At 60.8% G+C, this 57,671-nt stretch carries 46 protein-coding genes, 1 pseudogene and 1 riboswitch (2 of these 48 only partly in view); of the genes and pseudogenes, 15 read left to right on the forward strand and 32 right to left on the reverse strand.

The features are described from left to right. The 4 genes in view from mutL to LCH65_RS20850 are tightly spaced (at most 2 nt apart) and all read right to left on the reverse strand, a layout consistent with a single transcriptional unit that may run on beyond the window. On the reverse strand, positions 1-441 hold the start of the coding sequence (gene mutL / locus LCH65_RS20835; protein WP_003431939.1) for a DNA mismatch repair endonuclease MutL. Its footprint begins 1,506 nt before the window's first position; only the first 441 of its 1,947 coding nucleotides appear in the window; it begins with the start codon at positions 439-441; its stop codon lies off the left edge, out of view. After that, entirely contained in the window at positions 441-1,868 is a 1,428-nt protein-coding gene (locus tag LCH65_RS20840) for an N-acetylmuramoyl-L-alanine amidase (RefSeq protein ID WP_197676929.1), read from the reverse strand. Before LCH65_RS20840 ends, mutL begins: the two co-directional genes overlap by 1 nt. Before the next feature lie 2 nt (positions 1,869-1,870). After that, positions 1,871-2,341, reverse strand: a complete 471-nt coding sequence (tsaE, locus tag LCH65_RS20845) for a tRNA (adenosine(37)-N6)-threonylcarbamoyltransferase complex ATPase subunit type 1 TsaE (protein ID WP_010439884.1) — start codon at positions 2,339-2,341, stop codon at positions 1,871-1,873. Next, positions 2,329-3,819 carry a bifunctional ADP-dependent NAD(P)H-hydrate dehydratase/NAD(P)H-hydrate epimerase gene (locus LCH65_RS20850; RefSeq protein WP_074806799.1) on the reverse strand — a complete coding sequence of 497 codons (1,491 nt, stop codon included), beginning with the start codon at positions 3,817-3,819 and terminating at the stop codon, positions 2,329-2,331. Before LCH65_RS20850 ends, tsaE begins: the two co-directional genes overlap by 13 nt. Positions 3,820-3,882: 63 nt before the next feature. On the opposite strand from LCH65_RS20850, the gene queG reads away from it, so the two are divergent. Continuing rightward, entirely contained in the window at positions 3,883-4,971 is a 1,089-nt protein-coding gene (queG, locus tag LCH65_RS20855; RefSeq protein ID WP_226439760.1) for a tRNA epoxyqueuosine(34) reductase QueG, read from the forward strand. Between the two features lie 101 nt (positions 4,972-5,072). On the opposite strand, the gene LCH65_RS20860 is transcribed toward queG, so the two are convergent. Both LCH65_RS20860 and orn read right to left on the reverse strand, forming a co-directional pair. Further along, positions 5,073-5,684: a trimeric intracellular cation channel family protein gene (locus LCH65_RS20860; protein ID WP_003343002.1), complete on the reverse strand. Its 612-nt coding sequence runs from the start codon at positions 5,682-5,684 to the stop codon at positions 5,073-5,075. 94 nt (positions 5,685-5,778) lie between these two features. Further along, positions 5,779-6,315, reverse strand: a complete 537-nt coding sequence (gene orn, locus LCH65_RS20865; RefSeq protein ID WP_003366297.1) for an oligoribonuclease — start codon at positions 6,313-6,315, stop codon at positions 5,779-5,781. Between the two features lie 108 nt (positions 6,316-6,423). On the opposite strand from orn, the gene rsgA reads away from it, so the two are divergent. Continuing rightward, the gene (gene rsgA / locus LCH65_RS20870) at positions 6,424-7,455 is read left to right on the forward strand and encodes a small ribosomal subunit biogenesis GTPase RsgA (protein ID WP_003366295.1); all 1,032 of its coding nucleotides are present in this window, start codon (positions 6,424-6,426) and stop codon (positions 7,453-7,455) included. 61 nt (positions 7,456-7,516) lie between these two features. Here rsgA and motB read toward each other — a convergent pair whose 3' ends face one another. Together motB and motA are read right to left on the reverse strand one after the other, a co-directional pair. Beyond that, complete coding sequence (gene motB, locus LCH65_RS20875; protein WP_226439761.1) at positions 7,517-8,563, reverse strand: flagellar motor protein MotB; 1,047 nt, start codon at positions 8,561-8,563, stop codon at positions 7,517-7,519. Positions 8,564-8,566: 3 nt separating this feature from the next. Beyond that, the gene (motA, locus tag LCH65_RS20880; RefSeq protein ID WP_003342993.1) at positions 8,567-9,418 is read right to left on the reverse strand and encodes a flagellar motor stator protein MotA; all 852 of its coding nucleotides are present in this window, start codon (positions 9,416-9,418) and stop codon (positions 8,567-8,569) included. Positions 9,419-9,625: 207 nt separating this feature from the next. Between motA and LCH65_RS20885 the strand changes: the two genes are divergently transcribed. From LCH65_RS20885 to LCH65_RS20900, 4 genes and pseudogenes are all read left to right on the forward strand, one after another. Then, a complete protein-coding gene (locus LCH65_RS20885; RefSeq protein ID WP_151342303.1) occupies positions 9,626-11,161 on the forward strand; it encodes an HDOD domain-containing protein in 1,536 nt (511 codons plus the stop codon). 45 nt (positions 11,162-11,206) lie between these two features. Then, a pseudogene (locus tag LCH65_RS20890) lies at positions 11,207-12,019 on the forward strand (rhodanese-like domain-containing protein); the annotation flags it as partial. A gap of 156 nt (positions 12,020-12,175) precedes the next feature. Then, on the forward strand, positions 12,176-13,039 hold the full coding sequence (asd, locus tag LCH65_RS20895) for an archaetidylserine decarboxylase (protein WP_003431944.1): 864 nt from the start codon (positions 12,176-12,178) through the stop codon (positions 13,037-13,039). A gap of 256 nt (positions 13,040-13,295) precedes the next feature. Beyond that, positions 13,296-15,080, forward strand: a complete 1,785-nt coding sequence (locus tag LCH65_RS20900) for a hypothetical protein (protein ID WP_024661604.1) — start codon at positions 13,296-13,298, stop codon at positions 15,078-15,080. Between the two features lie 66 nt (positions 15,081-15,146). On the opposite strand, the gene serB is transcribed toward LCH65_RS20900, so the two are convergent. Beyond that, the gene (gene serB, locus LCH65_RS20905; RefSeq protein ID WP_003431946.1) at positions 15,147-16,361 is read right to left on the reverse strand and encodes a phosphoserine phosphatase SerB; all 1,215 of its coding nucleotides are present in this window, start codon (positions 16,359-16,361) and stop codon (positions 15,147-15,149) included. Positions 16,362-16,491: 130 nt separating this feature from the next. Here serB and LCH65_RS20910 point away from each other — a divergent pair, with 130 nt between their 5' ends. Further along, positions 16,492-18,036, forward strand: a complete 1,545-nt coding sequence (locus tag LCH65_RS20910; RefSeq protein WP_003431947.1) for a HAMP domain-containing protein — start codon at positions 16,492-16,494, stop codon at positions 18,034-18,036. Positions 18,037-18,430: 394 nt separating this feature from the next. Here LCH65_RS20910 and LCH65_RS20915 read toward each other — a convergent pair whose 3' ends face one another. The 11 genes from LCH65_RS20915 to LCH65_RS20965 all read right to left on the reverse strand — a co-directional run bounded on the left by LCH65_RS20915 (position 18,431) and on the right by LCH65_RS20965 (position 28,684). Then, the gene (locus LCH65_RS20915) at positions 18,431-19,126 is read right to left on the reverse strand and encodes a PqiC family protein (RefSeq protein WP_024661443.1); all 696 of its coding nucleotides are present in this window, start codon (positions 19,124-19,126) and stop codon (positions 18,431-18,433) included. A 183-nt stretch (positions 19,127-19,309) separates the two neighbouring features. Continuing rightward, on the reverse strand, positions 19,310-21,565 hold the full coding sequence (parC, locus tag LCH65_RS20920; RefSeq protein ID WP_010439406.1) for a DNA topoisomerase IV subunit A: 2,256 nt from the start codon (positions 21,563-21,565) through the stop codon (positions 19,310-19,312). 10 nt (positions 21,566-21,575) lie between these two features. Continuing rightward, positions 21,576-22,097, reverse strand: a complete 522-nt coding sequence (locus LCH65_RS20925) for a TIGR02281 family clan AA aspartic protease (protein ID WP_054081306.1) — start codon at positions 22,095-22,097, stop codon at positions 21,576-21,578. Further along, positions 22,094-23,071 carry an esterase-like activity of phytase family protein gene (locus tag LCH65_RS20930; RefSeq protein ID WP_060708602.1) on the reverse strand — a complete coding sequence of 326 codons (978 nt, stop codon included), beginning with the start codon at positions 23,069-23,071 and terminating at the stop codon, positions 22,094-22,096. Before LCH65_RS20930 ends, LCH65_RS20925 begins: the two co-directional genes overlap by 4 nt. Further along, positions 23,068-24,972 carry a DNA topoisomerase IV subunit B gene (parE, locus tag LCH65_RS20935; protein ID WP_226439762.1) on the reverse strand — a complete coding sequence of 635 codons (1,905 nt, stop codon included), beginning with the start codon at positions 24,970-24,972 and terminating at the stop codon, positions 23,068-23,070. The genes LCH65_RS20930 and parE overlap by 4 nt, the downstream gene beginning before the upstream one ends. Positions 24,973-25,057: 85 nt before the next feature. Further along, positions 25,058-25,675, reverse strand: coding sequence for a YqiA/YcfP family alpha/beta fold hydrolase (locus tag LCH65_RS20940; protein WP_003366268.1), 618 nt, complete (start codon positions 25,673-25,675; stop codon positions 25,058-25,060). A gap of 88 nt (positions 25,676-25,763) precedes the next feature. After that, positions 25,764-26,570 carry a 3',5'-cyclic-AMP phosphodiesterase gene (gene cpdA, locus LCH65_RS20945; RefSeq protein ID WP_032609243.1) on the reverse strand — a complete coding sequence of 269 codons (807 nt, stop codon included), beginning with the start codon at positions 26,568-26,570 and terminating at the stop codon, positions 25,764-25,766. 87 nt (positions 26,571-26,657) lie between these two features. Further along, positions 26,658-27,029 (reverse strand): hypothetical protein, encoded by a 372-nt coding sequence (locus LCH65_RS20950; protein ID WP_054081303.1) that lies wholly within the window; start codon positions 27,027-27,029, stop codon positions 26,658-26,660. Further along, complete coding sequence (locus LCH65_RS20955; RefSeq protein ID WP_226439763.1) at positions 27,020-27,427, reverse strand: hypothetical protein; 408 nt, start codon at positions 27,425-27,427, stop codon at positions 27,020-27,022. The genes LCH65_RS20950 and LCH65_RS20955 overlap by 10 nt, the downstream gene beginning before the upstream one ends. 196 nt (positions 27,428-27,623) lie before the next feature. Then, on the reverse strand, positions 27,624-28,076 hold the full coding sequence (locus LCH65_RS20960; protein WP_226439764.1) for a DUF1249 domain-containing protein: 453 nt from the start codon (positions 28,074-28,076) through the stop codon (positions 27,624-27,626). After that, positions 28,067-28,684, reverse strand: coding sequence for an NUDIX domain-containing protein (locus LCH65_RS20965; protein WP_003366260.1), 618 nt, complete (start codon positions 28,682-28,684; stop codon positions 28,067-28,069). Before LCH65_RS20965 ends, LCH65_RS20960 begins: the two co-directional genes overlap by 10 nt. A 207-nt stretch (positions 28,685-28,891) precedes the next feature. Between LCH65_RS20965 and LCH65_RS20970 the strand changes: the two genes are divergently transcribed. Continuing rightward, complete coding sequence (locus LCH65_RS20970; protein ID WP_004654549.1) at positions 28,892-29,638, forward strand: RsiV family protein; 747 nt, start codon at positions 28,892-28,894, stop codon at positions 29,636-29,638. On the opposite strand, the gene cytX is transcribed toward LCH65_RS20970, so the two are convergent. Further along, positions 29,607-30,896 (reverse strand): putative hydroxymethylpyrimidine transporter CytX, encoded by a 1,290-nt coding sequence (cytX, locus tag LCH65_RS20975; RefSeq protein ID WP_072365019.1) that lies wholly within the window; start codon positions 30,894-30,896, stop codon positions 29,607-29,609. The genes LCH65_RS20970 and cytX overlap by 32 nt on opposite strands. A 295-nt stretch (positions 30,897-31,191) precedes the next feature. Beyond that, on the reverse strand, positions 31,192-33,081 hold the full coding sequence (thiC, locus tag LCH65_RS20980) for a phosphomethylpyrimidine synthase ThiC (protein ID WP_060708598.1): 1,890 nt from the start codon (positions 33,079-33,081) through the stop codon (positions 31,192-31,194). Between the two features lie 154 nt (positions 33,082-33,235). After that, a riboswitch (TPP riboswitch) is annotated at positions 33,236-33,340 on the reverse strand. A gap of 167 nt (positions 33,341-33,507) precedes the next feature. Between thiC and LCH65_RS20985 the strand changes: the two genes are divergently transcribed. Further along, a complete protein-coding gene (locus tag LCH65_RS20985; protein ID WP_003366255.1) occupies positions 33,508-34,947 on the forward strand; it encodes a TolC family outer membrane protein in 1,440 nt (479 codons plus the stop codon). Between the two features lie 132 nt (positions 34,948-35,079). Here the strand turns inward: LCH65_RS20985 and waaA are convergent, their stop codons facing one another. Next, positions 35,080-36,360 (reverse strand): lipid IV(A) 3-deoxy-D-manno-octulosonic acid transferase, encoded by a 1,281-nt coding sequence (waaA, locus tag LCH65_RS20990; protein ID WP_003431960.1) that lies wholly within the window; start codon positions 36,358-36,360, stop codon positions 35,080-35,082. Between the two features lie 69 nt (positions 36,361-36,429). Between waaA and LCH65_RS20995 the strand changes: the two genes are divergently transcribed. The 4 genes from LCH65_RS20995 to LCH65_RS21010 are packed head-to-tail and all read left to right on the forward strand — an operon-like array spanning position 36,430 to position 39,797. Next, on the forward strand, positions 36,430-36,762 hold the full coding sequence (locus tag LCH65_RS20995) for an SMR family transporter (protein ID WP_002551789.1): 333 nt from the start codon (positions 36,430-36,432) through the stop codon (positions 36,760-36,762). Positions 36,763-36,810: 48 nt separating this feature from the next. Beyond that, positions 36,811-37,986 carry an FAD-dependent oxidoreductase gene (locus LCH65_RS21000; protein WP_003431962.1) on the forward strand — a complete coding sequence of 392 codons (1,176 nt, stop codon included), beginning with the start codon at positions 36,811-36,813 and terminating at the stop codon, positions 37,984-37,986. Beyond that, the gene (locus LCH65_RS21005) at positions 37,983-38,798 is read left to right on the forward strand and encodes an aldo/keto reductase (protein ID WP_226439765.1); all 816 of its coding nucleotides are present in this window, start codon (positions 37,983-37,985) and stop codon (positions 38,796-38,798) included. Before LCH65_RS21000 ends, LCH65_RS21005 begins: the two co-directional genes overlap by 4 nt. A 36-nt stretch (positions 38,799-38,834) precedes the next feature. Next, complete coding sequence (locus LCH65_RS21010) at positions 38,835-39,797, forward strand: hypothetical protein (protein ID WP_003366246.1); 963 nt, start codon at positions 38,835-38,837, stop codon at positions 39,795-39,797. A gap of 65 nt (positions 39,798-39,862) precedes the next feature. Here LCH65_RS21010 and hldE read toward each other — a convergent pair whose 3' ends face one another. Together hldE and msbA are read right to left on the reverse strand one after the other, a co-directional pair. Beyond that, the gene (hldE, locus tag LCH65_RS21015; protein WP_003431964.1) at positions 39,863-41,284 is read right to left on the reverse strand and encodes a bifunctional D-glycero-beta-D-manno-heptose-7-phosphate kinase/D-glycero-beta-D-manno-heptose 1-phosphate adenylyltransferase HldE; all 1,422 of its coding nucleotides are present in this window, start codon (positions 41,282-41,284) and stop codon (positions 39,863-39,865) included. Between the two features lie 128 nt (positions 41,285-41,412). Next, positions 41,413-43,215 (reverse strand): lipid A export permease/ATP-binding protein MsbA, encoded by a 1,803-nt coding sequence (gene msbA, locus LCH65_RS21020; protein WP_003431965.1) that lies wholly within the window; start codon positions 43,213-43,215, stop codon positions 41,413-41,415. Between the two features lie 178 nt (positions 43,216-43,393). Here msbA and LCH65_RS21025 point away from each other — a divergent pair, with 178 nt between their 5' ends. Then, entirely contained in the window at positions 43,394-44,032 is a 639-nt protein-coding gene (locus LCH65_RS21025; RefSeq protein ID WP_003366239.1) for a hypothetical protein, read from the forward strand. Positions 44,033-44,080: 48 nt separating this feature from the next. On the opposite strand, the gene LCH65_RS21030 is transcribed toward LCH65_RS21025, so the two are convergent. The 7 genes from LCH65_RS21030 to LCH65_RS21060 are packed head-to-tail and all read right to left on the reverse strand — an operon-like array spanning position 44,081 to position 52,205. Next, on the reverse strand, positions 44,081-45,250 hold the full coding sequence (locus LCH65_RS21030; protein WP_074806773.1) for a hypothetical protein: 1,170 nt from the start codon (positions 45,248-45,250) through the stop codon (positions 44,081-44,083). Then, the gene (locus LCH65_RS21035) at positions 45,240-46,013 is read right to left on the reverse strand and encodes a glycosyltransferase family 2 protein (protein WP_074806771.1); all 774 of its coding nucleotides are present in this window, start codon (positions 46,011-46,013) and stop codon (positions 45,240-45,242) included. The genes LCH65_RS21030 and LCH65_RS21035 overlap by 11 nt, the downstream gene beginning before the upstream one ends. Before the next feature lie 31 nt (positions 46,014-46,044). Continuing rightward, a complete protein-coding gene (locus tag LCH65_RS21040) occupies positions 46,045-47,001 on the reverse strand; it encodes a glycosyltransferase (protein ID WP_226439766.1) in 957 nt (318 codons plus the stop codon). Positions 47,002-47,031: 30 nt separating this feature from the next. Further along, positions 47,032-48,441, reverse strand: coding sequence for a PIG-L family deacetylase (locus LCH65_RS21045; RefSeq protein WP_226439767.1), 1,410 nt, complete (start codon positions 48,439-48,441; stop codon positions 47,032-47,034). Next, positions 48,438-49,334 carry an antimicrobial resistance protein Mig-14 gene (locus LCH65_RS21050; protein ID WP_024663062.1) on the reverse strand — a complete coding sequence of 299 codons (897 nt, stop codon included), beginning with the start codon at positions 49,332-49,334 and terminating at the stop codon, positions 48,438-48,440. The genes LCH65_RS21045 and LCH65_RS21050 overlap by 4 nt, the downstream gene beginning before the upstream one ends. Beyond that, a complete protein-coding gene (locus LCH65_RS21055) occupies positions 49,334-50,464 on the reverse strand; it encodes a glycosyltransferase (RefSeq protein WP_003366226.1) in 1,131 nt (376 codons plus the stop codon). Before LCH65_RS21055 ends, LCH65_RS21050 begins: the two co-directional genes overlap by 1 nt. After that, positions 50,448-52,205: a carbamoyltransferase gene (locus tag LCH65_RS21060; RefSeq protein ID WP_003431977.1), complete on the reverse strand. Its 1,758-nt coding sequence runs from the start codon at positions 52,203-52,205 to the stop codon at positions 50,448-50,450. The genes LCH65_RS21055 and LCH65_RS21060 overlap by 17 nt, the downstream gene beginning before the upstream one ends. Positions 52,206-52,506: 301 nt before the next feature. Between LCH65_RS21060 and LCH65_RS21065 the strand changes: the two genes are divergently transcribed. Further along, positions 52,507-57,671, forward strand: the 5' portion of a protein-coding gene (locus LCH65_RS21065; RefSeq protein WP_226439768.1) for a membrane-targeted effector domain-containing toxin. Its footprint extends 964 nt past the window's final position; 5,165 of the gene's 6,129 nt are visible here — the first part of the coding sequence; it begins with the start codon at positions 52,507-52,509; its stop codon lies off the right edge, out of view.

Raw genomic sequence — 57,671 nt, forward strand, 5'->3', positions numbered from 1 at the left:
ACCTTCGGTTTCGACCTGCCATGCCTGATCGGCGTCGCGGGTGCGGGAGGTCAGCGTCAGGCGCGCTACGGAACTGATCGAAGCCAGCGCTTCGCCGCGAAACCCAAGGCTCATGACCCGCTCGAGGTCTTCCAGGTCGCGAATCTTGCTGGTCGCGTGACGTGCCAGCGCCAATGGCAGATCGTCCGAAGAGATACCGCTGCCATCGTCACGCACTTTCAACAATTTGATACCGGCCTGCTCGACGTCGACATCAATGCGCCGCGCGCCGGAATCGAGGCTGTTTTCCAGCAGCTCCTTGATCACCGAAGCCGGGCGCTCGACGACTTCGCCCGCCGCAATCTGGTTGGCCAGACGCGGACTGAGCAGCTCAATGCGCGCTGCGTTCAGGGCAGTCTGAGCGTTATCGGCTTCGGCGCCGTCGAGCAGGAGATCGGTCATTACTGAGTCGCCACCTCGGAACTTGGGATACGCAGGTCCTGGCCGATCTTCAATTCATCCGACTTCAGATTGTTGGCGCTGCGCAAGGTGGCGATGCTCATGTCATAGCGCGCAGCGAGCATGGCCAGGGTTTCGCCGGAACGAACGACATGATTGCGCGGCCCTTGGGCCAGCTTGCCGTTGTCACGTAGCCAAGCGATATAAGTGCCCTGCGGCGGGTTCTGCTGGAAGAACTGCTTGACGCCCGACGTGATCGAACGCGCCAACGCCTGTTGATGCGACGCCGAACCGAGCTTGTTGGCCTCGTTGGCATTGGAGATAAAGCCGGTTTCCACCAGGATCGACGGGATATCCGGCGACTTGAGCACCATGAAGCCCGCCTGCTCGACACGTGACTTGTGCAGCGAGGTCACGCGGCCAATATTGCTCAATACCTTCTGACCAACGTTCAGGCTCGACGACAGCGAAGCGGTCATGGACAAGTCCAGCAACACACCCGCTAGCATGCGGTCCTTGTCATCCAGGCTGACAGCGCCAGCACCACCGATAAGGTCGGAACGGTTTTCACTGTCCGCCAGCCAGCGTGCAGTTTCGGAAGTGGCACCGCGATCGGACAGGGCGAACACCGATGCGCCGAACGCCGCAGAGGACGGCGCGGCGTCGGCGTGGATCGACACGAACAGGTCGGCGCCCTTGGAACGGGCGATCTCGGTCCGTTTGCGCAGCGGAATAAAGTAGTCGCCGGTCCGCGTCAGTTCGGCGCGGTAGCCTTTCTCGGCATTGACCTGGCGCTGCAGCTCCTTGGCAATCGACAGCACCACGTTTTTCTCTTTCTGACCGGCACCGCCCGAGGCACCGGGGTCTTCCCCGCCGTGCCCGGCATCGATCACCACGACGATGTCGCGCTTGCCGTTCGGCACCGGGGTCAGCTTGATTTCAGGCTTGGCCGGACTGACCGGGACAGCAGGCGCGGTGTTGGCGGCGGTATCCGGAATGACCGGTGTCGGATTGGCATCGGCGGCGTTGTCGTACAGGTCGACCACCAGACGGTTGCCGTATTGCTGATTCGGCGCCAGCGTGAAGCTCTTCGGGGTCACACCCTTTTTCAGGTCGATGACCACGCGCAGGTCGGTAGGCGTGCGCTGCGCAGAACGCATGCTGCTGATCGGCGTATTGGCCGTTGGTACGTTCAAGGGGCCGCCAAGCGTCGCACCATTGATATCGATCACCAGACGGTCAGGCGAAGTCAGGGTAAACAGGCTGTGCTGGACTGGCCCGGACAGGTCGAATACCAGACGCGTGTTGTCCGGTGCTCGCCATAAGCGGACACTTCGTACTTGCGTAGCGGCAACCGCCTCGACAGCCAGGGCCATCAACAGCAGACCAACTACAGTAACCAGCGCGCGCATGCGCATACCTAACCCCATATCTATTTGAATTCCAAAGCCAAAGTGGCACACCAACGTTCGCCACGCGAGCCCAGCGGGCTCAATATCACGGAACGACCTTCTCCGTGCGGCCCAATGGTAATGGTCAGGTCGGGCTTTGGCAAAAAGCCTGCACCACGCTGGGGCCATTCAATCAGACAAAGTGCGTCGCCGTCGAAGTAATCACGCACCCCCATGTACTCGAGCTCTTCCGGATCGACCAGCCGGTAAAGGTCAAAGTGAAACACCTTTATCGCGCCGATTTCGTAAGGTTCGACCAGCGTGAAAGTAGGACTCTTGACGGCCCCGACATGCCCGAAGCCGCGAATCAATCCCCGCGAAAGCGTGGTTTTTCCAGCGCCCAGATCGCCATCCAGAAAGATGACACCAAGGCCTTCTGTCACCCTGGCCAGGCGTGCACCAAAATCCATCATTGCCTCTTCGCCAACCACATGCAGCGTTAAATCAGACACGGTTGCAGCTCCTCCAGTAACTGACGAATGGCAGGAATAATATCGCTGGCAGCCAGCCCGCGACCGCCCTCACCGGCTTTCTGACCGGCGCTTGCATGCAGCCACACGGCAAGACAGGCCGCGTCGAAAGGTTTGAGGTGCTGCGCCATCAACGCGCCGATCAATCCGGCCAGCACATCACCCAGTCCTGCGGTGGCCATGGCCGGATGGCCGCGGTCGCACAACGCCAGTTGCCCGTGTGCATCGGCAATCAGACTGCCAGAGCCCTTGAGCACACAAACCGTGTCGAATTTACGCGCCAACGCCCGCACCGCAGCGGCCCGGTCAGCCTGAACGTCCTTGATGCCCACACCCAGCAAGCGTGCCGCTTCGCCCGGATGCGGGGTGATGACACTGCCTTTGGGCAGGCTGACCAGCCCGGCGGACAGCATATTCAGCGCATCGGCGTCCCACACCTGCGGACGATCCGCGTTGGCGGCCGCCGACAGCAGGCTGCGCCCCCAGGCCGCCTGCCCCAGGCCGGGGCCGACCACCAACACGCTGGCCGGCTCGATCAAGCCCATCAGTTGGTTGGCCGAGTGGATCGCCGCGCTCATGATTTCCGGCATACGCGTCAGAGCGGCCGGAACATGCTCGGGCCGCGTTGCCAGCGTCAGCATGCCTGCACCGCTGCGCAGGGCGCTTTCGGCGCTGAGCAACGCTGCGCCGCCAAAACCGTGATCGCCACCGATAACCAGAACCCGGCCAAACAGGCCTTTATGGGCGGTTCGCGGGCGTGCTGCCAGTTGCGGCAGGTTATGTTTATCGAGGCGCTTCGCGCTGAACGGCACCTGCGCCACCAGCGCCGGGGCTGCGCGCAGGTCGTCGAACATCAGCTCACCCACCAGATCTGCCGCGTCGCCCGTCAACAAACCCAGTTTGAGGCCAATGAACGTAACGGTCACTTCGGCACGCACCGCGACACCCAGCGTCTGGCCAGTATCTGCGCTCAAGCCGGATGGAATATCCACCGCAACGACGGGCAGACCGCTGTCGTTGATAGCGTTGATGGCCGAGACGTAGGGCTCGCGCACCTCGCCATCGAGACCGGTGCCCAGCAAGGCATCCAGTACGATACCGGCCAGCGGCTGCCCGGCCCATGCCTGAATATGAATACCGAAAGCCGCAGCATGCGCCGCAGCAGCATCACCGGTCAGTGCGGCCGGATCGCCGACGGCCAGCACCCTGACCTGCCAGCCGGCCTTGTGCGCCATGGCAGCCACCAGATACCCGTCACCGGCGTTGTTGCCCCGCCCGGTCAATACGGTCAGTTCATTCGCCTCCGGCCAGCGCCGAAGTATCGTATGCCATAACGCCTGCGCAGCGCGCAGCATCAATTCCAGGCCGGGTGTGCCTGCAGCCACCAGCCGTGCATCGAGGTCGCGGACCTGCGCAGCACTGTACAGCGCGTCGGGTAAATGAGGTTTAGTGTCGAACATGCGTCTATGGGCTCCGATGTCTGGCAGAATTATACGCACCTTGGTCCCGGTTTCTCTCTGCGCATGTCCGCTATTAGTGCTGTACTTCCTAGTTCCGATGATCTCGCCGCCCTTGCCATCTCAATCAAGGCGTGGGGGCGTGAGCTGGGCTTTCAGGAAGTCGGGATCAGCGGCCTGGACCTGGCAGAGCACGAACAGCATCTGCAACGCTGGCTCGATGCAGGCTATCACGGGGAAATGGACTATATGGCAGCCCATGGCAGCAAACGTTCCCACCCCGATGAGCTGGTCCCGGGAACGTTGCGCGTGGTGTCGCTGCGCATGGATTATCTGCCGGGCGACACCGAAATGGCGCAGCGCCTGACCGAGCCGGAAAAAGCCTACGTCTCACGTTACGCGCTGGGCCGTGATTATCACAAACTCATCCGCAAGCGCCTGCAGCAACTGGCCGAGCGTATTCAGCAGGCCGTAGGGCCGTTTGGCTTTCGAGCCTTCGTGGACAGCGCGCCAGTGCTGGAAAAAGCCATCGCCGAACAGGCCGGGCTCGGCTGGATCGGCAAAAACACGCTGGTGCTCAACCGTAAGGCGGGCAGTTTCTTCTTTCTTGGCGAGCTGTTTGTCGATATCCCGTTGCCGGTCGACGCACCTCATGCAACCGAGCATTGCGGGCGCTGCACGGCCTGCCTGGACATCTGTCCGACGGCGGCGTTTATCGGGCCTTACGTGCTGGACGCGCGACGCTGCATTTCTTATCTGACCATCGAGCTGAAGACCGCGATCCCAGAAGAGCTGCGGCCACTGATCGGCAACCGGGTGTTCGGTTGCGACGATTGCCAGATCGTCTGCCCGTGGAACCGCTTCGCCCGGCCAACCGAGCAGAGCGACTTTCAGCCGCGCCACAATCTGGACAATGCAGGGCTGGCCGAACTGTTCCTGTGGGACGAAGAGAAATTCCTCGGCAGCACCGAAGGTTCACCACTGCGCCGGGCGGGTTATGAGCGCTGGCTACGCAACCTGGCCGTGGGGCTGGGCAACGCGCCCTCCACCATCCCGGTGATCGAAGCCCTGCACGCACGGCGCGACTATCCCTCGGAACTGGTCAGGGAGCATGTGGAATGGGCGCTGCAGAGGCATGGCGTGGCGCCGCTTTAAACCTGCAGGCGTGTGACGCGGAGCGTCACGAAAGGCATTCCCACGCTGGAGCGTGAGGAACGATAATTTTTCAACTATTGTGCCTGCGCCCTGCGTACGCCTCAGGGCTCGTCCTTATAGACAAACTTGGGCATTTCCCAGCGGAAACGAATCGCCAGCAGGCGCAGCAGCAGGCCGCCGAACAGGGTGATCAGCACCGCTTGTTCGTTGGGCAGTTGCAGGTACTGACACAGCAGAAAACACCATGCAGCCAGAAAAGACACACTGGCGTACAGCTCGCGGCGGAAGATCAGCGGGATGTCGTTGCAAAAGATGTCGCGCAGGATGCCACCGAAGACCCCGGTGATCACGCCGCACACTGACGCGATCAGCAGACCGTGCCCGGCCTCGAGCGCGGTCATGCAGCCGATCAGGGTAAAGGCCACCAGCCCCAATGCGTCGAGCACCAGAAACAGTGAGCGCAGGTGGCGCATCAGTGGCGCAATGAAGATCGTCACCAGCGCCGCCACACTGGTCAGGACCAGGTATTCCGGGTGCTTGACCCAGGTCAGCGGGTAATGACCGATCAGCACGTCGCGCACCGACCCGCCACCCAGCGCCGTGACGCAGGCGATCAGCACCACGCCGAACCAGTCCATCCCGCGCCGCCCCGCAGACAGGGCTCCCGTCATGGCTTCAGCAGTGATAGCGATCAGATAAAGCATCAGCAACATGGCGGCGACTCTGCGACAAAGGCGCGCAGTCTAACCAGCCGACCAACGCACTGAAAGAGTGCAGCGAAGATTATTCACTGCACGCGCGTCTCGATCAGGCCTTGATGAAGTGCTCACGATAAAAGCGCAGCTCGGCAATCGACTCGCGGATGTCATCGAGCGCCAGGTGAGTGCTGCCTTTCTTGAATTTCAGCTCGGGGGACCAGCGCGCCGCCAGTTCCTTGAGGGTCGAGACATCCAGATTGCGGTAGTGGAAGTAGTTTTCCAGCGTCGGCATGTGGCGGTACAGGAAGCGGCGATCCTGGCAGATGCTGTTGCCGCAGATCGGCGAACTGCGCTCGGGGACCCACAGCTTGATGAACTCAAGGGTCTGCGTCTCGGCTTCAGCCATGCTGACGGTACTTTCCCGCACGCGCTGGGTCAGGCCCGAACCGCCGTGCTGGCGAGTGTTCCACTCATCCATCTTCGCCAACGTCTCGTCGCTCTGATGCACAGCGATCACCGGGCCTTCAGCCAGGGTGTTCAGCTCGCTATCGGTGATGATCGTGGCCATTTCGATAATGACATCGGTATCAGGGTCAAGACCGGTCATTTCCAGATCGATCCAGATCAGGTTCTGCTTGTTCTGCATGTGTCGACTCCTCAGCGTAGGCGCGCAGTTTAGCTCACCCTGCCGTGCTAGACTCCAGCCGATCCATCGTACTGCCTAATTCATCGGTTACATCACATCGGAACACCCATGGCCAAACGCCAACTCAATCGTCGTCAAAACTGGCGCATCGAAAAAATTCAGGGCGAGCGTGCTGCCCGCGCGGCAAAACGCGAGTCCGCTACGCTTGAAACACTCGAGGGTGGCGACCTCGGCCCTGAGCAGACGGGGCTGGTCATCGCTCACTTCGGCGTGCAAGTCGAAGTCGAGGCCCAGGAAGGCGAAGTGACCGGTCAGGTCTTCCGTTGCCACCTGCGCGCCAACCTGCCTGCACTGGTGACCGGTGATCGCGTCGTATGGCGCGCCGGCAATCAGGGCATTGGCGTCATCGTCGCGCAACTGCCCCGCACCACCGAACTGCGCCGCCCGGATTCACGCGGCCAGCTCAAGCCTGTGGCTGCCAACGTCGACCTGATCGTGATCGTCTTCGCGCCGATGCCCGAGCCGCATGCCAACCTGATCGACCGTTATCTGGTGGCCGCCGAGCATGCCGGGATTCGTCCTTTGCTGCTGCTCAACAAGGCAGACCTGATCGACGAGCAGAATGCACCCGCGCTCAACGCCCTGCTGGCGGTCTACCGCACGCTGGGTTATCCGGTGCTGGAAGTGTCCGCGCACCACGGTGACGGCATGCAGAGCCTGCAAAGCCAGCTTGACGGGCACATCAGCGTGTTCGTCGGCCAGTCCGGCGTCGGCAAGTCCTCGCTGGTCAACAGCCTGTTGCCGGAAACCGACACTCGGGTCGGCCCGCTGTCCGAAGTTTCCGGTCAGGGCACGCATACCACGACCACCGCACGCCTGTTCCACTTCCCGCGTGGCGGCGATCTGATCGACTCGCCGGGTATCCGTGAGTTCGGCCTGGGGCACGTCAGTCGTGCTGACGTAGAGGCAGGCTTCATCGAGTTCAACGACCTGATCGGCACCTGCCGCTTTCGTGACTGCAAGCATGACCGCGAACCGGGCTGCGCCCTGCTCAAGGGGCTTGAGGACGGCCGCGTGCAACAGCAGCGCATGAACAGCTATCGCTCGATCATTGCCAGCCTGCCGCAAGACAGTTACTGAGCACCGAACGCCACACACAAAAACGCCGCGATGATCGCGGCGTTTTTGTATCGGTTGCAGCTCAGTTCTGGGCTGGCTCGACCCGCAACTTGCCCTCGTCAAAGATATTCAGCTTCTGCCGGATCTCGCGCGGCTGGGCGTAGGCCTGCGGGTCTGGCGGCGCCGCTGTCGAAGCCCCCGGAGCAGCGGGCACGGCCGGTGCCGCCGGAGCTGGTGCGGGTGCTGCCGGCGCGCCAGGCGTGGCTGGCGCGCCGCCGGAGTTCTGATCGCCCTCGATACGCTGCTGGGCTTTTTTGGTCAGCACCACGATATCGATGCGGCGATTGACCGGGTTGGTCGGATTCTGATGATCATAAAGAGCAGACGACGCGTACCCTACCACCCTGGCCACCTGTGAGTCCGGATAGGTCCCCGCTACCAGTGCGCGGCGTGCAGCATTGGCACGGTTGGCCGACAGCTCCCAGTTGCCGAACCCGCCGCTGCCCACGAAAGGCGTTGCATCGGTATGGCCGCTGATGCTGATCTTGTTCGGCACACTTTTGATGGTGTCAGCCAGAGCCAGCAGAATGTCTTCGAAATAAGGCTTGAGACGCGCGCTGCCCGAGTCGAACATCGGTCGATTTTCCGCATCCATGATCTGGATACGCAAGCCGTCCTGAGTGATCTCGAACAGAATCTGGTCCTTGAATTTCTGCAGTTGCGGGTTTTCCTCGACCTTGTTCTGCAATTCCTGGAGCAGCATCTCCAGACGCTCCTGCTCTACCTCTTCAGCCTTGGTCTCGGCAGTTTCCGCCTCAAGCGGCACGGTGTCCGGCGAAGGCGTGGTCTTTACCTCGGGGTTCAGCGTCTGGTTCGGCGACATCTCCGGCGAACCGCCCAGATCGATCACATACGGCGAACCGCTGTCCGAAAAGCCGACAGGGTCCTTGAAATAACCGGCGACCGCGAGCAATTGCTCGGGGGTGGCGGACGACATCAGCCACAGCACCAGAAAGAACGCCATCATCGCCGTCGCGAAGTCGGCAAACGCGATTTTCCAGGCACCGCCGTGATGTCCGCCACCAAAGCGCTTTACGCGCTTGATGATAATCGGCTGATTATTTTCCATGACTTAGCGACCGCGAACCGCTTGTTCCAGCTCGCTGAAGCTGGGGCGATGCAGCGGATAGAGAACCTTGCGGCCGAACTCGACAGCCAGCGAAGGCGGCATGCCGGAGGCCGAGGCCACCAGGGACGCCTTGATGGCCTCGTAAACGTTCATTTCTTCCTTGGCATCATGCGCAAGGCTGGTGGCCAGAGGACCGAAGAAACCGTAAGCCGCGAGAATACCGAAGAACGTACCGACCAGCGCCGCACCTACGTGCATACCGATCGCAGCCTTGTCGCCGGAACCCAGCGACGCCATGGTCACCACGATACCCAGTACCGCAGCCACGATACCGAAGCCGGGCATACCGTCAGCGATACCGGTAATGGCATGGGATGGATGCTCGAGGTCTTCTTTCATGCTCAGAAGTTCCATGTCGAACAGACCTTCCAGCTCGTGGGGAGCCATGTTGCCGGACGACATGATCCGCAGGTAGTCGCAGATGTACGCAGTCATGCGTTCATCCTTGAGGACACCCGGGTATTTGGCGAAGATCGGGCTGGAAGCAGCGTCTTCGATATCTCCTTCAATCGCCATCATGCCTTCACGGCGGCTCTTGTTGAGGATTTCATAAACCAGGCCCAGCACTTCGAGGTAATAGGCATGCGTGAAGCGCGAACCGAACATCTTCAGCGACTTCTTGAACACGTGCATGAACATGTAGCCGGGGTTGGCCTGAAGGAACGCGCCCAGTGCAGCACCGCCGATAATCAAGACCTCGTACGGCTGGAACAGCGCCATGACCTTGCCATGGGACAGCACATATCCGCCGATGACACTTGCGAGAACGACAATGATGCCGATGATTTTAGCCATAGGAAAAAATACTTTACTGAGTCGGGTTCAGGGACAGTCCGGAAGTTGTTGAATCTCTTCTTCTCCTTATCGGCCTAACTGGGCCAGACTATAGCCGGTTCTTTTGAAAAACCCATTTATGCGCCTCCATAAAAGGAGGAAACTGGCCTCAGCGCCCCGTACGCTGGCGGTTTTCCAGCTCAGATAATCAGCAGCACAGGCCCTCGAATGCCGACAGTACACGCAGCACATCACCTCGTTCCGAAGACGCTGGATGCCTGGGTCAAACTGCTTGACGGTATCGCGTTGCCGGTCCCTGCCGTCAATCATGGACACGTCCGCTCCGCCTTGAACGACAGTCGTCGCTCACTGCGTGAAATCGCTGAAATGATGCAGGAAAGTCCTGCGCTGGTGCTGAGCGTGATGCGCGAGGCCAATCACCACACGCACGGTTTGACCGAGCAGGCCGAGAGCCTTGAGATTGCGATCAATCGTCTGGGTCTGGCGCGCACCGAAGTCCTTCTGGGCCGTTTGCCGGCCAAGCCGCCTGAAGAAATTCCTGCGGCCTATCGCCAGCTGATTCTGGTCAGTCAGCACGCCACGCAACAGGCCAACGGCCTGTTTGCCAGCCGCCTTGCGCGACTCTGGCAGGACATCCACATGGGCAGCCTGCTGTTTCTGTCACCGCTCTGGCCGATGGCATTGGCCTATCCGAAGCTGCTCGAAGAACTGGAGCTGCGGGTTATCCACAAGGGCCATTCCAGCGTTGCAGTGGAAAAAGAGCTGTTCGGCGTCAACCTGCTGGAATTGTGCCTGGCACTCGCCGAGTTCTGGCGCCTGCCGATCTGGGTCACGCGCGGCTATAAACTGTTGATCAACGAGCGACGCGATCTGGCCAGGGCGCTGCGTATCGCCCGCGAAGAACACAGCCCACTGCACCAGCAACAACTCATGGACGACGACCCCAACCTGCGGCGCTGGCTGAACCAGCCCGCCAATACCGTGTTGCTGGGCAATGGCCTGGCGCTGGCGGCGCAAAATGCCTGGAACAGCCCGCACTGCCTGCGCTGGGAACGGCTGACCAGCCTTTACCTGCAACAGTCGATCGGCGAAGTACAACAACAGGCGCACCAGAATGCCGCCAGCAGCGCCCGCATCCATGCGGAAAAAGACCTCTGGCACCCGGCCGAATCGCTGATCTGGCCGTGGGACGCACGCCGCGTAAGGCGCGACAATGAACCTGCACCGCCGCCATCGGCAGACGCCCTGCAACTGTGGCGCAAGCAGTGTGCCGAGCTGCTGCAGGATCCCAGCCCGTTCATCAACGCCATGCACCTGACCACTTCGGCGCGCGATGCATTTATCTCGTGTGGCATGGAGCGGGTCATGCTGCTGATGCTGGACAAGACGTCAACGGTGCTGCGCGTCAATCAGACTGCCGGGCTGCCGAAGGACGCCGCAACCTTGCAGTTGTTCATCAAGGAAAGCACCGTACTGCAGCGTCTGCTCACACAGCCGACACAGTTGCGCATGACACCCGCCAACAGTGCGCAATTTGCCGCCCTGCTGCCCCCGCCGCTGAAAACCCTGTTCAGTGGTCAGCACTGGCTGATTCGCTCGCTGAGCAACAACGGCAAAGTCATGCTGCTGGTGGTCGCCGACCAGGGCGGCGGGGCCTTGTCGGAAATTTCCGTCCAGGCATTCGGAAAAACCGCGCAATGTATTGAACGGGCACTGGGCATCTTTAGTCATCGCAAAGCATGAGGCCTGGCGTACAATTCGCCCCTTTCCTTTCATCGGAGGCTGCAAATGTCCGCATTCACTGGCTTGTCGCTGGTCATCGAACCCAACGATCTGCTTGAGCGTCTAGACGCCCCGGAACTGATCCTCGTGGATCTGACCAGCAGCGCTCGCTACGAAGCCGGGCACATTCGCGGTGCCCGCTTCGTCGATCCGAAACGTACGCAACTGGGCAAGCCTCCGGCCCCCGGCCTGCTGCCCGACACTGCCAGTCTTGGGCAATTGTTCGGCGAACTGGGCCACAACCCCGATGCCGTGTATGTCGTCTACGATGACGAAGGCGGCGGCTGGGCCGGGCGTTTCATCTGGTTGCTGGATGTCATCGGCCACAGCCGTTATCACTATCTGGACGGGGGACTGCTGGCCTGGGAAGCGCAATTGCTGCCACTGAACACCGACGTTCCGCCTGCTGCCGATACCCCGGTAACGCTGACGCTGCACGACGAACCTACCGCCACACTCGAGTACCTGCAAAGCCGCCTGGGCGCCGCCGATCTGGCGATCTGGGATGCTCGTGCACCGACCGAGTATTCGGGCGAAAAAGTGGTCGCGGCCAAAGGCGGACATATACCCGGCGCTGTCAATTTCGAGTGGACGGCGGGCATGGACAAGGCGCGCAACCTGCGTATTCGCCAGGACATGCCGGAGATCCTTCGCGACCTGGGCATCACGCCCGACAAGGAAATCATTACGCATTGCCAGACCCATCACCGCTCGGGCTTCACCTACCTGGTGGCCAAGGCGCTGGGCTACCCAAGGGTCAAGGCCTATGCCGGCTCGTGGGGTGAATGGGGCAATCACCCGGAGACACCGGTAGAACTTCCGGAAGTGGCCGCCGCGCCCGCCGAGGCAGTCGAGGTTGCGCAACCCGTCGCGCCTGCGCAGCCAGCACCAGCCGAAACCGTCGAACCTGTCCGCTCTAGCGAACCGCGACAGGCCTCGCAGAAATATTCAGGACACTCATCCTCAGGACCTTCAATGAAAGACCGCTTGTTCATCATCAGCCAGTACCTGCTGCCGCACCACCTGCTGTCCCGACTGGCAGGCTGCGTTGCCGAATGCCGCGTACGCTGGTTCAAAAACGCTTTCACCGCGTGGTTTGCCCGCCGTTATCAAGTGGACATGTCGCAGGCCCTGGTCGAAGACCTGACGTCCTACGAGCACTTCAATGCGTTCTTCACCCGCGCATTGAAAGCCGACGCCCGCCCGCTCGATACCACGCCGGGCGCGATTCTTTCGCCAGCCGACGGCGCCATCAGCCAGTTGGGCCCTATCGACCACGGCCGGATCTTCCAGGCCAAGGGCCACAGTTTCAGCGTACTGGAACTGCTCGGCGGTGACCCCAAGCTGTCAGCGCCCTTCATGGGCGGCGAGTTCGCAACCGTCTACCTGTCGCCGAAGGACTATCACCGCGTCCACATGCCACTGGCTGGCACGCTGCGTGAAATGGTCTACGTGCCGGGCCGCATCTTCTCGGTCAACCAGACCACGGCTGAAAACGTACCCGAGCTGTTCGCCCGTAACGAGCGAGTGGTCTGCCTGTTCGACACCGAGCGCGGACCAATGGCAGTGGTGCTGGTCGGCGCGATGATCGTGGCGTCTGTCGAAACGGTATGGGCCGGGCTGGTCACACCACCCAAGCGTGAACTGAAAACGTTCAGGTACGACGAAGCGGCGCGCGCGCCGATCCACCTGGAAAAAGGTGCCGAAATGGGTCGGTTCAAGCTGGGCTCTACCGCCATCGTGCTGTTCGGTCCAGGTCAGGTGAAATGGGCCGAACAACTGACGGCGGGTTCCAAGGTTCAAATGGGACAGGCACTGGCTGTTCCGGCCCAGGCATGATCGCGGCCTGAGCCTCGCTGCATGAGCGTCCGATGATGGATATTGGCGCTCATGCAACGTGCCGCCGGACGGTAATAGCATGAGGCCATAGTTGCTGCGGGGTGATGTCGATACTGGTAAAGTCGTTACATCGATGCTGTAGGATACTTCTCACTTTCATGGGCGTATGCTCGGCACATCGCGGGTGCGCGATAACCTCGGCCCCCCATCTGAAGCCATCGTCCGCGCCAGTGAGTTGTTGGAGCTTGCCTGTCACATGAGTAATTTTAGCCTCCCTCTGCTATTGCGTGCCCCCACGCCGACGCAGTCGAGCCTGACATTCAGTGAAGCCAACCCCCGCGACCTCAAACGCTGGATCTCCAGATTGCCCAAAGCGAACCTCGGAGAAATGGCGCGCCAGCTCTATCAAGGACTGACCGAGCTGAACCAGTTGATCACCCCGAGCGAGAACCGCCTGCAATTGCTTGAGTTGCTGCGGCCCGAGGTGTACTTCGTCTGCAAGCACCTTGAACGTCACTTTCTCAATCAGGCCATTGTGCTGGACGAGCGACCACGTAAGGTGGCCAACCTTTGCCAGGCTCTGCAAAACCATCTCGCAACCGGTTACAAGCAGATCATTCAGCAGGTCGCCCCGCGCTATACCCGAGACCAGGCCGGGCTGTTCAGCACTGCGCTGCAACGCGCACTGCATGGTCTCAACGGGCCACTGATACGCGCCAACCAGCTTTACTGTCCGGTTCAGGACGGCCTGTGGCTCGAGCTGCATCAGATCTACCAGATTGCCCGTCAGTACCAGTTGCACAACACGCCGGTCGAAGAGCCCCTGGCCCATCACAGCAAAGTGCTGAGCGTGGAACAGACCTACGTGATCGCGCTGCTGATGGGTTGCTCACGCTGCAACCAGATGCGTCAGTTAAACATCGGCAAACTGGCCGATGCGCTGGAGGCCTGGAGCCCTCTGGTAAAGCTGCAATTGCCGGTCACTGAAAGCAGCCTCTTCGCTCTGGACCCGACGGTCGACAAACCGCCGCTGTACCGCACCCTGTTCAGCGACGAACAATCTCCTCGGCTGCTGGGTATCAACACCTACGCGCTGGCTGAAGCGATCAATCAGTACCTGGCCCTGCCGGATGACCAGCGCACCCCTTCGCCGTTGCTGATTCCAACCGGTATCAACACCGACCTGCTGCAACATCTGGCGGTCGCCTGGGGTGATGTGGCCGAACGCACCTTTCAACGCACCCCCGGTCAGGGCACGCTGAAACTGTGCATCGGCATGAGCGCGCTGCATTTCTATGTCGCTGGCCAGAAGTCGTTCAGCGAGCTGTTGCAGTTGAACAGCGCCACCAGTGCAGCGAGCTTTTCGTTGAAGATGGCCAATGATGACGCGGACGATCCGTGGGCGTCTGCCTTCGACACTCAGCGCGGCAAGACTTCATCCGTTCTGCTGCCCTACGAAGAGATCGAATACCCGAAAAACGACGGCGACAGCGACTCGCTTTCCAACAACCAGCATACGTTTCCGACCTTCGACCTGAATATTGTCAACCACAGCCCGGGCGGATACTGCCTGGCGTGGCAGAAGGACGTACCTCAGCAGTTGCAGGCTGGCGAACTGGTGGGTATTCAGGATGACGCCGGCCAGGGCTGGAGCATTGCCATCGTGCGCTGGATCCGCCAGGTACGCAGCGGCGGCACACAGATGGGGATCGAACTGATCGCCCCGTTTGCCCAGCCATGCGGCATGCAGCTGATTCGCGAACAGCAGAACAGCCAGTACCTGCGAACCCTGATGCTGCCCGAAGTACGCGCCATGGAAAAACCGCCCACCGTGCTCGCACCGCGTCTGCCTTTTCAGGAGGGCAACAAGGTGATGATCAACGTCGCCGGTGAAGAACGCCGCGCGTCACTGAGCAACCGGCAGGTCAGTAGCGCCAGTTACAATCAGTTCGAGTATCAGATGTACGACGCCCCGAAAGCGACCGAAACCGAAAAAGCCAGGCCGGATCAGGAATTCGATTCCTTGTGGGGCACGCTGTAGCGATCACTGCGACAGCCGTCGCGATTGGCCCCTCGCCATCAGGGGCAAACCACCACGGCCTGAGCGTCAGCGCTTTCCTTCGCGGTCGCGGAAACCCAGCAGATACAGCACGCCATCGAGTCCCAGCGTCGAAATGGCCTGTTTGGCCGATTGCTTGACCAGCGGTTTGGCACGGAATGCCACACCCAGCCCGGCAATCGCCAGCATCGGCAGGTCATTGGCACCGTCGCCGACCGCGATGGTCTGCTCCAGGCTCAACCCTTCCTTGTGAGCCAGTTCGCGCAACAGGTCGGCCTTGCGCTGCGCATTGACAATCGGCTCGACTGCTACGCCGGTGACCTTGCCGTCAACCACTTCCAGTTCATTGGCAAAAACATAATCGATGCCCAGCTTTGCTTGCAACTGCTTGGCGAAATAGGTGAAGCCACCCGACAGAATCGCCGTCTTGTAACCCAGCCGCTTGAGCTCGGAGAACAGCGTTTCAGCGCCTTCGGTCAGGCGCAGAGACGCGCCGATTTCATCCAGCACGCTCACATCGAGGCCCTTGAGCAGGGCCAGACGCTCTTTGAAGCTTTCGCTGAAATCCAGTTCGCCGCGCATGGCACGCTCGGTAATCTCGGAAACCTGCTCGCCGACGCCTGCTGCCTTGGCCAGTTCATCGATGACTTCGGCCTCGATGAGGGTCGAATCCATGTCGAACACCGCCAGGCGCCGGTTACGACGGAACAGCGAATCCTGCTGGAACGCGATATCGACGTTGAGATCCTGCGCAACCGCGAGAAATTCGGCCTGCATGGCTTTCGGGTCGGCAGGCTCGCCGCGCACGGTGAACTCGATGCAGCCCTTGCCTTTGTCGGCCGGGGTGTCGAGCGGCATACGACCGGACAACCGATCGATCTGATCGATATTCAGCCCGTACTTGGCAGTAATGGCGCTGACGCACTGCAATTGCTCGGCCGTGACCTTACGGGTCAGCAGCGTAACGATGTGACGCGCCTTGCCCTGGCCTTCGACCCAGTGTTGATAGTCGGTTTCGGACACCGCAGTGAAACGGACTTGCTGATCCAGTTCGTAGGCGGTGAACAGGATGTCCTTGAGCACCGAGGATCCCTGCACGGTATCCGGAATTTCAACCAGGATGCCGAACGACAGGGTGTCGTGGATCACCGCCTGACCAATATCGAGAATGTTCACGCCACCCTGGGCGAGGACGCCGGTGATGGCTGCAGTGAGACCGGGACGGTCGACACCAGTGATGTTAATCAGGACGATTTCGCGCAAGGCGCACCCCCGCAGTGGAAAAAAACCGCATTCTAACCACATTCAGTGACCACCGGGCACAGGCAGCGCTTTGCCGCCACTGGGTCGCTCGTTATACTGCGCGACAACTTCACCGAAAGAGCCGTGCTCTGTGAACCGGCCCACGCCCGTTAAAACCGATAATTTCTTCCTGCTCATCTTTCGTGCCCTGCGTCATCGCCGTGTACCGATCGCTTTGCGCATTGCCAGCCATAACGTGATCCTGGTCGCTTTGGCGCTGGTGATCTACGCCGGTGTCATGGGCCTGCAGTTCAAGCAGGCCATGCATGAACAGGCCGATGCGCTGGGGCAGGCCCTGACCACCCAGACCGCCACCTCGGCTACCGAGCTGTTGGTGTCCAACGACATCCTCAGTCTCAACGTGCTGCTGGGCAATCTGGTCAAGAACCCGCTGGTAGCGCATGCCGCTATCTACAGTGTGGATAACCGCATCCTCGCGGAGGCCGGCCAGCGTCCGAAAAACGGTCTGCTGGGGGAAGCTCAGGGTCTGTATGAAATCAAGATCACGTTCCAGGACGTGATGGCGGGCCATCTGCGCATCAGCCTCGACATGTCGCAGTTCCAGCAGCCGATGACCATCAGCCTGCAGAGCATGGGCATTCTGGCCGGTATCCTGCTGGCCCTGGCGCTGGCGCTGAGCCTGCGTCTTGGCCGCCACATCTCCACGCCACTGATGCAGATGCGTATCTGGCTGCGGGATATTGACCCGTATACACCAGCCACTGATCGCCAGGATGAAATCGGCGATCTGGCGCGCCAGCTGCGCACCTCGTTCGCGCCGCCGGTGCCGGAGCCAGAACCGCTGCCCGAGCCCGAGTATGACGGCGAGGAAGACGACAGCGAAGATCCTTATCTGGAGCCGGAAGAGAAGCCCGCACCAAAGGTTTCGGCACGCAGCAGCGAAGCAAAACCGCGCCTGCCGGCACCACCGGTGCAGCGCCGCATCGTTGCCGAGGAAGATGAAGACGACGATGAGGAGGATCCGTTCGCCGATCTGCGCGACCACTCGGACAACTCGCCAGCCGTTCGCCCGGCGGCTGCCTCGGTAGCGCCGGTCGAACCGCACAACAGTGCAGTGCTGGCCGTGCAACTGGGTGCGCAGGATCAATTGCGCCGCCTGCCGCGCGCACGCCTGACCGAATTGCTGCAACGCTACCGCGACTGCCTCGATCAGGCCGCCTCGCTGTATGAAAGCGAGCTGCACACGCTGAATGACGGCAGCACGCTGATGCTGTTCCACAGCCACGAAAGCGGTGATGACTACCTGACCAACGCGATCTGCTGCGGTGAGCTGTTGCGCGCACTCAGCCATGCCTTGCAGATCGAGGTGGCCGACAGCGGCATCACCTTGCAACTGCAACTGGGCCTGACGCTGGGCGAAGGCTTGAGCGGTCTGAGCCAGATCGATCTGTTGCTGACCGAAACCGCGCAGGATGCACTGGCGCTGTCTCAGCACAGCCGCAACCTGCTGCTGGTCGAACGCCGCATCAACGACGACCCGTTGATCCGTCAACGCGCCCGCATCCGCCCGATCGCCAGCCCTGAAGGTGCCTGCTGCGTAGAACGCCTGATGGAGCCTTACCCTTCGATGCTCGAACGCCAGTTGGCGCGCATGCACGAATCCAACAAGGCCTGATCTTCTCCTCCGCTCACTCTTCTCTCGTGCCCATGCTCTGCATGGGCACGCCGTTCTGGGCACTCGACGTCCGATCCTGACCGACCTGGTCCGGCGCAATCAGGTGACGCAGAGCGTCACGACCTGCATTCCCACGCGGAGCGTGAGGAACGATAGGTGCCCGCAAGACCACCATCGTACCCCTGCGCCAGCGCAGGTATGCCGTTCCGGAGCGTATGGCGTGATAGGCGTCCGCAAGATCACCATCGTGCCCATGCTCCAGCATGGGAATGCCGTTCTGGACGCTCTGCGTCCTATCCTGACTGTGCAGCGCTTCAGGAACGCCGGGGTGTGAGAACCAGATGAGCGCCCAACAAAAAGCCCGCATCGCTGCGGGCTTTTTGTTGGGCCGACCCTAGAAGCGGAACACTTCAAGATCGGTGCGTATAGGGGACGCCAGTGGAATTCTTGGCTTGTCCGGCTCTTTGGCCTTGGCGACAGGCGTTTTTTTCGGCTCGTCGAGCGCCTGCCAGGAAATCGGTTTGATCGCAGTGCTGACCTGATCAGCCAGGCGCTGCAACAGCACGCCCTGAGCCTTGACCTGATCGGCAGAGCTGCCGGCATGGACTTGTTCCAGGTGCACCAGCCGGCTGTCCCGGACGTGACCCTTGCGGTCCAGAAGTCGCCATTGCGCGTCCAGTACCGCGGGCTGTTTGGCACCGGAGTCCAGGCGGGTGATGGACAGCACGACCTGAACATCGGGCGTGAAGCTGGCCGTCGCAGGCGCCATGACGACGCGCTGGCTGTCCAGCTTCCAGGCCAGCTGACGCAAGAGCAACTGGTCGATATCCGAAGACAGGTTGCCCGCCCAGCGCCCATCGGACGAAGCGGTCAAGGTGCCGTCAGGCTGGCGTTGCAGCAGTGTTTCGCGTTGCAGATAGTCGGCCACCGAAACAGGACCCAGCAATACTGCCAGACCACTACTCTGTTTCGGCTGACCAGGCTCACCACTATCGAGCTGATAAAGCGCGGTCGGCTGGCGCACACTGCAACCAGCCAGACCCAGAACGCCAGTCATCAGCAGGATCAAGGGAAGGCGTAGAAAATTCATCATCCCATCCAGGTGGCCGTCCAGAGACAGGCCACAGTATTAGTACTTTCAAGACCCATGCAGGCACTGAGCCACGCATGCACCCCAAGACCCCATATCATCCGTGAATATGCACCATGACTCCAGCGATTATGCATCGTACTTCATGGCAAAACGAAGAACCTTGGTGCCAGATCAATGTTTTCAGCTATTTTCCACCAATAATGCATCGACCCTCTGGAAGCCCCTTGGCAGTTTATTGCCACGTCTGCCACGCTCGCCCTTGTAATGTTCGAGGTCTTCAGGTTTCAGCGACAGCGTTCGTTTGCCCGCCTGAAGTACCAGCGTAGCGCCTTGCCCGATCACCGCAAGATCAGTCACATACTCTTCACGGCTGGCTACTCGCTCGCCCGGAATACCGATGATCTTGTTGCCCTTGCCTTTGCCCAACTGCGGCAGATCGCTGATCTTGAACACCAGCAGACGGCCTTCGGTGGTTACGGCTGCCAGCCAGTTCTGCTCACGATCAGGCACAGGGCGAGGCAGGATGACTTTCGCCCCGGCCGGCAGGCTCAGCAGCGCCTTGCCCGCCTTGTTCTTGGCTTGCAGGTCTTCGCCTTTGACGACAAAACCATAACCGGCATCCGACGCGATCACGTACAGCGCATCGTCTTCCGGCAACAATACGCACTCGAAGGTCGCACCCGGTGGCGGTTGCAGCTTGCCCGTCAGCGGCTCGCCCTGGCCTCGCGCGGAGGGCAGGGTGTGGGCGGCAACCGAATAGCTGCGCCCGGTCGAGTCGATGAACACGGCGAACTGATTGGAGCGGCCTATGGACGAGGTCTTGAAACCGTCCCCGGCTTTATAGGAAAGCCCGGTCGCATCGATGTCGTGCCCCTTGGCACAGCGTACCCAGCCTTTTTCCGACAGGACGACAGTCACCGGCTCGGTGGGCATTAGTTCATTTTCAGACAGCGCCTTGGCTTCGGCACGGGCAACGATGGGCGAACGACGGTCGTCGCCATAGGTTTCAGCGTCGGCAATCAGTTCGGCACGCACCAGCTTGCGCAGCTTGGACTCGCTGCTCAGCAGCGCCAGAAGCTTGGCCTGCTCTTTGCGCAAGGCATCCTGCTCGCTGCGCAGCTTCATCTCTTCCAGACGCGCCAACTGACGCAAACGGGTGTCGAGGATGTAATCGGCCTGAATTTCCGACAGATCGAAACGCGCGATCAGCTCCGCCTTCGGGTGCTCGGCGGTACGGATGATGTGAATCACTTCATCGAGGTTCAGGTACGCCGTGAGCAAACCGTCCAACAGGTGCAGACGGTGCTCGACCTTGTCCAGACGGAATTGCAGACGGCGACGTACCGTACCGATACGGAACGTCAGCCATTCGCCGAGCAATGTCTTGAGGTTTTTGAGCTGCGGCTTGCCATCCAGGCCGATGATGTTGATGTTCACCCGGTAACTGGATTCCAGCTCGGTGGTCGCGAACAGATGCTGCATCAGCTCGTCCAGCTCAACCCGGTTGGAGCGCGGGATGATCACGATACGGCAAGGGTTCTCGTGGTCCGACTCATCGCGCAGGTCGGCAACCATCGGCAGCTTCTTGGCCTGCATCTGCGCGGCGATCTGTTCCAGCACCTTGGCACCGGATACCTGATGCGGCAGTGAAGTGACGATAATGTCGCCATCTTCGATGCGGTAAACCGCGCGCATACGCACCGAGCCACGCCCGGTCTCGTAGATTTTCAGCAGGTCGGCACGCGGCGTGATGATTTCCGCTTCGGTCGGATAGTCCGGCCCCAGAATGTGCTCGCACAGCTCGGGAACCGTGGCCTTGGGGTCGTCCAGCAGACGAACGCAGGCACTGGCGACTTCGCGCAGGTTATGCGGCGGCACATCGGTGGCCATACCGACGGCGATGCCGGTGGTGCCATTGAGCAGGATGTTCGGCAAACGTGCCGGCAACACCGCAGGTTCATCCAGGGTGCCGTCGAAGTTCGGCACCCAGTCAGCAGTGCCCTGGCCCAGCTCGCTGAGCAGGACTTCCGAGTAACGCGACAGGCGCGCCTCGGTGTAGCGCATGGCCGCAAAGGATTTGGGATCATCCGGCGCACCCCAGTTGCCCTGCCCGTCTACCAGCGTGTAGCGGTAGCTGAACGGCTGCGCCATCAGCACCATCGCCTCGTAACAGGCCGAGTCACCGTGCGGGTGGAACTTGCCGAGCACGTCGCCGACGGTACGCGCCGACTTCTTGTGCTTGGCGTCGGCACCCAGGCCCAGTTCGCTCATCGCGTAGATGATACGTCGCTGAACAGGCTTCAGGCCGTCACCGATATGCGGCAAGGCACGGTCCATGATCACGTACATGGAGTAGTTGAGGTAGGCCTGTTCGGTGAAGTCAGCCAATGATCGGCGTTCTACACCATCCAGGCTGAGGTCAAGGGAGTCGCTCATGCGGGCCTCATCATTTCGTTGACTGGCGCAACAGCAAATTGCCGCCACGCTGTGTGAATTCGAGTTGTTTCATTGCACTCATACCGAGCAGCACCTGCTCACCGTCCAGACCGGGTGCCACCAGGGCACGCACATTGGTCAGGACGATATCGCCCAGCTGCAAGCGGTCAAGCGTGGTCCGAAAACCCTGACTGTTGCCATTGGCCGTGCTGACCGTGACCGGATAGCCACGTTTGAGCCCCAGGCGGTCAGCCATGTCACCGGGTACGGCCACATCGGTCGCCCCGGTGTCGATCATGAATTCCACTGTCCGGCCGTTGATCTGGCCGGTCGTGACGAAGTGCCCCTGACGATTGCCTGCCAGTTGCACCTCTATATAGCCGTCACCGTGTTGCGAGGTAACCACGGTGTTGGGGTTCTGCTGCCGGTCTTCCCAATCGCCGAAAAAGCGCGTCGCGAGAAACAAACCGGCCGCCCAGGCCACGATCATCAACACCTTGCCGGCGCGCTTGCCGGGCTGCACGTCGCTCATTGCCCAGCACTCCAGCCCGCCTCAGGTGCAGCGAAGCGCCAGACGATCGGACGTTTCTCACCGTCGGCGCGTGCACCGAAGTTATTGTCGATGCCGATCCATGCGCCCTTCTCGTCGACCACCAGTGCCTCGGTCAGGCCGTAGGGTTGATCGTAACGACGCGACGGCACCATCGCCTCTGTGGCGAACGACCAGCAACGCTCGACCTGCCCTGTCTCAAGATCACGCCGACAGATGCGGTACACCGCGCGTTCCAGCGTGAACAGCTTGCCGTTGTACAGCGACACATCGGAAAAATCCGTGGACACCTTTTTGCTGCCCTGCTCCGGCGGCAACGCGTCCAGACCGGACTCGGACAGCAGCACGCAGCTTTGCCCGCAGGTCCACTGCTGCTTGTCGCGTTGCACCACCAGCAAGCCACGCTTCTCGCGTTCGGCCGCCAGCCAGAGACGGTCGCCCGCAGGACTCACGGCAATCCCTTCGAAAATCGCGTTGAAGCGCTGCAACATGCCCTGAGCGCGCGCCTGATCCACCAGCGCTTGCGGCAAATCCAGCCAGACCGGTTTACCGCTGACCGGAACCTTGAGCACCGTGCCGTAGGCCTCGCTGACCAGGTAGCGATTGCCAGCGGCGTCACAGCTGACACCTTCGAAATCCAGACTGCCACCGCGTATCAGCGCGGAAAGACCCGCCATGAAACGCAACTTCAACGGCAGATAGCTTTGTGGCGCAGGTGCGTCAATGTGATGTGACTGAGCCTTCCAGGTGTCTTGCGACACATCCAGGCTGTACAGCACATCATCGTCACGGTCGGACACGGTCCACAGTTGGCCGTTGCACATCGCCAGACCTGACAGATTGCCACCGGCCATGTCGTCTACCGGGTGCTCGGATTGCAGCTTCAGGGCCTCGAGTGGCGCAGCGACAACCGGCGTGGCAACCAGGATCAGGGCGGCGAGCCAGGCTCGTATCAAGTCAGAACCTCGGCAAGGTTGCCCTTCGACTCGAGCCAGGACTTGCGATCACCTGCACGCTTCTTCGCCAGCAGCATGTCCATCATTTCCGAGGTGGCCGCGAAATCATCCAGCGTGAGTTGCACCAGACGACGCGTGTTCGGGTCCATGGTGGTTTCGCGCAACTGCGGCGGGTTCATCTCACCCAGGCCCTTGAATCGGGTGACCTGCGGCTTGCCACGTTTCTTTTCAGCGACCAGACGGTCCAGAATCCCGTCACGCTCGGCTTCGTCCAGCGCGTAGTAGATTTCCTTGCCCAGGTCGATCCGGTACAGCGGCGGCATGGCGACATACACATGCCCGGCGTCGACCAGCGGGCGGAAGTGCTGCACAAACAACGCACACAGCAGCGTTGCAATGTGCAGACCGTCCGAGTCAGCGTCAGCCAGGATGCAGATCTTGCCGTAACGCAACTGGCTGATATCGGCTGCGCCCGGGTCAACCCCGATGGCCACGGCAATGTTGTGGACTTCCTGACTGGCAAGCACTTCGCCGCCGTCCACTTCCCAGGTGTTGAGGATTTTGCCGCGCAGCGGCAGGATCGCCTGGAATTCCTTGTCGCGCGCCTGTTTGGCGGAACCACCGGCAGAATCACCCTCGACCAGAAACAGTTCGGAGCGCGCCGGGTCCTGCCCGGCACAGTCGGCCAGCTTGCCCGGCAACGCCGGCCCTTGAGTGATGCGCTTGCGCTCGACCTTTTTGCTCGCCTTGAGGCGCCGACCGGCGTTGTTGATCGCCAGATCGGCCAGTTGCAACCCCAGTTCGGAGTGCGTGTTGAGCCACAGGCTGAATGCGTCCTTGACCACACCGGAGACGAAGGCCGCCGCTTCACGGGACGACAGACGTTCTTTGGTCTGCCCGGAGAACTGCGGCTCCTGCATTTTCATCGACAGGACGAAGGCAATGCGTTCCCAGACATCTTCCGGGGCCAGCTTCACGCCCCGCGGTAACAGGTTGCGGAACTCGCAGAACTCGCGCATGGCATCCAGCAGGCCCTGGCGCAAGCCGTTCACGTGGGTGCCGCCCTGCGCAGTCGGGATCAGGTTGACGTAACTTTCCTGAACGCTGTCGCCCCCTTCGGGCAGCCAGAGCAGCGCCCAGTCGACCGCTTCCTTGTTACCGGTGAAGCCGCCGCAGAACGGCTCGTCCGGCAGGCGCAGGAATTCGGTGACCGAGTCCTGCAGGTAGGAGCGCAGGCCATCTTCGTAATGCCACTCGACTTTCTCGCCGCTGGATTTGTCTTCGAAGCTGACCAGCAGGCCCGGGCACAGAACCGCCTTGGCCTTGAGCACATGCTTGAGACGGCTGACGGAAAACTTCGGCGTATCGAAATACTTCGGATCGGGGGCGAAATAGACGCTGGTCCCGGTGTTGCGCTTGCCGACGGTGCCGACGACCGCCAGTTCGGTGGCCTTGTAGCCGTCAGCGAAGGTCATTTCATATTCGTTGCCATCACGCTTGACCCGCACCCGAACCTGGGTGGACAGCGCGTTGACGACGGAAATGCCCACGCCGTGCAGGCCGCCGGAGAACTGATAGTTCTTGTTGGAGAACTTGCCGCCTGCGTGAAGCTTGGTGAGGATCAGCTCGACGCCGGACACGCCTTCTTCCGGGTGGATGTCCACCGGCATGCCGCGGCCGTCGTCCGACACTTCGAGCGAATTGTCGGCATGAAGGATGACCTGTACCGAACGCGCGTGACCGGCCAGGGCTTCGTCGACGCTGTTGTCGATGACTTCCTGAGCCAAGTGGTTGGGCCGCGAGGTGTCGGTGTACATGCCCGGACGTTTGCGAACCGGATCGAGGCCCGAGAGGACTTCGATGGCGTCTGCGTTATAAGAGCTAGCGCTGGGATTGGCCATGGGTTCTCGTTATCAATCTTTCATGGAATTTCGGGGGTTCAATGTTCTTGCATTCATATGACCGGGCATCCATCACCTGCCGCACTTACAGCGCCGACAGGTCGATCTTCTGCAACAGATCGGGAGCAAATCCGGCAAACGTCAGCAGTGCCGGCATGCGCTCGGCAAAGCCCTGAAAACTGTGGTCGCCGCCCGCCTGAATGCGCAAGGCACAGGCCCGGTAAAACTTCTCGGCGCGACGATAATCGAGCGTCTCGTCACCGGTCTGCAGCCACACCTGAAACTGCTGCGGGTCCTGCGGCGCGGGTACTTCCAGCTCGGCCAGCGCCCGAATATGGTCTTCGGTCAACTGCCACTGCTCGCCGGTGTACAGGTTCTGTTGCACGCCGAGAAACCCGTCGAACAGCTGATGCGGATTGACTGCCGGGTTGATCAGCACCGCCTTGAGGCCGTGCCGCTGCGCCAAATGAGTCGCATAGTAGCCGCCGAGGGAGCTGCCGACCAGTAATGGCCGTCCCAGCGCCGTGATAGCCGCTTCAAGCTGGAGCATGGCCTGGCGCGGATGGTGATGCAGTTCAGGGACTTGCAGACGATCAGCCAGACCCAGAGACTTCATCAGCGCACTCAACTGACAGGCCTTTCTCGACAGGGCCGAGCTGTTCAAGCCATGGATGTATAGCAGTGAAGGTGTGTCGCTCGTCACGCTGTCGCTCCCGAGTGCAAGGCAAAGCCGTGTAGTTTACAGGGACTTACGCGACAACACCTCACCGGAAACGTATCCGCCAGCCCAATCAATAACCGGTGCCGCCGTAATCGACCTCGAACTCCAGGCCGACCACTCGGGAAACAGCCGTTTCCAGCCGCCCGTCGTCATGCAGTCGTAGCCAGCGATAGCCCGGCGCTGCGGTGTCGACCTTGAAATCCACACTGCCCGGGGCGAACTGAATGCAGGTCGAAGGCGACGCCAGCAGGCGCACGCCGTTACGCATCTGATCGAATTCCTGATGCACATGGCCCCACAGTATCGCGCGAACCTGCGGAAAACGATCGAGCACGTCAAACAACGCATCGGCATTGCGCAAGCCGATCGGCGCCATCCACTCACAACCAATTGCCACCGGGTGATGGTGCAGGCAGATCAGGTGATGCCGCTCAGGCGCTTCACTCAGCGCCTGCTCCAGCAACTGCAATTGCGTAGCCGCGAGAAAACCAGGCACCGAACCGGGCACTGCCGAATCCAGCAGCGTCACCCGCCACTGGCCGATATCCACCACCGGGTCGAGCAACCCATTAGGCTGCGCAACCTGCTCCATCTGCGGCAGTTCGTCGTGATTACCGGCGAACCAGCGCGCAGGCGCGTCGATCCGCCCGCTTATCCGACGAAACGCTTCGTAAGACTCGACACTGCCGTCCTGCGAGATATCGCCGCTGGCGACCACAAGATCAATGTGCGGCTGCTCGGCCAGCACCTGATCAACGACTTTTTCCAGACTGTCCCGCGTGCTCATGCCCAACAACGCCTCGTCCGCCTCGGCGAACAAGTGGCTATCGGATATCTGCACCAGCAAAACTGACGATGAAAGGGCTGCGCTCGGCAAGACCGTCTCCCAGAGAGGATTCAGCGCGATTATGTGATGTGGCAACGGGCGGGTAAACCGGGAAAGTGCGTGCAGACGAGCATTTGGTCACATTTGCTGATTCGCTCGGTGCTTGAGCACAATCGAAGCAATAAGTCCGGCCGACACCATGCCTGCCAGTCCCGCACCCAAGAGATGGCTCAGCACCCGCTCATAAGGCATTCCAGGCCAGATATATCCCGCCAACAAAAACTCCAGTACAACGCCAAGAATCATTCCTGCCAATCCAGCCAGATGAACGATCCACGGCATGAGCCTCAAAGACAGAATACCGATGACCACTCCGGTAATGGCCGTATATAGAAAGTGTTCCCAACGCAGAGCGCTGCCTGTCAGGGTTATCAGTCCGACATATAGGAGAAGGCCGAAGATGAGTCCAGTGAAACCACCAATCAAAGCCCGATAGATAATCATCGCCATCTCACTGGACAATTGGTAATCATGGATTCCCGAGAGCCGCCAGCATTGAAAATCTCTTCGACATAAGAAACACAATTATTGGGGATGCCAAACCAGTGCCACGGCTTGGCGCTAAGCTCCTCAAGCTTGCGCTGCGCCACATCGGGTTTGTTCAGAAGTACTCTTCGACGGAACAGCTCTGTTTTCGAGGATTCATTGAGATAACGTCCGTAATCAGTTTCACTCATGAAGTACGGCCGTTCGGCCAACCCGGCAATATGAAAATAAAACTCTCCCGCTTTCAACAAGGCATGCCCACAGATATTAGGACCGTCACCGCTTACTACTACAAGCCATGTGTCGTACCAGTTGAAAGGCACAGCCCGACAATGATTCAGATGGCTCCCTAAATAGCTCATTCGTTATGCCTGTAAATGAAAGTGATGACGAATGTAAGCCATGGAATTTCAAATTCAAGGACACGCTGCTCGCTTTGAATATATTCAGACACGACCTACATGCCTGAGGCATAAACACTGACGGCCAAAGTCATTTACAACTGAATAAACAAGTCATGAGGCCGGTTGAGATAAAAAATTCAGAATTGCGAATGGATCAGCGCACCGCTTCAAACTCATGCCCACACGCCATGCAGTGGCTCAGCCATTCACCGAGAAACAGGTTGAGCTGGGCCTTTTCGTCTGGTTGGTGCATGTCGGCGTTGGGGTAGGGATAGATGCCCCGGAAGCGCCGCGCATGTTCGGCGCCGATGACTTCGGCCATGCGGGCGTCGTGGTAAACCTGTACTTCGAGCTTGGGCACCGGCAGCCAGGGCAGGCTGTGCTCCTGGCAGACCTGCAAGGTGGTGGTGTACGGGCAGTCGAGCAACACTTCGACTGCCAGCACGCCCAGCATCTGATCACCCTGGGTAACGGCGACGCGGCGTGAGCGCTGTTCGTTGCGCATGTCGGGCAGCAGGCGCATCAGGCGCGCGTAGTTGGCCTCGCACGCAGCCTGCAGTCCGGCAAGATCGACACGGTAGCGTTCGCGCACTGGATTCACGACCATAAACCCCTTATCTCTGCACGATTCAGCGCCAGCCATTGCAAGGCGATGATCGTCGATGCGTTCTTGATTGTTCCGTCTTTCATCGCCTGCAATGCGTCATCGAATGACCAGACTGTTACCCGGATGTCTTCACCTTCGGCCTCGAGCCCGTGCAATCCGCCCGCCCCTTCACTGCTGCAACGCCCCAGAAACAGGTGAACGAACTCGTCGCTGCCACCCGGCGAGGGGAAGTATTTGGTGATTGGCCACAATGCCTCGAACTTCAGCCCAGCTTCCTCTTCTGCCTCGCGATGAGCAACTTCTTCCGGCTGTTCATCCTTGTCGATCAGACCTGCGACCAGCTCGATCAGCCAGGGGTTGTTGGTCTTTTTCATGGCGCCTACGCGGAACTGCTCGATGAGCACGACTTCGTCACGCTTGGCGTCATAAGGCAGCACGCAGACGGCGTCGTGGCGAACGAACAGTTCGCGGCTGATTTCCTTGCTCATCCCGCCCGCGAACAATTCGTGGCGCACATGCAGCTTGTCCAGCTTATAGAAGCCCTTGAAGCAGTTTTCACGCTTTATGGTTTCAAAAGCGCTTGGTGCAGATCGTGTGGTCTGGGTCATGGGTTTCTCGCTTGCCGCCGTTTTTGACATCGGGCCATCCTAACGCGCATCGGCAGTCAGATGCAGCCCCCTTGAACATGCAGGGTAGACGGCCGGGGCTTAAAACAATTCTAATCTGCCATGATCGAACCGAAGACGTTGTTTACAGTCCAACCAGCCTGCATACGTACAACGCAACCGCCTTTACTGACACTGCCAAGGATCAACATGTCGTTATTGAGGATCACTTCACTGGCTTGCCTGGCCCTGTTGCTCGGCGCCTGCCAAAGCCTCTTCACGCCCAACATGCGCACACCGCTGCAAGTCCAGCGCGATGCTTCCGAGCTGATCAAGCCGGGCTGCACCACGGCCGACTGCCCGTTGGTGAACATCGATACCGTGCACTTCCCCGATGAGCCGCGACTGGACGCCATCGTTCAGAAGACGTTGCTGCAACTGACCGTTGCCGACAGCAGCGCATCGCCGCCTGCGTCGATCAAAGCCTATCAGGAACAGTTCCTGAGCCAGGCCCAGGGTCGCAACAGCAGCTATCTGCAGGCCAAGGTACGCGAACAGCATGACGGTATCGTAGTGGTCGAACTGTCCAGCTATCTGGATACCGGCGGTGCCCACGGCAACCCTGGCCGGGCGTTCATCAACTATTCGCGTCAGCAGCAGAAAGTCCTGACCCTGGCTGACATGATCATCCCGGGCAAGGAAAGCGAGTTCTGGCAGAAAGCCCAACTGGCCCACCAGGGCTGGCTGGTATCGACCAAGATGAATGAAGACAGCGAGTTCATGAAGACCTGGCCGTTCAAGCGCACGCCGCATATTGCGCTGACCTACGGCGCAGTGATCCTCAAGTACTCGGTCGACACCATCGCGCCGTATTCGATGGGCCACATCGAGCTGAAGATTCCTTATCCTCAGCTCAATGGCATCCTCAAGCCGGAACTGTTCCCCGGCCGCGGCTGATCGCACCGCCGATCAGCAGCTGCAACACGCCAGCGACAATGAGCGCTGGCAGTGTTGCGCCCACTTCGGGATAAAGATTGGCCAGCAGATGATAGGTGCTGAGCCCGCCGAGCCACGCCAGCAGGCTCATCCAGCGCAAACCGCCCTCCGCCGCCTGACCACTGCGACCACGCAGAATGAAATGGTCAACCAGCACGACGCCGAACAGTGGCGCGAATACCGAGCCGATCAATAACAGAAAGTTCTGATACTGCGCCAGCGGTGCCAGACAGGCAATCAGCGTACAGATCACGCCAATCACCAACGCCAGATGCTCGACCTTGATGCGTGACAGCAGAGCACTGGAGACCGCAGCCGAGTGAATATCGGCGAACGCGTTTTCCGTTTCGTCCAGCAGAATCAGCAGCAGCGGGATCCCCAGACCTGCGCCGGCCAGTGCCAGCAGCAAAGCATTGGCCTCACCGCTCGGGGCGAACGCCAGGGTGTAGGCGACGCCCAGGCTCATCAACCAGAAGTTGCCGATGAAAAAGCCTGCAGCCGTACCGCCGAAGACGCTTTTCGCGCGTTGCCCGAAACGTGAGTAGTCGGCAATCAGCGGCAGCCAGGACAGCGGCATGGCGATGGCAATGTCGAACCCCGAGGCAAACGGCAACGAACCATCGCCGGAGGTTGCCCACAGCGCGGTCAGATCAGCCTTGGCCAGCAGATTCCAGGTCAGCCATGCACACGCCGTCAGCAGTATCCACAGGCCCCACTTGCGCAGAAAACGGCGCACGAAGGTCAATGGCCCGCTGACTGCCAGCAGCGTGGCCAGTGCGCCGAACAACAGCGTCCAGAGCAGCGGACTGCTCCACGGGCTGCCCTCTGCAAAAGCCCGCGCGCCGAGCAGACTGGCTGCGTCGCGCATGACGATGATCTCGAACGAGCCCCAACCGATCAGTTGCAGCAGGTTCAATACCGCTGGCAGCGACGCGCCCTTGCTGCCCAGGCTGAGCTTGAGCGCGGCCATGGACGACAGGCCGGTATCGCTGCCGATCACACCAACGCTGGCGAGCAGCAAGACGCCCACCAGCGTGCCGAGGAAAATCGCCAGCATCGAGCCGGACATGCCCAGCCCCGGCGCCAGCAAGGCCCCGGTCTGCAACACCATCAGACCGATGCCGAGGGAAAACCACAGGGAAAACAGATCCCGCGCGCCGAACACCCGCTGGCTGGCGGGTACAGGGGTGTCAGGAGAATAGGTGCCGGGTGTGTTCACGTTTGTGTCTCGTATGGGGTGTTGATCGGTGATTCGGGATCGGACGCGGAGCTTCCAGAACAGCGCCACCACGCAGAGCGTGGGATCATCGCAATTATCGTGCGGCGCTCTGCGTCGCATGCCGTTCTGGACGCTCCGCGTCCTCTTGACGACGCAGAGCGTCGAGAACTTCATTCCCACGCTGGCGCGTGCGGAACGATAATCTCAACTATCGTGCGACGCTCCGAGTCGTAAAGCCCAATGCTGGAGCGTAGCGATAACCGCTAGCGGTGCTCTGTCGTGCACCTGTCGCCCCCTACACCCTCTTGTACAACTGGCTGCCTTCCTGCTTGAAGCGCTCGGCCTGCTCGGCCAGGCCTTTAGCAACATCGACGTCTACCGCCTCGATGCGCTGATTGGCGGCGTACTCGCGGACTTCCTGAGTGATCTTCATCGAGCAGAATTTCGGCCCGCACATGGAGCAGAAATGCGCGACCTTGGCCGAATCCTTGGGCAGGGTTTCGTCGTGGTACGAACGCGCGGTGTCCGGGTCCAGGCCGAGGTTGAACTGGTCTTCCCAGCGGAACTCGAAACGCGCTTTGCTCAAGGCGTTGTCGCGGATCTGCGCACCCGGATGGCCTTTGGCAAGATCCGCCGCATGAGCCGCGATCTTGTAGGTGATGATCCCGGTTTTGACATCATCCTTGTTCGGCAGCCCCAGATGCTCCTTGGGCGTGACGTAACACAGCATGGCGCAGCCGAACCAGCCGATCATGGCGGCACCGATGCCCGAGGTGATGTGGTCGTAACCCGGCGCGATGTCGGTGGTCAGCGGGCCCAGTGTGTAGAACGGCGCTTCATCGCAGCACTCCAGTTGCTTGTCCATGTTCTCCTTGATCAACTGCATCGGCACATGGCCAGGGCCTTCGATCATGGTCTGCACATCATGCTTCCAGGCGATCTTGGTCAGTTCGCCCAGCGTTTCCAGCTCACCGAACTGCGCCGCATCGTTGGCATCGGCAATCGAGCCTGGACGCAGGCCGTCGCCCAGCGAGAAGCTGACGTCGTAGGCCTTCATGATTTCGCAGATTTCTTCGAAATGGGTGTAAAGGAAGTTTTCCTTGTGGTGCGCCAGGCACCATTTGGCCATGATCGAACCGCCACGGCTGACGATACCGGTGACACGCTTGGCGGTCAGCGGCACGTAACGCAGCAACACACCGGCGTGGATGGTGAAGTAATCGACGCCCTGCTCGGCCTGCTCGATCAACGTGTCGCGAAACAGCTCCCAGGTCAGGTCCTCGGCTGCACCGCCCACCTTTTCCAGCGCCTGATAGATCGGCACCGTACCGATCGGCACCGGCGAATTGCGGATGATCCACTCGCGGGTTTCGTGAATGTGCTTGCCAGTGGACAGGTCCATGACCGTGTCCGAGCCCCAGCGGATACCCCAGGTCAGCTTGGCGACTTCTTCTTCGATGGAAGAACCCAATGCGCTGTTGCCGATGTTGCCGTTGATCTTCACCAGGAAGTTGCGGCCAATGATCATCGGCTCAAGCTCGACGTGGTTGATGTTGGCCGGGATGATCGCGCGGCCCCGGGCAATCTCTTCACGCACGAACTCGGCAGTGATTTCCTTCGGGATGCTCGCGCCAAAGCTGTGCCCGGCATGTTGCTGGGTCAGCAGACCTGCGGCGCGGGCTTCCTGAAGCTTCATGTTCTCGCGGATGGCGACGTATTCCATCTCGGCTGTGATGATGCCCTGACGCGCGTAGTGCATCTGGCTGACGTTGGCGCCGGCCTTGGCCCGGCGCGGGTTGCGCACATGGGCAAAGCGCAACGCGGTGAGTTCGGCATCGCTCAGGCGTTGCTGGCCGAAGCTGGAACTCAGGCCCGGCAGTCGCTCGGTGTCATTGCGCGAGTCGATCCATGGCGAACGCACGTCGGCCAGGCCTTTGCGCACGTCGATGATCACATTGGGGTCGGTGTAGGGGCCGGAGGTGTCATAGACCGTGACCGGGGCGTTGATCTCGCCGCCAAAGTCGGTCGGGGTGACGTCCAGGGTGATTTCGCGCATGGGCACGCGGATGTCCGGGCGCGAGCCCTGAACGTAGATTTTCTGCGAACGGGTAAACGGCTGTACCGATCCGGAATCGACCTGCGCCGACTCGCTCAAATGGGCTGCGTTTTTTGCTTTTATACTCATCACGGCTCTCCAGACATCCAGTTGCGGATTTATTGTCGGAGTGACCTGACATGACGGACGGGTGCACCAGTGCTGGTGCTGAGTATCGAAAGGAGGCGAAACTGTTCATTATTTGAACAATCGACCCCGGACGGCACTCAAGAGGACTCGCCGGGAGACGAGAAATCTTGTTCCCTACGCAGGCGCTAACCTGATCAGGTTCAACGGGATCCGGTTTAACCGATCTCAGCCTCATAGCAAGGCACCCCGACAAGAACGCCGCCAGTCTATGACGGGGTGCCGTCGCAACGCCAGCCTATTTGCACGGGGCTCGATAAATGGCGCAAATCGACGATTGTTGCCAAAAGCGTCTGGCTCTACACTCCCTAGCCCGGTTTCTCTTCAACCCGAACTGTAATTATTTTCTTCATGAACAGGGAATGCCTCATGTTGCGCAAACTTTCGTTGGTCGTGGCTGTTTCGTTTGCGTCCAGCGGGTTGACCTGGGCAGCCGAATTGCCAATGCCAACGCAGACAGGGCTGTTGAGCGTTTATCAGCAGGCTGTGGACAACAACGCCGACCTCGCAGCCTCGCGCGCCGATTACGATGCGCGCAAGGAAGCCGTGCCGCAGGCCCGCGCCGGTTTGCTGCCGAATATTTCCGGCAGCGCCCAGAACAGCAGCACCCGCACCAGCATCGATCAGCCCAGAGCCGTGGCCACCCGCAGCGGCAACCTCTATCAGGCCACGCTGAGCCAGCCGATCTTCCGCGCTGACCGCTGGTTCCAGTTGCAGGCTGCCGAAGCGAGCAACGAACAGGCAGCACTGGAACTGTCGGCTACCGAGCAGAATCTGATCCTGCAATCGGCGCAAAGCTATTTCAGCGTATTGCGTGCACAGGACAATCTGGCCTCGACCAAAGCCGAGGAAGCGGCCTTCAAGCGCCAGCTGGATCAGGCCAACGAGCGCTTCGATGTCGGCCTGTCGGACAAGACCGATGTGCTGCAGGCGCAGGCCAGCTATGACACGTCACGCGCCAGCCGACTGATTGCCCAGCGTCAGGTCGACGACGCCTTTCAGGCGCTGGTGACGCTGACCAACCGCGAATACAACTCGATCGAAGGCATCGTGCATACCCTGCCGGTGCTGGCGCCGACGCCCAATGACGCCAAGGCCTGGGTCGATACTGCCGCGCAGCAGAACCTCAATCTGCTGGCCAGCAACTACGCAGTCAGTGCCGCCGAAGAAACCCTGCGTCAGCGCAAGGCCGGGCACGCGCCGACGCTCGATGCCGTAGCGACCTATCAGCGTGGCGATAACGATGCACTGGGTTTCAGCAACCCCAACTACACCGGCCGCAACTACGGCGGCGACGTCGAGCAGCGCAGCATCGGCGTGCAGCTGAATATCCCGATCTACAGCGGCGGCCTGACCAGTTCACAGGTACGCGAAGCCTATGCGCGCCTGAGCCAGAGCGAGCAACGCCGTGAAAGCCTGCGTCGTCAGGTGGTGGAAAACACGCGCAACCTGCATCGCGCGGTGAATACCGATGTGGAGCAGGTCCAGGCCCGCAAGCAGTCGATCATCTCCAACCAGAGCGCGCTGGAAGCCACGGAAATCGGTTATCAGGTCGGCACCCGCAACATCGTCGATGTGCTGGATGCGCAACGCCAGCTGTATGCCTCGGTGCGTGACTACAACAACACGCGTTACGACTACATCCTCGACAACCTGCGTCTCAAGCAGGCAGCAGGCACCCTGAACCCGGGCGACCTGCAGGACCTGTCGCGCTACCTGAAGGCCGACTACAACCCGGACAAGGACTTCCTGCCGCCGGACCTGGCGACTGCCGCGCAGAAGAACTTCGAGCGACCTGCAAAGCGCTGACAGGTGACGCGGAGCGTCACGAAATGCATTCCCACGCTGGAGCGTGAGGAACGATAGGCGTCTGGACGAGCTCAACTATCGTACCCATGCTCCGCGTGGGTATGCCGTTCCGGACGCTCCGCGTCCTCCGACTCAGCGCCTGCCCATCAACCGCCCGATCCCGTCGAGCAGGCGTTGCAGTGCACCCTGATTGGCCTTCATCACCTCAAGCCCGGCATCAGCCATGTTGCGCGCCTGCTGCGGCTGGTCGAAAAGACCCTGCACGGCGGTGGCCAGCGCTGCTGCATCGTTGACCTCTTGCAACGCACCGGCCTTGCGCAGCATGGCGGCGATCTCGAGGAAGTTGAACAGGTGCGGGCCGCTGAGCACCGGCTTGGCCAGTGCCGCAGGCTCCAGCAGGTTGTGTCCGCCATTGGGCACCAGGCTGCCGCCAACGAAAGCGATGTCAGCCAGTGCATAGAGAAACAGCAATTCCCCCATGGTATCGCCCATCAGCACCGAGACGTCAGACGTGACAGCCTGCGCGGATGAGCGCCTTACCGTCGCAAAGCCCTGCTGCTGACACAACGCATGCACACTGTCGAAACGCTCGGGGTGACGCGGCACCAGAATCAGCAGCGCATCGGGGTGACTGGTCAGTAACGTGCGATGAGCCGCCAGCACGCTTTCATCCTCGCCCGCATGTGTGCTGGCCGCGATCCAGACAGGCCGCTGCGTGGTCTGCCATTGTTCGCGCTGGTGGGCGGCACGCTGCAGAAGCTGCGGGTCGATGCTCAGGTCGAACTTGATCGAGCCGGTCACCGCCACGCACTCGGGACGTGCGCCCAGATCACGAAAGCGCTGCGCCTCAGCTTCAGTCTGCACCGCAAACCAGGCCATTTCCGCCAGCATCGGTCGCGTCAGCCCGGCAAAGCGTGCGTAACCCCGCGCCGAACGCTCCGACAGCCGGGCGTTGGCAAGCACCACAGGAATCCCGCGCAGGGAACACTGATGGATGTGGTTGGGCCACAGCTCGGTTTCCATGATGATCCCCAGCCGTGGCTGTACCTGATCGAGAAAACCAGCAGCCGCCCACGGCAGGTCGTAGGGCAGGTAGCAATGCTGAATTCGCGGCTCACTGGCGAACAGCGCCTTGATTCGCTCCGAACCTGTGGGCGTCATGCAAGTCACAGTGATCGGCAACTGCGGATATTGCACCAGCAGCGACCGAATCATCGGCGCTGCGGCGATGCTTTCACCCACCGACACCGCATGCACCCAGATACCGCCCCGCTGCATGACCGGCAAGCCGCGGGCGAAGCGCTCGCCGATGCGCTGGCGATACGCCGGAGCCTTGCGCGCACGCAACCACAGACGCAGGGCAACCAGCGGCAGGCCGAGATGAAACAGTACGGTATAAAGAGTTCTATTCATGGGCGCGGAGTTTATCAGCCCGCCATCACAAGCCGCTAGAATGCGCAGCCTGACGAAAAGGAATGCACCATGAACGCTTATTACCTACTGGCTATCGCCGTTTGCGCGGAAGTCATCGCTACCACGTCCATGAAAGCCGTGAAGGGATTCAGTACCCCGCTGCCCCTGTTGCTACTGATTACCGGCTATGCGATCGCGTTCTGGATGCTGATTCTGGTAATGCGCACTATCCCGGTGGGCATCACCTACGCCATCTGGTCGGGCATGGGCATCGTCATGGTCAGCATCGCCGCGTTCTTCATCTACGGCCAGAAACTCGACCTGCCCGCGCTGCTGGGCATGGGCATGATCGTGGCAGGCGTGGCGGTCATTCAGCTGTTCTCGAAAACCGCCGGGCATTGAAAACCCGATCCTTTATAATGCTCGTACTTTTCGCTCACTGAGGTGCTCATGCCATCGGTTATTTCCACTGACGTGCTGATTGTCGGGGCTGGCGTCGCCGGTCTCTGGCTCAATGCCCGGTTGCGTCGTCAAGGGTTCTCGACAGTGCTGGTAGAAAGCGCCAGCCTGGGTGGCGGGCAAAGCCTCAAGTCTCAGGGGATCATCCACGGCGGCGCCAAGTACGCGCTGCACGGCGCGCTGTCCGGCGCCTCCGAAGCCATTGCCGACATGCCGCGTCGCTGGCGTGAGGCCCTCGATGGCAAGGGCGAGCTGGATCTTTCCGGTGTACGCCTGCTGTCCGAGGCCCATTACCTGTGGTCGCCAGGCACCATCGCCGGCAATCTCACCAGTTTCTTCGCCAGCAAGGCCGTGCGCGGTCGCGTGGATCAGGTCAAGGGCGAGCAACTGCCGCCAGCCCTGCAAAACCCCAAATTCAAAGGCAAGGTCTATCGGCTTGCCGAGCTGGTGGTCGATGTACCCAGTCTGATCGGGCGTCTCGCCGAACTGGCCGGTGACAGCCTGCTGGCCGGTCAGCACATCGAGCCGCTCTTCGAGGGCGATGAACTGATCGGTCTGCGCGTCGACGGTCGCGATATCCATGCGCAGCGCATCGTACTCAGTGCCGGCGGCGGTAATGCCGACCTGCTGAACGCGCTTGGCGTATCGCAACCGCAGATGCAGCGCCGCCCGTTGCACATGGTGCTGGTCAAGGGGCCGACCCTGAAGCCGCTGTTCGCTCACTGCCTGGGCGGCGGGCCAAAGCCACGCATCACCGTGACCACGCATCCGGCAGCAGATGGCCAGTGGGTGTGGTATCTGGGCGGCGACCTGGCCGAAGCCGATGGTGTGGCGCGCCAACCGGACGAGCAGATCGCCGTTGCGCGCAAAGAGCTCGAGGCGCTGCTGCCGTGGGTCGATCTGAGTCAGGCGCAGTGGGCGACCCTGCGTGTTGATCGTGCCGAGCCTGCTCAATCAGGACTGGTGCGCCCGGACAACGCCTTCCTCGACAGCCAACAACGTCTGATGATCGGCTGGCCGACCAAGCTGGCCCTGGCTCCGGACTTCGCCGACCGAGTCCTGTCGCAGCTGTCCAGAGACGGTATCCACCCGACCCCGCAAGCTCCGCTGAGCGATGTGCCACGGCCTCCAATGGCCATACCTGTCTGGGATGAGCTGCTGCCATGAGCCTGAAAACCCTGCACGATCTGCATCGCCCGCTGGGCAGTACCGGCCTGAACGTATCGCCGCTGGGGCTGGGCACCGTCAAACTGGGGCGCGACCAGGGCGTCAAATACCCCAGCGGCTTCAAGATTCCCGATGACCAGCAGGCGCAGATGCTGCTGCGCATGGCCCGCGACATGGGCATCAACCTGATCGACACGGCACCTGCCTATGGCACCAGCGAAGAGCGCCTGGGACCGCTGCTGCGCGGTCAGCGCCAGGACTGGGTGATCGTCAGCAAGGTTGGCGAGGAGTTCGTCAACGGCCAGTCGAGCCATGACTTCAGCGCCACCCATACACGCACATCGGTCGAGCGCAGCCTGAAACGTCTTGAAACCGACTTTCTCGATCTGGTCCTGGTGCATTCGGACGGCAACGATCTGGCGATTCTCAACGACGCCGAGGCGTACCAGACACTCGCTGATCTCAAGCGCGAAGGCAAGATTCGCGGTTTCGGCTTTTCCGGCAAGACCGTCGAAGGCGGCCTGCTGGCGCTGCGTGAGGGTGACTGCGCAATGGTCACTTACAATCTCAACGAACAGGATGAAAAGCCGGTTCTGGATTACGCTCAGGCTCATGGCAAAGGCATTCTGGTGAAGAAGGCACTGGCCAGTGGTCATGTCTGCCTGACACCCGGCATGGATCCGGTCCACGCCAGTTTCCAGCTACTGTTTGAACATCCGGCGGTTGCCAGTGCTATTGTCGGCACCATCAACCCGTTGCACCTGGCACACAACGTTGCAACTGCCGCTGCCGTGATTTGCCGTCAAGCCTGATTAAGGCGGCCGACCCCAACGCAAGAAGGAGCCGTTATGCCGCGAACACTGATCCGGAAGAATCCCAGCAACTTCAAGACCCTGCCGCTGTTTGTCGAGGCCACTGCAGAAAGCCTGAGCTACCAGAGCGTCGGCATGCCGATGAACTTCGCGCAGACCTTGCAGCGACGGCGCAAGATCGACGTGCCGGACACCGAACATTTCGCCACCGAGCTGGCCAATCTGGGGGTCTCCGTTCGCCTGACCGTCAGTTGGCAGAACCGCGACTACTGGGTGCTGGTCCGCCAGCGTCGTCAGGATCGCGGCGACGTCGTGCTCAAGCTGATCTCGGGTTATGTCCCGGCCCATGAGCTGACGCTGCCGCTGCACACCGCGATTCAGGAAGTGGCCGAAGAGTGCCTGATCGAAACACCGCAGGGCTGGCTCAGCGGGCTGTTCAAGGAGACCTGGCTGCCTGCGCCCTACGCCGCCGCGTTGCATTATCGCGAGGCCATGCCCTTTCGCCTGAGCCCCCTCTCCGGCGCCGCGAGACCGGTGCGAACCGGCAGCCTGACCCTGCTGGAACGTCCACGGGCCTATGTGCATTTGCCCACGGCGTCCTTGCAGCTGATTTACGACATGCGCCTGGAAATCCCCAAGGAAGCGCGCCCGGTCAGCCTTTTCCATGTCGACGAAGCTCTGGAAAACGATCAACTGGTCGCCCGCCTCAACCGTAGCAAACCTGACCTGTACCTGATGCCGCTGGAGAACGGCGCCCCTCTGCCCGAGCTGTACACGCTCAAGCGTGACAAGCTGAGTCCGGCCGGCACGAGAGGGCTGTACCTGGCCGAGAGCTTCGCTGCGCAGGATGGCTGGGTGGTGCGTGAAGAGCGGATTCGCTGGAAGGACTGGCTGCGTCAGCAGGGCATGGCCCCACCGGCGAAGAAGTCAGGGCTCAAACGCCTGACCGGCAAGGCCCGGGAGCTGCTGCAGATGGCGCGTGGCAGCCTGAGCAAGTAAGTCGGCCAGCGGCTGCAAGGCACTGAAACCTTGAGCGCGCCGGCATTCAAACGACAACGTTGCGGTTACTGGGCGCGAATCTTCTCGACAATCGCGGTGGTGGAGCTGTTTTCCACCAGCCCCAGCACACGTACCTCGCCGCCGTAAGCCTGAACGATATCGGCACCGACCACCTGATCGACACCATAATCACCGCCCTTGACCAGCACGTCGGGCTTGACGTGGGTCAGCAGGTTTTCCGGGGTTCCTTCCGGGAAGCTGATCACCCAGTCCACGGCCCCCAGACCTGCCAGTACCGCCATGCGCCGGTCAACGCTGTTGATCGGTCGGCCCGGCCCTTTCAGGCGGCTGACAGACGCATCGTCGTTGACCGCAACGATCAGTCGATCACCCAAGGCACGCGCCTGCTCCAGGTAGGTCACATGACCTGCGTGGAGAATGTCGAAGCAGCCATTGGTGAAGACGATCTTTTCCTTGTGCGCGCGCGCATCATCGACCGCCAGCAGCAGTTGCTCCAGCCCCAGCACGCCGCGCTCGGAGCCCTCTTCGCGCTGAATCGCGCGGCGCAGCTCCGGGGCGCTGATGGCCGCCGTGCCCAGCTTACCGACCACGATGCCCGCCGCCAGATTGGCCAGCGCCACCGCATGTGGCAGCTCCTCGCCGGCAGCAATCGCTGCCGCCAGGGTAGAGATCACCGTATCACCAGCGCCGGTCACATCGAACACTTCGCGGGCACGGGCCGGCAGGTGCAGCGCCTGCTGATCAGGACGCAACAGGGTCATGCCATGTTCGCCACGGGTCACCAGCAGCGCGCCGAGATCGAGCTCTTGCATCAACTGCGCACCCTTGGTGACCAGTTGTGCCTCATCGACACAATGACCGACGATGGCCTCGAATTCGCTGAGGTTCGGCGTGATCAGGCTCGCGCCGCGATAGATCGCGAAATCCTTGCCCTTGGGATCGGCCAGCACCGGAATGCCGCGCTTGCGGGCGGCCTGAATCAGCGCCTGATGGTTTTTCAGTGCGCCCTTGCCGTAGTCGGACAGGACCAGCACCTTGATGCCGTCCAGCAAGCTGTAAACCTCTGCGCTCAGGGCCAGCGGATCGGTCCTGAACGGTTCTTCGAAATCGATGCGCAACAATTGCTGGTGGCGACTCATGACACGCAGTTTGACGATGGTCGGCTGATCGGCGATGCGCTGAAAGCGCGCCAGCACACCAGCAGCCTTCAGGCTGTTGGTCAGACTTTCAGCCGCCTCGTCATCCCCCGTCACACCGACCAGCGAAGCGGGGGCGCCCAGCGCAGCGATATTCAAAGCCACGTTGGCAGCACCGCCCGGACGGTCCTCAATCTGATCGACCTTGACCACAGGCACTGGCGCTTCGGGGGAAATACGCGAGGTACCACCATGCCAGTATCTGTCGAGCATGACATCGCCAACCACCAGGACAGGGGCCCGATCAAAGCGCGGCATGGATAGCTTCATGGAACAACCCGTACTTGAAAAATGGACAGGGGCGGAATCTTAGCACAGGGGTTTGCAACCGACAGGCTGTTGAATCACGCCACCCAAAAGGCAGGCGGACCGTCTGGGTCCGCCCGGTGAACGTCAGGTCAGACAGCGCCGACAGGCGAAGGCTCGTCCAGCCCCATGGCATGCAGGCGGGCGTAATAGCCGTTCTGCGCCAGCAGCTCAGAGTGCGTACCGCGCTCGACGATCTGCCCGGCATCCATGACCAGAATCAGGTCGGCCTTCTCGATGGTCGAAAGGCGGTGGGCGATGACCAGCGTGGTACGGCCCTTCATGACGTGATCCAGCGCCGCCTGAATGTGCCGTTCGGACTCGGTGTCCAGCGCCGAGGTGGCTTCGTCGAGAATCAGCAAAGGAGCGTTCTTGAGCAGCGCGCGGGCAATGGCCAGACGCTGGCGTTGACCGCCGGACAGCAGCACCCCGTTTTCGCCCACCTGGGTATCGAAACCCTGCGGCAACTGGTCGATGAATTCCTTGGCATACGCATCAGCGGCAGCCGCTTCGATGTCGGCACGCGGCGCGCCAGCCAGATCGCCGTAGGCAATGTTGTTGGCAATCGTGTCGTTGAACAGCGTGACGTTCTGATTGACCTGAGCAATGTGCCTGCGCAGGTTACGCAAGCGATAATCGTTGATTTCAACGCCATCGAGCAGGATGTTGCCCATGTCGTGCCCGTAGAAACGCGGGATCAGGTTGGCCAGGGTTGACTTGCCGCTGCCGGAACGCCCTACCAAGGCAATCATCTGCCCCGGCGCAGCGGAGAAACTGATGTCGTTCAACACCTGACGCGCAGTCTGCGGGTAGAAGAAGCTGAGGTTCTTCACCTCGAGGTGGCCGGTCACGCGATCACGCTCGATGGTGCCGGTATCGACTTCCTCTTCCACATCCAGCTGTTCGAAAATGCTCTCGGCACCAGCGACACCTTTCTGGATCGTCGAACTGACTTCCGACAGCTGACGAATCGGCTTGGGCAGCAGGCCCGCAGCGGTGATATAGGCAACCAGATCACCCGCAGTCGCGTCGCCACGCAGGAACAGCACCAGGAACATCAGCACCGCCATGGCGCTGTAGATCACCAGTTGCAGCATCGGCGTGTAGATGGCGCCGGTCTTGGTCATGCGCAGCTGCTTTTTGGTGTTGCTGTTGCTGGCCTGGGCAAAGCGCGCCTGCTCGTAGGACTCGCCACCGAAGCTGCGGACTACGCGATAGCCCTGAATGGTTTCCGAGGCAACATGCGTGACATCGCCCATCGCCACCTGGATCTTCTTGCTCTGCTTGCGGAATTTCTTGCTCGCGGTGCCGACCATGACGGCAATCAACGGCAGAATTGCGAGCATCACCAGCGTCAGCTTCCAGTTCATCATCAGCAGATAGATGAACAGGAACACCACGGTCAGGCCTTCGCGAATCACCACCTTGATGGCATCGGTGGCAGCGCCGGTCACCATCGTGACGTTGAAGGTGATGCGCGAGATCAGATGGCCGGAATTGGTCGTGTCGAAGTAGCGATTGGGCAGCACCAGCAGCTTGTTGAACAGCTCTACGCGCAAATCATGCACCAGCCCGAGGGAAACCTTGGCCAGGAAATAGTTGCCCAGAAACGAGCCCAGCCCCTGCCATGCGGCGATCAGCACGATCAGCAGCGGCACGGCCTGCAACAGCTGCAACTCGCGCAGATAAGGGACATTGGGAAACAGCACCGCTTCGGGATTGGTCAGACCGTCGACGAAATATTTCAGGATGCCGGCGAGCATCGGCTGGGTCGAGGCGAAGATCACGAAACCAATGATGCTGAGCAGGAAAATGCCCACATACGGACGCACATAAGACAACAGGCGGAAATAGATTTTCACGCTGGAGGTTGTGGACGATTCGGAGGTTGTCATGAGAATCCGTCGTGTTAAAAAGAGGCCGAATTGTATCACAGCAGTTTTCGCGGCTGCCTGCTGCGGTAACATAGGCGGCTCGTCCATTCCCCGGGGATTCTGATCGCTGCCTGAAGCCTGCACGTCTGGCTTCTGTATGACGACCAGGAACCCCTGGGGCGTAAAAACCGGAGTATCGATGCAAGCGTTTGACCACGCCCATTACCTTGAACTGGTTCAAGGTGCCGAAGTGCTTGAAGCCGACGGCACGGGCGACAAAGTACTCCGTCTGCGTGACGGCTCCATGTTGAAGTTGTTTCGGCGCAAACGCATTGTCAGCTCCGCAGCCTGGTACCCCTACGCGCAGCGCTTCGCAGACAACTGTGAAACGCTGATCAAACGCGGCATTCCCTGCCCGCGCATACGCTCGGTCAGCCGCATCGCCGAGATCGAGCGCGATGCCGTGCATTATGATCCGCTGGCTGGCTTCACCCTGCGTCAGCTGCTGGGCAGTGCGGTGGCCGACGACAAGCTGCGCAGGCAACTGGGAAGCTTCATTGCCGGGCTGCATGAAAAGGGCATCTACTTTCGCTCGGCCCATCTTGGCAACGTGATCCTCACGCCGGAAGGCAGCCTCGGCCTGATTGACATCGCCGACATGAAAACCTATCGCCGCGCCTTGCGCAAAAGCCTTCGCTTGCGCAACTTCAAACACATGCTGCGTTATCAGGAAGACCGCCAATGGCTGCTGGACAACGGCAACCCGGCTTTCCTCGATGGCTACATGAGCGCGCAGACCCTGTGCGACACCTCTGAACTGGCCCAGGCTGTTCAATAAACCTGCCCCATGAAAAATGGCCGCTTTCGAAGCGGCCATTTTTTGACGCTACTGCTGCTGCCTGAGCCGATGCGTCTGCACCACTCGCCCGAGCACCATGGTCGCCGGTAGCAGCACCAGCACCCAAAGCTCGTCTGGGTTGCCGACCAACTGGCCGCCGTCGAAGTTAAGCATGACCAGCGCACACACCAGGTAGAGACCCCAGGCATCGCCGTTGCGCACCGCGTCCCACAGTGTCATCGCCATCACGACCAGAAACATCACCAGCGAAGCGGCACCGGTATACAGCCCCAGCGACACGAAAATATTGTGCGGGTGCTGGATCGGTATGCCGCCCGTCAGGGTCTGGGTCGTGTAGAAATCGACACCACAGCCGAGCACCCAGCCGCAGCGACGCCATTCACCGGTCATGATTTCAAACAGCTCGATGCGGTAGGAATCCCCTCTGACCATCAGCAGGGCGACCCACTGTTCATCCTTGACGAACCAGAAGGCTGCCGCCGCCACGACGCCCAGCGCCAACAAGGCGACTATCGTGCGCAGCGGAAAACGGTACAGCGCATAGGCGGTGCAGACGGCGAACAGAACCGCGCAACCCACCAGCGCAGTGCGCGTCTGCACGACAAAGGCGGTTATCACCAGCGTGACAAGAAGGGCGCAGACGGCCTCGACCCAGCGCCGCTCTCTTGCCCACAGCGGCATGGCCAACGCCAGGCTGCAGACCAGCCAGGCACTGGCGTAGATCACGTTCTCCATTCGCCCCGGCAGAATCGCCACACGCTGGCCGAACTCGAACTGCCCGGTCACCCAGCTGTGAATGCTGCTGAGCAGGATGTACAGGCACAGCGCCCAGAACATGCTGCGCACGAATACACCGCGCCTGAAGAAACCGTTGTCGGTGATCCCGGCCACGATGAAGACAAACAGGCTGACGTAAATGATGTGCTTGTAATACTGGAACTCCTGCGCCTGCAGCGCGGGGACCAGAAAACAGGCCATGAACACCGCCCAGGCGATGCCCAGGGGCTTGGCAAACACGCCAGCGCCGCGGTACTTGATCAGGAAGAACAAGCCCGGCAGCGCCGTGAATGCATAAAACAGATTGTTGGTGATCTTGGCTGAGGGGTTGAGGATGAAACTCAGCAGGAAGATGACGATGGCAGCCGTAAAGTATTGCTGCACTTTGTTGCCGGGTACTCTTATCGGGTCAACTGACATTATTAAGCAACCAACCTGCTACTAGGCCAGCGAGCACTGCGACGATCAGCTTGATGCGATCCCGACGTTTGCGACGCTGTTTGTCAAGCCGCTCCTGCGGCACCTCCACGTGCTCACCAAACCCGGTGTGCAACACGGCATCATTTTCCAGAATCAGAGCGTAACGGTTTTGCGCGGCGAATAATTGTGAAAGTTTCTTCTCGCCACCGTGTTCGGCATAAGGCGCATGCTGCAGGTAATCAGCCAGGCGGCGCAGCCCCGGATTGAAGGAAAAACCCTGCCATTCCGGCTTATGCGAGCCCAGTTTGTAAAACGGGATACCCTCGACCACATCACGCTCGTTCAGGTAAACGTAAGGGCTGTGGATACGCAGATCATGATTGTAGCTGCGCAACCAGACCTGCAAGGCCTGAGGGTCGTGTTCCAGCAGCGTCATCGACTCTTCGATGAAGTGCGGACGGTAGAAATCCCAGTCGTCTTCGCAATGGAACACCCAGGACGTTTCGATCAGCGAATAGGCCGCATCGACAGAGCGCATCTGCCCCAGCTTGGGGTTGTTGATGATGAAGCGCGTATGCGGGTGCCAGTGCTCGGGAATGCACGCCTGGACCCGGGCATCGCCGGAATCTTCGGTAATCAGCACATGGCGTATGGGCGCAGTGTTGAAATGGTCGAACGTTTCCAGAGTGCGCTTCAACAGGTCGAATCGACCACAACTGGTGACAACCAGCGTAATGTCGCTGTTTTCGCTGAATACCATCATTCGTTCCCAATCATTGAATATTCATAATTCCCTACCATCCCAATCGTGACCGCAGGCGGTCGACCCAATTCGCCGCCGGCATGCTGCGCAGTGGCGCACGCATGGCGTCCACGATGGCTTTTCCAAGGGCATGGAATGTAAAGCGTTCCTCGACCAAAGTCTGCCCATTACGGGATATTTCACTGGCCAGTGTGACGTTATCGCGCAATTTCGCCAGCTTTTCGCGAAGTTCGGGAATGTCGCGATAGAGCACGATGTTGTGCATGTCAACAAAGCCCAGCGCGCGGTTTTCTTCAGCGCCCTGATCGAAGGCAAGCAGCACACAGCCGCATGCCATCGCCTCAAAATTCTTGATCATGTACTCGCCCATGCCCACGTCGGCACTGACGAAAAAACGGATGCGGTTCAGGGTGTCGCAATATTCTTCGCCGGATTTGGTCCGCGTGACGAGCAGATTCTCGACCTGGCCCAACTCGTCCAGCAACGCCTTGCGGCCGCTGTAGGCCACGCTGTTGGTGCTGCCCACGAAGGCCAGCTCAATGTCACGCTCGCGTGCCTGCAACTGCAGCAGGCTCTGGTCATAGCCCTTGGGCACGAACACCGCATCGAAGCCTTCCTGACGCAGACGCTCGCTGACCATGAACCCCGAACAGATCACCCGCGCCCAGGGCAGCTTGCGGTAGTGCGCGCTGAACTTGCCGGTGTATTTGCACGGAATGTAGTTCTGGTAGGCATCGTGTTCGAGGATGACCAGATTGGGAATCGTGCGGATAAACCCGACCTGACGCACTTCCTGCTTGAAACGCACGAAAAACACGATCCGGTCATAGCGGCTGACGTCCACCTCACGGCGGAAATAGCCACGCAGGTTGCGTTGCTCCGCAGAGCTCAGCCAGCGCACTTCGCATTCACAGTGTGCGGCGATGCCGTCATAGAGACGGTCCAGAATCGCACGCTGCTCTTTCTGGACCAGCAGTAGAACTTTCATGGTTTTCCTTGCAGTACTGCGCCTGCTGAATCAGAGATCACGGCTGCACCAGAACAACTCGTGTCGTCGCACCGCCTTGCGGAAGAATTCGTTTTCGCCCTCGGCCGGCCAGTGGCGACCGGCCAGAACGCGCTGCAGCGCACGGCGCACACGGCGCTTGAACGGCATCGGCGGCAGCAGGTCATGCATCATGCCCAACGCCATGGCCTTGTCGCGTTGCGCGGCGACCGACAATTGAAGGCTGTACGGCACCAGCGGCAGCGCGGCATCGAATACCGGTGGCAGGCTGATGCCGCTGTAGGCATCGCCCATCGGCCAACGGTCGTTGTCGTGCAGGTGGTTGGCATAACCGAGCACTACGTCCGGCTGCCATTCGAGCCCGAGCAGGGCTTCACGCACCGCAGCCTGGGCGCAGATGTGATCGGGATGGGGGTCGATGGCAGGATGCGGCATCACCACAACCTGCGGCCGGGCCTTGAGAATCAGCGCGCGCAGGTCGGCGAGCAGGTTGTTCCAGGTCGGCTGGCCGTCGTCGCCGGGCAGTGGCAGGGTATTGAATTGACGGAACAGGCGGGTATCGGTCAGATCCGCCTCCCGCGAGCCAATCGGCATATCCGGCGCAGCCTGCATGGCGGGCAGTTGCAGGCAGAAATAGCCCAATTGCACACACTGCGACTCGGGCACCCCGCCCCAGCGCGCCACGGCGATACTGTCCCAGGCCCGCAAGCGGCCCTTCATGCGCGCAGCTTCGGCGCGCTCCATGCCCATCTGCCGATAATGCTCGGCCTCGATCTCACCGGCGGTCAGCGTGATGATCCACGCCTCCTCGGCCTGGCTGTACAGTCCGAACGCGGCCAGTTCGGCATCATCGGCGTGCGGTGCGATGACCATGACACGCTGTTTTCGCGCATCCGGCTGGCGAAACAGCCAGAGCCGCGGCGTGCCGGCCAGACGGCAGCAACGCCCGCGCAGTTTCAGCACACCTGCGGCCAGCGGCTCGCCCAGCCCGGTCAGGTTCAGATAACGCACACCACTGACGCCGCGCTCGAACGCCTGCCGGTCGCTCAGGCCCTGACCTTGCAACTCGACCACCGGATCGAGAAAACGTCCGAGCCAGGTGCTTTTGACCGTCAGCGCCAGTACCAGCGTCTCGTCGCCATTCAGTTGCAAGGCGGGGTCGATCAGCAACGTGCCGTCGTCCAGGCGGACGCCCGGCACTTCGCTGTCGGCAGCAAAGGTGTACTGATAGTCGTCAGACGGCGAATAAAACAGATGATCGGCAAACCAGGCCTCATGAGCGACCCAGGCACACACAGCCAGCAGCGGCGCCAGCCACCAGGCCACCAGCACGCCGACCGCAATCAACAGGAACAGACCACCCAGCAACGCCAGCCGCTTGTTACGGCGATGGCGTTTGAGTAGTTGCTGCTTGCGACTCAAATCTGGAACACCGGAACGGGGTTGCACCATCGGTCCTTGTACTCACGGTCGGCACGACCGAAGGAAAAACGCAGTGATTTGCCCAGTGCGCGGGCGTTCTCCCAGGCGGACTGGGTATTGACGAAGCTCAGCACGCTGCCCGGGCTGAAGTCCCGGGTTTCGGGATCGACACCGCCGTTGACGTACTCGATGCTGACCCACTGCGGCGCTTCGACGCGATACACCAGTTGAATGGCAATCGGCGCATCGTTGAGAAACACCACCGAACCGATCAGCAGTTCGCGCAACAGCTCGATGACCTCGGCCTTGTGCCGGGCACCGGTCGCTTCGAAGCCCCAGCGACGCTGAAACAGATCGCAGTACATACTCGCCAGTTCGGTGCTGCTGAACTCGCTGACAGGCCTTACCGTACCGCCAGCTTCTTCGAGCAGGCGAAGCTCACGACGCTGGTTGTAACGAAATTTCTTGGACAGCTCTTCAGGCGTGCGCGCCATCGCCAGGGATTCGGCCTGTGGCTTGAAGGTACTGATGCGGCCTTCGTTGAGCGAAGACACATAGCGGGCCCGATGGCGGACCGGCACCTGGATATCATCGGCCACCGGCAGAATCAGCTCAGCATTCCCCAGGTCGAACAGCCCTTTTTTGCCATGGCGCTTGAGTTCGTCCTTGGACAGCGCCAGCGAGCGATCCCAGGTGGCGATCGCGGCCTTTACTTCACCGCCCTGCTCCCAGGCCAGATAACGCACAGCGATGCCGGAAAAGGCCGACAGGCGCGCAACCACCAACGGATGAGTGGCGACGCTTCCGCCAAACCGCTGCCAGGCCTGCTCGTAGGCAGCCGCATCGATCTGCACCCAGCCACGCTCGCGCCAGCCTTTGAATCGATTGAGCATCAGGCCCCCGCTGTCAGGCTGGAGACTTGTGGCAGACGCCAGAAAACATTACGCACAGCATGGTCGGAAAACCGCTCGCGCAAGCGCAACAGCATGCGCTCGGCACAGTCCTGACGTTGTTCGGCGTCGAGGCCGGCCATATGCACCAGGCCGTTTGCCAGGCTATGTACATCACCCAGCGGGAACAGCAGGCCGACGTCTTCGACCACTTCCCTGGCACCGCCGCATGAGGTTGCAACCAGCGGGACACCGGCGACCATCGCTTCCAGCAGGACCATGCCGAACGGTTCGTGGTCCGAGCTCAGGGCGAACACGTCGAATGCCTTGAAGTAGCGGCGCGCATCAGGCACTTGGCCGAGGAAAAGCACCTGCGGGCCGATGCCCAGCTCCAGCGCCAGGGCCTTGAGGCTTTCTTCCAGGCGACCCTTGCCGAGAATCACCAGTTGGCTGTTCTCGGGAAGATCGGGCAGCGCCTCGGCAAAACCGCGCAACAGCGTGGCCTGATCCTTGTCGGGATGCAGGCGACCGACATTGGCGACAATCCAGGCAGATGCCGACAGACCCAGCTCTGCGCGGGCATCTTCAGCGGAAAACTGACTGCCCTGCAGTTGCTCGACATCGATCCGGTTGTACAACGTCTGAATGCGCTCGGCCGGCCACTTGGGGAGGCTGCTGCGCATGTCGTCGCGGACCGCATCGGAAACACCGAGCAGGCTCAGGCGCTTGCGAAACAGGTTGGCGAACAGCTTGCGACTGCGCCGGTGGTAATCGCCGAACGCATGATGTACACCGATCACCGGCAACTTCGTCGCCAACAGTGCGATGTACACCGGCTTGAAGCGGTGCGCGATGCAAAAGCTGAACGAGCGCGTCGCGGCAATCTTGCGCAGGTCCCGAATGGCGCCCAGCTTCAGGCCACGAATGGCGCTGGAGCTGTATTCCATGAACAGCACTTCGTCCGAACCGCAGTCAGCGACGACATCCGGATCGGCGGCACCGGTCAGAAACACCGTCGTCACCCGATAGCCCTTGCCGGCGAACAGGCTGGCGTATTGCCGCGCGCAGTCCAGAAACGGCCCGTCATAGCCGTGACAGAACTGCAGTACGTGACGTTCAACCGAGCGTGTCATAAGCCTCGACGCCCTCTTTTACCACCAGGATGTCTTCCATGATCAGGTACTCGAGGTCCGAGCCGAAGAACATGTTCAGCGCATCGGTCGGCGAGCAGATCATCGGTTCGCCACGGCGGTTCAGCGAGGTGTTCAGGGACACGCCATTGCCGGTCAGGTTTTCCAGCGCTTTCATCATGTCGTAATAGCGCGGGTTGTATTCGCGCTTGAGCACCTGGGCTCGGGAGGTGCCGTCTTCATGGACGACTTCCGGAACGCGGGTTTTCCACTCTTCGGCCACTTCGAAGGTGAAGGTCATGAACGGTGCCGGGTGATCGATCTTGATCATCTGCGGGGCGACGGTGTCGAGCATCGACGGGCAGAAAGGCCTCCAGCGCTCACGGAACTTGATCTGATGGTTGATGCGGTCGGCCACGCCGGTGACGCTCGGGCAACCGATGATGGAACGACCGCCCAGTGCGCGCGGACCGAACTCCATGCGCCCCTGGAACCAGGCAACCGGGTTGCCCTTGACCATGATCTCGGCAATCCGCTCCGGCGTGTTGTCGATCTGGCGCCAGACCGGCTTGCTCGGGTGACGGGCACAGGCCGCGATTACATCTTCGTTGCTGTACGCAGGGCCGAGGTAGACGTGTTCCATCTTCTCGACCGGCACACCGCGGGCGTGCGATACGTAAGCCGCCGCGCCCACCGCCGTACCGGCATCGCCGGACGCAGGCTGCACGAACAGCTCTTTGACTTCAGGGCGGGCGATGATGCGCTGGTTCAATTTGACGTTCAGCGCACAGCCACCGGCGAAGGCGATCTTGCCGGTTTCCTTGAGGATGTCACCCAGGTAGTGATCCATCATCTGCAACGCGAGCTTTTCGAACAGTGCCTGCATGCTCGCGGCGTAGTGAATGTAAGGTTCGTCGGCCACGTCACCCACGCGTTTCGGGCCGAGCCATTCGATCAGCTTCGGCGAGAAGTAGAAGCCCTTGCCGTTCTCTTTGTAGCGACGCAGGCCGATGACGTTGGCCAGCTCGGTATTGATGACCAGCTCGCCATTCTCGAAGGTCGCCAGACGCGAAAAATCATACTTGCTGGCATCGCCGTACGGTGCCATGCCCATGACCTTGAATTCGCCGTCGAGCATCTCGAAACCGAGGAACTCGGTAATCGCGCCGTACAGGCCGCCCAGCGAGTCCGGATCGAAGAATTCCTTGATCTTGTGGATCTTGCCGTTTTCACCGTAGCCGAAGAAGGTCGTGGCGTACTCGCCCTTGCCGTCGATGCCCATGATCGCGGTTTTCTCGGTGAAACCGGAACAATGGTAGGCACTGGAAGCATGGGCCAGATGGTGCTCGACCGGCTCGATCTTGATCTTTTTCGGATCGAAGCCCAGTTGCTCGAGGCACCAGACAATCTTGTTGCGATAGCGCTTGTAACGGCGATTACCCATCAGCAGCGCATCGAGGGCGCGATCCGGCGCGTACCAGTAACGCTTGGCGTAGTGCCAGCGGGCCTTGCCGAACAGGCTGATCGGGGCGAACGGAATCGCGACCACGTCGACATCCGAAGGCTTGATGCCTGCCTGTTCCAGACAGAACTTCGCCGACTCGTAGGGCATGCGGTTCTTTGCGTGCTTGTCACGAACGAAGCGCTCTTCTTCGGCCGCTGCTATCAGCTTGCCGTCGATGTAAAGCGCTGCGGAAGGATCATGGCTAAGGGCGCCGGACAGGCCAAGGATCGTCAATGCCACTAGTGTCTAGCCTCTTTAGTCTGCATGCAGGCGCAGGGCGCCCGAGAAAAGGTGTGCCCCCGCACAGCGGGCTGAGGGCAGCTAAAGGGCGGGATTATAGCGTAATGACCAACGATTGGCTCGACGCGCTGAAATGTCACTGAAGGCGGCCCGCCAGACGGTGTACGAAACGTCTCTTTCGCCATGCTGCATATTTATCTACGGCGTTGCTGCCCGTTGCATCTGATTAATTGAGGCCTTTAGTCGCAGCCCCCGAGGCCGCCGATCAAACCTCAGCGCATTGCGCAATGGAAAGCCTGTCATGACACAAACACCACCCTCTCTGGATTTCAACCTTTCAACGCCGAGCCCTGTACCGACGACGCCCGGCGATACCTGGCCTGAAGCGTCCGCAGCGCTGAAAAGGCTCGACGGACTGCGCACCCTTCTGGCCAGGGAACTGGACGCGCTGCCCAGGGCCGGCGAGGCCTTGCTGAGCGCCCTCGACAACGATGACGTGTCCGAACGCGAACCGGAGATCGTCAGCCTGTTGCAGCAGATCGACGACTACTGGACGGCCCCGGGCGAAACCGGTGAAAGCCGCCGTGATCGCCTCTTGCCAGCCCTGCAAAGGGCTGTGTATGACGAAGTCCACGTCAGGATTCACGAGCGCGATTTCGACAGTGGCTACCTGGCCTGCCTGCCCGAGGCGCCCGAGCAGGCGCAAGGCCCGGCACTCGCCTGTTCGACCGTGTGGGTGCAGCTGCACGATGACGAACAGATTGAAATGGCCGGCGTGCTGGTGATTTCTCAAGGTCAGGGGCGCACACTATTGATGCTGCCAGGGCTTGGTATCACCGCTTTTGCCACGCCGCCCATGATGGCCAAAACCCTTGCGCAGTGGCTCAACACGCCAACACTGCGCGATGCGCTGTTCAGCAGCGCGGAACGACAGCATCAGGACCGGCTGGCCGAGATAGCTCAGGACGCCGACCTGTACCTGGAACCGTTCACGGCTGCCGATGTGCAATTGCAGCCCGTTACCACGGCACCGTTCCTTCACGCGTTCGACAGGCTGCTGAACAAACAACGCAACGACATCCGTTATGCCTGCGAACAGCACGGCACGGCGGATCGGCTCACGCGTCAGTCGCAAATCCAGCAGGCCATTGACATGCCAGGCCTGCTAGGCCCCGCTGCCATGCTCGAGCTGCGGGAACTGACCAACAGACAACGTCAGTACCAGCGCAACTTGCCCGAATGGATGAAGATCGCCAGCGAGGCTGACCTGCAGACCTATGCCCGGCACCTGCAACGCTACGACGCGGCGCATGCCGCAATGCTGAGTGTGCTGGGCAGCGCAGCGTCGCCGGAGCGGTTTGCCGAAATGCAGTTGCGCGCGCGCCTGGCCAATGACCTGGGCCATGATCTGGACCCTCGGGCCTTGATCATCGACACCCGTCGCACGCTGCCAGCGACGAGCGAGACCTACCACGTGACGCTGCCACTGACCGAACTGGCGCTCTATGGCCTGCATCCGGGCGACGAGACAGCAGGCTCGGACTTCCTCGACCAGACGGTTATTACCCTCGATGGCCAGCCGCTGGACGCTGCGTACTCGACATTGAGCCCGGCCTACCTTGCCGGGGTGATTGATGAACTCGACCTGCGCGCGGTGTTTGGCAATTTCCAGCGCGAGGCCTGTCAGCAGGAACACAACCAACGGATGCTGCGCGCACTGGCGCGGGTCCGAATGACCACGCTCGGCTGGGCGGCGAAGATGCAGGGGCATATCCAGCCCGATGATTTTGCCATTGTTGCAGCGCTGACCAGCACGGCGGCGAGTGCGCCTGATCCCACGGTGCGCGTGCAGCAGATCAAACTGAACGACCGTAACGTGATGGCCAGATTACTGGTGTTCCGCAAGCAGGATGCCCAAGGCCAGACGCAACGGCTGATCATGTTCGCCAGCGAGGCACCCGGGCAGCAGTATTTCAAGGCCTTCGACACCGACACCCAGCTGTTGCATGAGGTGGTCGGCTGGACCGCATCGCCCGCAATGATGGCCTGGCTGCTTGATCAGGTAGCGGTCGCAGCGCGTCCGGAACTGGCCGCGCAACTGACGGCCCTCAGCGAAAAACCCCAGCCCGCAAAGGACTTTCTGCAATTCATCGAGCACCCCGACTGCGAGACGGCACTGCGCAGTTTTACCGACGAGCAGACCCGCGTATTGCTCTCAGAGCAGGCCCGCCATACCCCGGACTGGTACCTGCGCGCCAGCCGTGCCCAGCGCCGGGAATTACTGGCCCTTGAACACGCCATCGATGGCGCGCTCGGCAACTATCAGGCCCAGCCGCACACCAGGGTTCAGTCGTTCCAGGATTACGTACACCAGCGTGCCAGCCAGCAGATCGGCAAACTGCTGGGGGTCCCTGCAGGTACGGTAGACCCTGACCTGATCGTGATCACCAGCGAGCGCGAAACGCTGACCTACACCGACATGCTGCTCAACGGCTACAACGACAGCATCGACCCCTTGCGCACGTCGGCAGCCACCGACGCCACGTTCAGCGGCCCGCCGGGTATCGACCTGAGCGCACTGTCACCTGCGGCGGTCGCAGGCTCGGTACGTGGCCAGTGGCTGGCCGACGAGTACATTGCGCTGATCAGAAACACCCTGCTGAACAGCGAAAACGATGGCTACGCCTACCGCCGCCAATGCAGCGTGATGATCACCCAACTGCAGATGAAGGCCGCTGCACTGCGCAGCCTTCTGAAAGGTCATATCGAGCCCACGCAGTATGTCTGGCTCAAGCAATCACTGGATAACGCGCACCTGAGCGACTCGGCTTCACGCGAGCGATACCCGCTCTATCCCCTGCAAATACATGTGGATAAACCGCTGATCGCCTCGGGCCTGACCGATGTCGATCAACTGGTTATCCCCGGCCCGCTGCTGACCCACATCGAAACCGTTCAGGGCTGCCTGGTCATTTTGCCGACGCAGATCCGACACGCCGCGCTGCTTTATACGCCGCAGGCACCTGACGGTATCGAATTCCGCCTGTTCAGCGACTTCGTGAGCTCGCTGGATAGCGAAGGGATGATCGATTACTACAAGGATCGCTGCCGCATCAAGGCACGCCGGACCCTGTCGTTCTTCCTGCGGGACATGCAGAAGGGCAATGCCAACAAGCCTCCGGTCATCCCCAAGGCATTTATCTCAGACGTTGCCGATACCTGTTTCAACCGGCCGCTGGAGCGCAGGTTGCGTGATGTGGAAGAAACCACCACGGGTCGCAACGACATGCTGGCGAAGCTGATCTGGGTCAGTGTCGAAATCATTGCCACGGCCCTGACCCTGCCCTTTCCGCCGGCAAGCTTTGCGGTGGGCAGCCTGATTTCATTGCATGACAGCGGGCAGGCACTGGTTGCGCTGAGCGCGGGCGACCGGGAGCGCGCCACGAGCTACATGCTGTCGGCACTGCTCAACGGCCTCGGTGCAGGCAGCGATTTGCTGGTGGGCCTGAAAGGACTTGGCGGTGTGTTGCATCAACTTGAGAGCGGTCAGCATTCGACCCCGGTGCTACGTTCGTTCCAGCGCCAGCCTTCTCTGCCGCGTTACGAGGATCTGTACCCGGTAGAGCTGCAAGAGCAGGTATTGCTGCTCGGCACGCCCAACGTCCACGGGCATGCTGCGGTTTTCCAAGCGTCCCCTGTCGCCTCGGCACCCCCGCGGGCAACCGGTCAGTTCGCTGCACGCGAACTCGGTGGCGCCTGGCAGCCACTTCTCCCCCTGCCCCCAGCAGCGCAGCGCGCACCATCCGGTTTGCGCCTCGACCTGGCCGTCGACATTTCGCTGGATAACGTGCCACGTATCGCCGATGGTCACGCAAAAGGCGTGCATGCGATCAATGGAAAACACTATATCCAGCTGTCAGACCGGGCCTTTGAGGTTCAATACGATGCACACGGGCGGTACTGGCAGATCATCGACCCGGCCAATCCGTTCGCCTTCTTCGGCAAACAGCCGGTTCGCCTGAATGACCAGGGCCTGTGGCAAGTCGTCCAACGGCAGCGCCTGGGCGGCGGCGGGCTGGACGGTCCGGGCACTTATCGCCCGCTGCCTGAGGAAGCCAGCGCAAGCTCAAGCTCGCTGAATATCCTGAGCGACTATCAGATGCCTGGCGGCATGCGCGCGCATCTGGATGTCGTCATCAGCAAGGAAGCCTTCGATCCGACCGGCGCAGGCCTGGAAGTCTATTTCGAAACGTATTTCACCGAGGTGCGCCGGGCCTTCACTGCACGTCGGGAAAAGCTTTATCAGGACGCCCAGGCCTTTTTTGCCCGATTCACGCCTCCACCCAGGCCGACCCTGCCCACCTATGAACTGCCCGGCAGTGTCGACACACTCATCAAGCACATCTTCAGTCACACTAACGGGCTGGTGTTCAGCGAAGCCCCGAAGTCGGTGGCCAGCAAGCGTCTGCTCCTGCTCAACATGCCCTTGCTCGCAGAGCAGCGTGTCGAGGTGCTGTACATCGAGCACCTGCTGATCGACAAACACCTTCGCAAGCTGGCCAGGTATCGCCAACTGGGTAAAAAGAGTCGCTCCGGCTCTCATGAACTCAAGTATTACCTGCAAGAGATCAATGGCGGCGCCCTGAACAACACAAGCACCGAATTCGATTACTACCACCTGATCAAGGCAGCCCACCGTTACGGGATCGAGGTGCGCCCGTTCAGTTCGTCGATCAGCTATCCGTTTCTCGGCCATACGGTGCTGAGCGCTGCCGATGACCCGGCAGCCGCCATGAAAATGAGCAATTTCTTCGGCCACAAGGTTATCAGCCACGACATCGAGCCGGCCTCTGCCAGACGCTGGGTAGCACTGCTCGACCGGAAGCTTGCCACGACGCACGATCAAGTGCCCGGCATCGCTGAAATGCAAGGGGCCGTCAGCGTGCATGTCCAGGACATCCCTGCCGGACGACCGACACGCATCAGGCAAAGCGCGGACCTGCTGCATGAAAACACGCCGACTCACTATGACTTCAGCATAGCGTTTGCCGACCCGACGCTGCCCGCCCAACCGCTTCCGCCTGCCACTGCGCTGGATGACATGCTGATCCGCGAGCTGGGCGACCCGGCCGCGATTGCCGGGGGTGAGCGCTGGACGGGTGATTACGGGTTTGTTCTGGACGAAAACGATACCTGGCTACGCGTGGAGCCCGATGACTGGAGCGTTGACAGGCCGATGACGGCCATCCAGCAATCGCTGACCGATGCCACCTACGAAATGCCGATGGAGACCAGAACAACGCTGCATGGCCTGGCGAACTTCGAAAAGAAGGGCCTTGATATGGAGTATTTTTTTGAAGACATCGAACTCGACACTGTGCGCAATACATTCGACCTGCGGCGCACGACGCTACGACAGGACGCCGCCCGGATCAGCGCGGCTCAACTGCCGCCTCGCCCGACGTT

Source organism: Pseudomonas sp. MWU16-30316 (assembly GCF_020515645.1).
GTDB lineage: Bacteria > Pseudomonadota > Gammaproteobacteria > Pseudomonadales > Pseudomonadaceae > Aquipseudomonas > Aquipseudomonas cerasi.

Bases quoted from the DNA above. Each gene is read 5' to 3' on its own strand.
- LCH65_RS21050 (WP_024663062.1), bottom strand. From the start codon at position 49,334: ATGCTCAATCGATTCAAAGGCTGGCGCGAGCGTGGCTGGGTGCAGATC.
- parE (WP_226439762.1), bottom strand. From the start codon at position 24,972: ATGGCCAATCCCAGCGCTAGCTCTTATAACGCAGACGCCATCGAAGTC.
- parC (WP_010439406.1), bottom strand. From the start codon at position 21,565: ATGAGCGACTCCCTTGACCTCAGCCTGGATGGTGTAGAACGCCGATCA.
- LCH65_RS20965 (WP_003366260.1), bottom strand. From the start codon at position 28,684: ATGACCCAGACCACACGATCTGCACCAAGCGCTTTTGAAACCATAAAG.
- queG (WP_226439760.1), top strand. From the start codon at position 3,883: ATGTCCGCTATTAGTGCTGTACTTCCTAGTTCCGATGATCTCGCCGCC.
- thiC (WP_060708598.1), bottom strand. From the start codon at position 33,081: ATGAGTATAAAAGCAAAAAACGCAGCCCATTTGAGCGAGTCGGCGCAG.
- LCH65_RS20960 (WP_226439764.1), bottom strand. From the start codon at position 28,076: ATGGTCGTGAATCCAGTGCGCGAACGCTACCGTGTCGATCTTGCCGGA.
- LCH65_RS20850 (WP_074806799.1), bottom strand. From the start codon at position 3,819: ATGTTCGACACTAAACCTCATTTACCCGACGCGCTGTACAGTGCTGCG.
- LCH65_RS20840 (WP_197676929.1), bottom strand. From the start codon at position 1,868: ATGGGGTTAGGTATGCGCATGCGCGCGCTGGTTACTGTAGTTGGTCTG.
- LCH65_RS20885 (WP_151342303.1), top strand. From the start codon at position 9,626: ATGCCGACAGTACACGCAGCACATCACCTCGTTCCGAAGACGCTGGAT.
- LCH65_RS21040 (WP_226439766.1), bottom strand. From the start codon at position 47,001: ATGAAAGTTCTACTGCTGGTCCAGAAAGAGCAGCGTGCGATTCTGGAC.
- rsgA (WP_003366295.1), top strand. From the start codon at position 6,424: ATGGCCAAACGCCAACTCAATCGTCGTCAAAACTGGCGCATCGAAAAA.
- LCH65_RS21025 (WP_003366239.1), top strand. From the start codon at position 43,394: ATGCAAGCGTTTGACCACGCCCATTACCTTGAACTGGTTCAAGGTGCC.
- LCH65_RS20950 (WP_054081303.1), bottom strand. From the start codon at position 27,029: ATGGCGATGATTATCTATCGGGCTTTGATTGGTGGTTTCACTGGACTC.
- hldE (WP_003431964.1), bottom strand. From the start codon at position 41,284: ATGAAGCTATCCATGCCGCGCTTTGATCGGGCCCCTGTCCTGGTGGTT.
- LCH65_RS20995 (WP_002551789.1), top strand. From the start codon at position 36,430: ATGAACGCTTATTACCTACTGGCTATCGCCGTTTGCGCGGAAGTCATC.
- LCH65_RS21005 (WP_226439765.1), top strand. From the start codon at position 37,983: ATGAGCCTGAAAACCCTGCACGATCTGCATCGCCCGCTGGGCAGTACC.
- LCH65_RS20925 (WP_054081306.1), bottom strand. From the start codon at position 22,097: ATGAGCGACGTGCAGCCCGGCAAGCGCGCCGGCAAGGTGTTGATGATC.
- motA (WP_003342993.1), bottom strand. From the start codon at position 9,418: ATGGCTAAAATCATCGGCATCATTGTCGTTCTCGCAAGTGTCATCGGC.
- LCH65_RS20985 (WP_003366255.1), top strand. From the start codon at position 33,508: ATGTTGCGCAAACTTTCGTTGGTCGTGGCTGTTTCGTTTGCGTCCAGC.
- LCH65_RS20900 (WP_024661604.1), top strand. From the start codon at position 13,296: ATGAGTAATTTTAGCCTCCCTCTGCTATTGCGTGCCCCCACGCCGACG.
- LCH65_RS21030 (WP_074806773.1), bottom strand. From the start codon at position 45,250: ATGTCAGTTGACCCGATAAGAGTACCCGGCAACAAAGTGCAGCAATAC.
- LCH65_RS21055 (WP_003366226.1), bottom strand. From the start codon at position 50,464: ATGACACGCTCGGTTGAACGTCACGTACTGCAGTTCTGTCACGGCTAT.
- asd (WP_003431944.1), top strand. From the start codon at position 12,176: ATGAAAGACCGCTTGTTCATCATCAGCCAGTACCTGCTGCCGCACCAC.
- orn (WP_003366297.1), bottom strand. From the start codon at position 6,315: ATGCAGAACAAGCAGAACCTGATCTGGATCGATCTGGAAATGACCGGT.
- LCH65_RS21035 (WP_074806771.1), bottom strand. From the start codon at position 46,013: ATGATGGTATTCAGCGAAAACAGCGACATTACGCTGGTTGTCACCAGT.
- LCH65_RS21010 (WP_003366246.1), top strand. From the start codon at position 38,835: ATGCCGCGAACACTGATCCGGAAGAATCCCAGCAACTTCAAGACCCTG.
- LCH65_RS20970 (WP_004654549.1), top strand. From the start codon at position 28,892: ATGTCGTTATTGAGGATCACTTCACTGGCTTGCCTGGCCCTGTTGCTC.
- LCH65_RS21000 (WP_003431962.1), top strand. From the start codon at position 36,811: ATGCCATCGGTTATTTCCACTGACGTGCTGATTGTCGGGGCTGGCGTC.
- msbA (WP_003431965.1), bottom strand. From the start codon at position 43,215: ATGACAACCTCCGAATCGTCCACAACCTCCAGCGTGAAAATCTATTTC.
- LCH65_RS20915 (WP_024661443.1), bottom strand. From the start codon at position 19,126: ATGAATTTTCTACGCCTTCCCTTGATCCTGCTGATGACTGGCGTTCTG.
- LCH65_RS20955 (WP_226439763.1), bottom strand. From the start codon at position 27,427: ATGAGCTATTTAGGGAGCCATCTGAATCATTGTCGGGCTGTGCCTTTC.
- waaA (WP_003431960.1), bottom strand. From the start codon at position 36,360: ATGAATAGAACTCTTTATACCGTACTGTTTCATCTCGGCCTGCCGCTG.
- LCH65_RS20860 (WP_003343002.1), bottom strand. From the start codon at position 5,684: ATGTTGCTGATGCTTTATCTGATCGCTATCACTGCTGAAGCCATGACG.
- motB (WP_226439761.1), bottom strand. From the start codon at position 8,563: ATGGAAAATAATCAGCCGATTATCATCAAGCGCGTAAAGCGCTTTGGT.